This is a genomic window from Flexivirga aerilata, from assembly GCF_013002715.1.
Lineage (GTDB): Bacteria > Actinomycetota > Actinomycetes > Actinomycetales > Dermatophilaceae > Flexivirga > Flexivirga aerilata.
On the sequence record NZ_JABENB010000001.1, the window covers coordinates 1,582,540 to 1,639,110 of the forward strand.

The 56,571-nt window shown below is 70.5% G+C and carries 55 protein-coding genes (2 of these 55 cut by a window edge); 31 read left to right on the plus strand and 24 right to left on the minus strand.

What is annotated here, in order from left to right; translation table 11 throughout:
- From HJ588_RS07585 to soxR, 4 genes are all read right to left on the minus strand, one after another.
- Positions 1-777: the 5' portion of an ABC transporter permease gene (locus tag HJ588_RS07585; RefSeq protein ID WP_212755331.1), read on the minus strand. Its footprint begins 198 nt before the window's first position; 777 of the gene's 975 nt are visible here — the first part of the coding sequence; it begins with the start codon at positions 775-777; its stop codon lies off the left edge, out of view.
- Between the two features lie 5 nt (positions 778-782).
- Positions 783-1,793: an ABC transporter permease subunit gene (locus tag HJ588_RS07590; RefSeq protein ID WP_171153630.1), complete on the minus strand. Its 1,011-nt coding sequence runs from the start codon at positions 1,791-1,793 to the stop codon at positions 783-785.
- 82 nt (positions 1,794-1,875) lie between these two features.
- Positions 1,876-3,546 carry an ABC transporter substrate-binding protein gene (locus HJ588_RS07595; protein ID WP_171153633.1) on the minus strand — a complete coding sequence of 557 codons (1,671 nt, stop codon included), beginning with the start codon at positions 3,544-3,546 and terminating at the stop codon, positions 1,876-1,878.
- A gap of 150 nt (positions 3,547-3,696) precedes the next feature.
- Positions 3,697-4,164 carry a redox-sensitive transcriptional activator SoxR gene (gene soxR, locus HJ588_RS07600; protein ID WP_171153635.1) on the minus strand — a complete coding sequence of 156 codons (468 nt, stop codon included), beginning with the start codon at positions 4,162-4,164 and terminating at the stop codon, positions 3,697-3,699.
- A 121-nt stretch (positions 4,165-4,285) separates the two neighbouring features.
- Between soxR and HJ588_RS07605 the strand changes: the two genes are divergently transcribed.
- The 7 genes from HJ588_RS07605 to HJ588_RS07635 all read left to right on the plus strand — a co-directional run bounded on the left by HJ588_RS07605 (position 4,286) and on the right by HJ588_RS07635 (position 12,541).
- A complete protein-coding gene (locus HJ588_RS07605) occupies positions 4,286-5,047 on the plus strand; it encodes an SDR family NAD(P)-dependent oxidoreductase (protein ID WP_171153637.1) in 762 nt (253 codons plus the stop codon).
- Positions 5,044-6,114 (plus strand): S-adenosylmethionine:tRNA ribosyltransferase-isomerase, encoded by a 1,071-nt coding sequence (locus HJ588_RS07610; RefSeq protein ID WP_171153639.1) that lies wholly within the window; start codon positions 5,044-5,046, stop codon positions 6,112-6,114. The genes HJ588_RS07605 and HJ588_RS07610 overlap by 4 nt, the downstream gene beginning before the upstream one ends.
- Before the next feature lie 225 nt (positions 6,115-6,339).
- A complete protein-coding gene (typA, locus tag HJ588_RS07615; protein WP_171153641.1) occupies positions 6,340-8,241 on the plus strand; it encodes a translational GTPase TypA in 1,902 nt (633 codons plus the stop codon).
- Between the two features lie 8 nt (positions 8,242-8,249).
- Positions 8,250-9,116: a PIG-L family deacetylase gene (locus HJ588_RS07620; RefSeq protein ID WP_171153643.1), complete on the plus strand. Its 867-nt coding sequence runs from the start codon at positions 8,250-8,252 to the stop codon at positions 9,114-9,116.
- Positions 9,113-9,637 carry a flavin reductase family protein gene (locus HJ588_RS07625; protein ID WP_246241777.1) on the plus strand — a complete coding sequence of 175 codons (525 nt, stop codon included), beginning with the start codon at positions 9,113-9,115 and terminating at the stop codon, positions 9,635-9,637. Before HJ588_RS07620 ends, HJ588_RS07625 begins: the two co-directional genes overlap by 4 nt.
- Positions 9,634-11,367, plus strand: a complete 1,734-nt coding sequence (locus HJ588_RS07630; RefSeq protein ID WP_171153644.1) for a VanW family protein — start codon at positions 9,634-9,636, stop codon at positions 11,365-11,367. Before HJ588_RS07625 ends, HJ588_RS07630 begins: the two co-directional genes overlap by 4 nt.
- Positions 11,368-11,674: 307 nt before the next feature.
- On the plus strand, positions 11,675-12,541 hold the full coding sequence (locus HJ588_RS07635) for a hypothetical protein (RefSeq protein WP_171153645.1): 867 nt from the start codon (positions 11,675-11,677) through the stop codon (positions 12,539-12,541).
- Positions 12,542-12,595: 54 nt separating this feature from the next.
- Here the strand turns inward: HJ588_RS07635 and HJ588_RS19950 are convergent, their stop codons facing one another.
- Positions 12,596-13,612, minus strand: a complete 1,017-nt coding sequence (locus tag HJ588_RS19950; RefSeq protein WP_425483532.1) for a GNAT family N-acetyltransferase — start codon at positions 13,610-13,612, stop codon at positions 12,596-12,598.
- A gap of 87 nt (positions 13,613-13,699) precedes the next feature.
- Here HJ588_RS19950 and fdxA point away from each other — a divergent pair, with 87 nt between their 5' ends.
- From fdxA to HJ588_RS07655, 3 genes are all read left to right on the plus strand, one after another.
- Positions 13,700-14,023 (plus strand): ferredoxin, encoded by a 324-nt coding sequence (fdxA, locus tag HJ588_RS07645; protein WP_171153647.1) that lies wholly within the window; start codon positions 13,700-13,702, stop codon positions 14,021-14,023.
- A gap of 6 nt (positions 14,024-14,029) precedes the next feature.
- Complete coding sequence (gene dapC / locus HJ588_RS07650) at positions 14,030-15,145, plus strand: succinyldiaminopimelate transaminase (RefSeq protein WP_171153648.1); 1,116 nt, start codon at positions 14,030-14,032, stop codon at positions 15,143-15,145.
- Positions 15,146-15,244: 99 nt separating this feature from the next.
- The gene (locus HJ588_RS07655) at positions 15,245-16,540 is read left to right on the plus strand and encodes a citrate synthase (RefSeq protein WP_171153650.1); all 1,296 of its coding nucleotides are present in this window, start codon (positions 15,245-15,247) and stop codon (positions 16,538-16,540) included.
- A 97-nt stretch (positions 16,541-16,637) separates the two neighbouring features.
- Here the strand turns inward: HJ588_RS07655 and HJ588_RS07660 are convergent, their stop codons facing one another.
- The 3 genes from HJ588_RS07660 to dapD all read right to left on the minus strand — a co-directional run bounded on the left by HJ588_RS07660 (position 16,638) and on the right by dapD (position 19,702).
- Entirely contained in the window at positions 16,638-17,558 is a 921-nt protein-coding gene (locus HJ588_RS07660) for an esterase/lipase family protein (protein ID WP_171153652.1), read from the minus strand.
- A 77-nt stretch (positions 17,559-17,635) separates the two neighbouring features.
- Positions 17,636-18,739: a hypothetical protein gene (locus tag HJ588_RS07665; RefSeq protein ID WP_171153655.1), complete on the minus strand. Its 1,104-nt coding sequence runs from the start codon at positions 18,737-18,739 to the stop codon at positions 17,636-17,638.
- Positions 18,740-18,763: 24 nt separating this feature from the next.
- The gene (gene dapD / locus HJ588_RS07670; RefSeq protein ID WP_171153657.1) at positions 18,764-19,702 is read right to left on the minus strand and encodes a 2,3,4,5-tetrahydropyridine-2,6-dicarboxylate N-succinyltransferase; all 939 of its coding nucleotides are present in this window, start codon (positions 19,700-19,702) and stop codon (positions 18,764-18,766) included.
- 79 nt (positions 19,703-19,781) lie between these two features.
- Between dapD and dapE the strand changes: the two genes are divergently transcribed.
- From dapE to HJ588_RS07705, 7 genes are all read left to right on the plus strand, one after another.
- On the plus strand, positions 19,782-20,846 hold the full coding sequence (gene dapE / locus HJ588_RS07675) for a succinyl-diaminopimelate desuccinylase (protein WP_171153659.1): 1,065 nt from the start codon (positions 19,782-19,784) through the stop codon (positions 20,844-20,846).
- Positions 20,847-20,865: 19 nt separating this feature from the next.
- Positions 20,866-21,621: an LOG family protein gene (locus tag HJ588_RS07680; RefSeq protein ID WP_425483533.1), complete on the plus strand. Its 756-nt coding sequence runs from the start codon at positions 20,866-20,868 to the stop codon at positions 21,619-21,621.
- A gap of 102 nt (positions 21,622-21,723) precedes the next feature.
- Positions 21,724-22,026, plus strand: coding sequence for a DivIVA domain-containing protein (locus HJ588_RS07685; protein ID WP_343036630.1), 303 nt, complete (start codon positions 21,724-21,726; stop codon positions 22,024-22,026).
- Between the two features lie 2 nt (positions 22,027-22,028).
- Positions 22,029-22,481 (plus strand): SRPBCC family protein, encoded by a 453-nt coding sequence (locus tag HJ588_RS07690; RefSeq protein ID WP_171153661.1) that lies wholly within the window; start codon positions 22,029-22,031, stop codon positions 22,479-22,481.
- Complete coding sequence (locus HJ588_RS07695; protein WP_171153663.1) at positions 22,474-23,085, plus strand: DNA-3-methyladenine glycosylase I; 612 nt, start codon at positions 22,474-22,476, stop codon at positions 23,083-23,085. Before HJ588_RS07690 ends, HJ588_RS07695 begins: the two co-directional genes overlap by 8 nt.
- 2 nt (positions 23,086-23,087) lie before the next feature.
- Positions 23,088-24,353: a hypothetical protein gene (locus tag HJ588_RS07700; protein ID WP_343036631.1), complete on the plus strand. Its 1,266-nt coding sequence runs from the start codon at positions 23,088-23,090 to the stop codon at positions 24,351-24,353.
- A gap of 216 nt (positions 24,354-24,569) precedes the next feature.
- Positions 24,570-26,267: a peptidoglycan DD-metalloendopeptidase family protein gene (locus HJ588_RS07705; protein WP_171153664.1), complete on the plus strand. Its 1,698-nt coding sequence runs from the start codon at positions 24,570-24,572 to the stop codon at positions 26,265-26,267.
- 146 nt (positions 26,268-26,413) lie between these two features.
- Here the strand turns inward: HJ588_RS07705 and HJ588_RS07710 are convergent, their stop codons facing one another.
- Genes HJ588_RS07710 through HJ588_RS07720 form a run of 3 tightly spaced genes read right to left on the minus strand, consistent with a single transcriptional unit; the run spans position 26,414 to position 29,090 of the window.
- Positions 26,414-27,802, minus strand: coding sequence for an SPFH domain-containing protein (locus HJ588_RS07710; protein WP_171153667.1), 1,389 nt, complete (start codon positions 27,800-27,802; stop codon positions 26,414-26,416).
- A gap of 3 nt (positions 27,803-27,805) precedes the next feature.
- Positions 27,806-28,234 carry an NfeD family protein gene (locus HJ588_RS07715; RefSeq protein ID WP_171153669.1) on the minus strand — a complete coding sequence of 143 codons (429 nt, stop codon included), beginning with the start codon at positions 28,232-28,234 and terminating at the stop codon, positions 27,806-27,808.
- 52 nt (positions 28,235-28,286) lie between these two features.
- Positions 28,287-29,090 (minus strand): enoyl-CoA hydratase-related protein, encoded by an 804-nt coding sequence (locus HJ588_RS07720; protein WP_171153671.1) that lies wholly within the window; start codon positions 29,088-29,090, stop codon positions 28,287-28,289.
- Positions 29,091-29,309: 219 nt separating this feature from the next.
- Between HJ588_RS07720 and HJ588_RS07725 the strand changes: the two genes are divergently transcribed.
- On the plus strand, positions 29,310-29,477 hold the full coding sequence (locus HJ588_RS07725; RefSeq protein ID WP_115923734.1) for a DUF3117 domain-containing protein: 168 nt from the start codon (positions 29,310-29,312) through the stop codon (positions 29,475-29,477).
- Between the two features lie 111 nt (positions 29,478-29,588).
- Here HJ588_RS07725 and HJ588_RS07730 read toward each other — a convergent pair whose 3' ends face one another.
- Entirely contained in the window at positions 29,589-30,221 is a 633-nt protein-coding gene (locus tag HJ588_RS07730; RefSeq protein WP_171153673.1) for an O-methyltransferase, read from the minus strand.
- Positions 30,222-30,433: 212 nt separating this feature from the next.
- Here HJ588_RS07730 and sigE point away from each other — a divergent pair, with 212 nt between their 5' ends.
- The 3 genes from sigE to HJ588_RS07745 all read left to right on the plus strand — a co-directional run bounded on the left by sigE (position 30,434) and on the right by HJ588_RS07745 (position 32,134).
- Positions 30,434-31,072: an RNA polymerase sigma factor SigE gene (sigE, locus tag HJ588_RS07735; RefSeq protein ID WP_171153675.1), complete on the plus strand. Its 639-nt coding sequence runs from the start codon at positions 30,434-30,436 to the stop codon at positions 31,070-31,072.
- Entirely contained in the window at positions 31,069-31,653 is a 585-nt protein-coding gene (locus tag HJ588_RS07740; RefSeq protein ID WP_171153677.1) for a zf-HC2 domain-containing protein, read from the plus strand. The genes sigE and HJ588_RS07740 overlap by 4 nt, the downstream gene beginning before the upstream one ends.
- A 91-nt stretch (positions 31,654-31,744) precedes the next feature.
- On the plus strand, positions 31,745-32,134 hold the full coding sequence (locus HJ588_RS07745; RefSeq protein ID WP_171153679.1) for a twin-arginine translocase TatA/TatE family subunit: 390 nt from the start codon (positions 31,745-31,747) through the stop codon (positions 32,132-32,134).
- 13 nt (positions 32,135-32,147) lie between these two features.
- On the opposite strand, the gene HJ588_RS07750 is transcribed toward HJ588_RS07745, so the two are convergent.
- From HJ588_RS07750 to HJ588_RS07765, 4 genes are read right to left on the minus strand one after another with little or no spacing between them, the layout of a single operon-like run.
- A complete protein-coding gene (locus HJ588_RS07750; protein ID WP_171153682.1) occupies positions 32,148-33,281 on the minus strand; it encodes an Mrp/NBP35 family ATP-binding protein in 1,134 nt (377 codons plus the stop codon).
- A 51-nt stretch (positions 33,282-33,332) separates the two neighbouring features.
- The gene (locus HJ588_RS07755; protein WP_171153684.1) at positions 33,333-33,887 is read right to left on the minus strand and encodes a DUF1003 domain-containing protein; all 555 of its coding nucleotides are present in this window, start codon (positions 33,885-33,887) and stop codon (positions 33,333-33,335) included.
- The gene (locus HJ588_RS07760) at positions 33,887-35,191 is read right to left on the minus strand and encodes a magnesium transporter MgtE N-terminal domain-containing protein (protein ID WP_171153687.1); all 1,305 of its coding nucleotides are present in this window, start codon (positions 35,189-35,191) and stop codon (positions 33,887-33,889) included. Before HJ588_RS07760 ends, HJ588_RS07755 begins: the two co-directional genes overlap by 1 nt.
- Positions 35,192-35,218: 27 nt before the next feature.
- On the minus strand, positions 35,219-35,629 hold the full coding sequence (locus HJ588_RS07765; RefSeq protein ID WP_171153689.1) for a hypothetical protein: 411 nt from the start codon (positions 35,627-35,629) through the stop codon (positions 35,219-35,221).
- Between the two features lie 218 nt (positions 35,630-35,847).
- On the opposite strand from HJ588_RS07765, the gene HJ588_RS07770 reads away from it, so the two are divergent.
- Positions 35,848-36,546 carry a L,D-transpeptidase family protein gene (locus HJ588_RS07770; protein ID WP_171153691.1) on the plus strand — a complete coding sequence of 233 codons (699 nt, stop codon included), beginning with the start codon at positions 35,848-35,850 and terminating at the stop codon, positions 36,544-36,546.
- 246 nt (positions 36,547-36,792) lie between these two features.
- Here HJ588_RS07770 and HJ588_RS07775 read toward each other — a convergent pair whose 3' ends face one another.
- From HJ588_RS07775 to HJ588_RS07785, 3 genes are read right to left on the minus strand one after another with little or no spacing between them, the layout of a single operon-like run.
- Positions 36,793-38,310, minus strand: coding sequence for an aminopeptidase P family protein (locus tag HJ588_RS07775; RefSeq protein ID WP_343036632.1), 1,518 nt, complete (start codon positions 38,308-38,310; stop codon positions 36,793-36,795).
- 28 nt (positions 38,311-38,338) lie between these two features.
- The gene (locus HJ588_RS07780) at positions 38,339-38,923 is read right to left on the minus strand and encodes a hypothetical protein (RefSeq protein ID WP_171153696.1); all 585 of its coding nucleotides are present in this window, start codon (positions 38,921-38,923) and stop codon (positions 38,339-38,341) included.
- A gap of 32 nt (positions 38,924-38,955) precedes the next feature.
- Complete coding sequence (locus HJ588_RS07785; protein WP_171153698.1) at positions 38,956-39,447, minus strand: hypothetical protein; 492 nt, start codon at positions 39,445-39,447, stop codon at positions 38,956-38,958.
- A gap of 75 nt (positions 39,448-39,522) precedes the next feature.
- On the opposite strand from HJ588_RS07785, the gene HJ588_RS07790 reads away from it, so the two are divergent.
- Both HJ588_RS07790 and HJ588_RS07795 read left to right on the plus strand, forming a co-directional pair.
- Positions 39,523-40,131: a TRIC cation channel family protein gene (locus HJ588_RS07790; RefSeq protein ID WP_171153700.1), complete on the plus strand. Its 609-nt coding sequence runs from the start codon at positions 39,523-39,525 to the stop codon at positions 40,129-40,131.
- A 55-nt stretch (positions 40,132-40,186) separates the two neighbouring features.
- Positions 40,187-41,035: a PHP domain-containing protein gene (locus tag HJ588_RS07795; RefSeq protein WP_171153701.1), complete on the plus strand. Its 849-nt coding sequence runs from the start codon at positions 40,187-40,189 to the stop codon at positions 41,033-41,035.
- Between the two features lie 264 nt (positions 41,036-41,299).
- Here the strand turns inward: HJ588_RS07795 and HJ588_RS19340 are convergent, their stop codons facing one another.
- Both HJ588_RS19340 and HJ588_RS07805 read right to left on the minus strand, forming a co-directional pair.
- Positions 41,300-42,256: a LuxR C-terminal-related transcriptional regulator gene (locus HJ588_RS19340; protein WP_343036633.1), complete on the minus strand. Its 957-nt coding sequence runs from the start codon at positions 42,254-42,256 to the stop codon at positions 41,300-41,302.
- Positions 42,257-42,303: 47 nt separating this feature from the next.
- Positions 42,304-43,896, minus strand: a complete 1,593-nt coding sequence (locus HJ588_RS07805; protein ID WP_171153704.1) for a DEAD/DEAH box helicase — start codon at positions 43,894-43,896, stop codon at positions 42,304-42,306.
- 231 nt (positions 43,897-44,127) lie between these two features.
- On the opposite strand from HJ588_RS07805, the gene HJ588_RS07810 reads away from it, so the two are divergent.
- Entirely contained in the window at positions 44,128-44,853 is a 726-nt protein-coding gene (locus tag HJ588_RS07810) for a ferritin-like fold-containing protein (RefSeq protein ID WP_171153705.1), read from the plus strand.
- 103 nt (positions 44,854-44,956) lie between these two features.
- Here the strand turns inward: HJ588_RS07810 and HJ588_RS07815 are convergent, their stop codons facing one another.
- Complete coding sequence (locus tag HJ588_RS07815; RefSeq protein ID WP_171153707.1) at positions 44,957-45,229, minus strand: GlsB/YeaQ/YmgE family stress response membrane protein; 273 nt, start codon at positions 45,227-45,229, stop codon at positions 44,957-44,959.
- 423 nt (positions 45,230-45,652) lie between these two features.
- On the opposite strand from HJ588_RS07815, the gene HJ588_RS07820 reads away from it, so the two are divergent.
- Positions 45,653-46,486 (plus strand): ABC transporter ATP-binding protein, encoded by an 834-nt coding sequence (locus HJ588_RS07820; protein ID WP_171153710.1) that lies wholly within the window; start codon positions 45,653-45,655, stop codon positions 46,484-46,486.
- A gap of 3 nt (positions 46,487-46,489) precedes the next feature.
- Positions 46,490-49,069: an ABC transporter permease gene (locus HJ588_RS07825; protein WP_171153712.1), complete on the plus strand. Its 2,580-nt coding sequence runs from the start codon at positions 46,490-46,492 to the stop codon at positions 49,067-49,069.
- A 275-nt stretch (positions 49,070-49,344) separates the two neighbouring features.
- Here the strand turns inward: HJ588_RS07825 and HJ588_RS07830 are convergent, their stop codons facing one another.
- Positions 49,345-49,566 carry a DUF3107 family protein gene (locus tag HJ588_RS07830; RefSeq protein WP_171153714.1) on the minus strand — a complete coding sequence of 74 codons (222 nt, stop codon included), beginning with the start codon at positions 49,564-49,566 and terminating at the stop codon, positions 49,345-49,347.
- Between the two features lie 78 nt (positions 49,567-49,644).
- Positions 49,645-50,274 (minus strand): TetR/AcrR family transcriptional regulator, encoded by a 630-nt coding sequence (locus tag HJ588_RS07835; RefSeq protein WP_343036634.1) that lies wholly within the window; start codon positions 50,272-50,274, stop codon positions 49,645-49,647.
- Between the two features lie 78 nt (positions 50,275-50,352).
- Between HJ588_RS07835 and moeB the strand changes: the two genes are divergently transcribed.
- From moeB to HJ588_RS07855, 4 genes are all read left to right on the plus strand, one after another.
- Complete coding sequence (moeB, locus tag HJ588_RS07840) at positions 50,353-51,528, plus strand: molybdopterin-synthase adenylyltransferase MoeB (protein ID WP_343036635.1); 1,176 nt, start codon at positions 50,353-50,355, stop codon at positions 51,526-51,528.
- The gene (locus HJ588_RS07845; protein ID WP_171153718.1) at positions 51,528-51,845 is read left to right on the plus strand and encodes an MGMT family protein; all 318 of its coding nucleotides are present in this window, start codon (positions 51,528-51,530) and stop codon (positions 51,843-51,845) included. Before moeB ends, HJ588_RS07845 begins: the two co-directional genes overlap by 1 nt.
- 211 nt (positions 51,846-52,056) lie before the next feature.
- Positions 52,057-55,173 carry an ATP-dependent helicase gene (locus HJ588_RS07850; RefSeq protein WP_343036636.1) on the plus strand — a complete coding sequence of 1,039 codons (3,117 nt, stop codon included), beginning with the start codon at positions 52,057-52,059 and terminating at the stop codon, positions 55,171-55,173.
- Positions 55,170-56,571: the 5' end (the start) of an ATP-dependent helicase gene (locus HJ588_RS07855; RefSeq protein ID WP_171153721.1), read on the plus strand. It continues 2,021 nt past the right edge of the window; 1,402 of the gene's 3,423 nt are visible here — the first part of the coding sequence; its start codon is at positions 55,170-55,172; its stop codon lies off the right edge, out of view. The genes HJ588_RS07850 and HJ588_RS07855 overlap by 4 nt, the downstream gene beginning before the upstream one ends.

Sequence of the window (56,571 nt, forward strand, 5' to 3'; positions counted from 1 at the left end):
CGCGGCGGCGTCGATGATCGACGTCGCCAGCACCAGGGTGGCCTGCACGAGCACCGGCCCCAGCGAGTTGGGCAGCATGTGCCGGAAGGTGATCGGCCCGCGCTTCACCCCGAGGGCGCGAGCCGCGAGCACGTGGTCGCTCGCCCGCTGGGCGAGCATCGAGCCGCGCAGCAGCCGGGCGAAGATCGGCACCTGCACGACGCTGATCGCGACGATCAGGGTCCACTGCGACGGCCGGCCGAAGAGAGTCGCGACCGAGATCGCGAGCAGCAGCGACGGCAGCGAGAGCATCACGTCCACCAGTCGCATGACGACGGTGTCGACCCAGCCGCCGAACGCGCCCGCGAGCGTGCCGAGCACGATGCCGCCGGCGAGGCCGGCGAGCGTCGCGCAGACGCCGACGATCAGCGTCTGGCGCGAGCCGAGGATCAGCCGGGACAGCAGGTCGCGCCCGGTCTGACCGTCCGCCCCGAGCGGGAAGCCGTCCTGCCCGCCCGGCACCGGGTCGTCCGGGGTGACCTGGCTCAGCAGGTAGCCGGTGTGCCCGTTGTGCGGGGCGAGCAGCGGGGCGAAGATCGCGATCAGCACGAACAGCACGGTCACGGTGAGACCGATCAGGAAGACCGGGTTGCGCCGCAACCGGCGCCAGGCGCTCGCGATCAGGCTGACGCCGCCGGTGTCGGCGACCTTGCCGGCGTCCGGCACGTCGGCCGAGACGCCCGCGGCCTGCTGCGCGAGCGCGTCGATGCGGTCCTTCTTGCGTTGCATGGGGTTCATCGCGCTCACCTCGTCCGAACGCGGGGGTCGATGACGGCATACGCAAGGTCGACCAGCAGGTTGACGATCACATATCCGAGGGCGGCCATGAGGATCAGCACTTGCAGCACCGGGTAGTCGCGGGTGGTGAACGCGGTGGCGAGGGCGTCACCGAGGCCGGGGAAGGCGAACACCGTCTCGGTGAGCACGGCGCCGGTGAGCAGGCCGCCGACCTGCAGGCCGATCGTGGTGACGACTGGGAGCATGGCGTTGCGCAGCACGTGGCGGCCGCGAATCACTCTGCGGGACAAGCCTTTTGCCTCTGCAGTGCGCACATAGTCCTCATTGAGCACGTCGAGCACGGACGCGCGGGTGATGCGGAAGATGATCGCGAACGGGATCGTCGCCAGCGCGATCGCGGGCAGGATGAGGTGCTTGATCGCATCCCACGAGGCGTCGAACTCGCGAGTCAGCAACCCGTCGAGCACGTAGAAGTTGGTCACCCGCGTCGCGTTGAGGTCGGGGCTCTGCCGGCCCGTCGGCGGCAGCAGGTGCCACTCGATCGAGAAGAAGTACTTCAGCACGAAACCGAGGAAGAAGACCGGCACGGCGACGCCGATCAGCGACAGCACCACCGACCCCGTGTCGAGCAGCCCGCCGTGCCGCTTGGCGGCGAAGTAGCCGAGGGGGATCGCGGTGGCCAGCGCGATGATGATCGCGAACACCGACAGCTCGACGGTCGCGGGAAGCCGCTGCCAGAAGAGGCTGAACGCGTCGGTGCCGGACTGCACCCCGGTCGAGGTGCCGAAGTTGCCGTGGATCGCGTTGTCCACGAAGCGCAGATATTGCACCGGGATCGGGTCGTCGAGGCCGAGCGTCTTGCGCATGGCGGCACGGTTCTCGGGGGTGGCCCGCTCGCCGAGCATCGCGTCGACGGGGCCGCCGGGCAGCGAGCGCAGCCAGGCGAAGAGGAGCAGCGACAGGACGAACAGGACCAGCACGGCCTGCAAGAGTCGCCGCAGGATGTAGCGCAGCACGAAGGGTGGCTCCTACCTGGAAGAGGACCGGCCGTCGGTGCCGCGGCGAGCGCCGCGACACCGGCGGGTGGCGGTCAGGCGACTACTTGTCGACCTTGGCGGTCCACAGGTGCTCGTCGGTGAGCGGGCTCGGCGTCACGCCGCTCACCTTCTTGGAGAAGACGATCGCCGGCGGGGAGCTCGAGATCGGCAGGCCCGGCAGGTACTGCTCCATGACCTGCTTGTTGATCGTCTCGTACTTCGCCGCCCGCGCGGACTCGTCCACGATGGAGTCTGCGTCGGAGAGGTCCTTCACGAACGTCGCGCCCCACGGGTAGGCGCCCACGGTCATCTGACCCTTCGGGTCGGAGAAGAAGCTGCCGAGGAAGTTGTCCGGGGTGTCGTAGTCACCGGTCCAACCCATCAGGTATGCCGAGGCCTTGCCGTTCTGGGTCTGGGTGACGTAACCGCCGGCCCACGGCAGCGGCTTCGGGGTGACCTTGATGCCGACCGCTTCCCAGTTGGCCTTGATCGCGTTGAAGATCTTGTCGGGCGCCGGCATGTAGGGGCGGCTGACCTCGGTCGGATACCAGAGGGTGATCGACATACCGGACTTGCCCGCCTCGGACAGCAGCTGCTTGGCCTTGGCCGGGTCGTACTTGTAGGGCTGCAGCGAATCGTTATAGCCCGCAACGGTCTTCGGCATGAACTGGGTCGCGACGCTGGCACCGGACGGCAGCAGCGACTTCACCAGCTGGTCGCGGTTGATCGCGTAGTAGAGCGCCTGGCGGACCTTGAGGTCCTTCAGGTTGGGGTCGACCTTGGAGTTCAGGCCCAGGTAGAGGATGTTGAACGCCGGGCGGATCTCGAGGTTGTCGTCCTTCTTCAGCGCCGGCCAGTCGACCGGGTTCGGCAGGTCGTAACCGTCGATGGTGCCCGCGGACAGCGCCTGCTTGCGGGCGGTCTCGTCCGGGATGATCTGGAAGACGAGCTTGGCGATCGTCGGCTTCTCGTCGCCGGCGTAGTCGTCGTTGCGCACCAGGGTGACGGTCTTGTTGGTCTTGTCGTAGGCCTGGAACTTCATCGGGCCGGTGCCGACCGGGTGGGCGTTGGCGTATGCGGGGTAGACGAAGCCCTCGCCCTGCGCCTTGATGTCGTTGGCCTTGTACTTGTCGAGCGCGGTGGGCGACTGCATCGAGAACGCCGGAAGGCCCAGCAGGGCAGGGAATTTCGAGGTCGGCCGGGCGATCTTGATCTCGACGGTCGAGGCGTCCTTGGCGGTGCAGCCCTGGTAGAGCTCGCCCTTGGCGCCGTTGTAGCCGCCCATGTTGGTCAGCCAATACTCCGATGCCTGCTGGCCGGCGGCGTTCTGGCTGTCCATGCGCTTGAAGTTCTTGCAGACGGCGTCGGCGTTGAACGGCGTGCCGTCGTGGAATTTCACGCCGGTCTTCAGCTTGAAGGTCCAGGTCTTGCCGTCACTGGACGGGGTCCAGCTGGTGGCGAGGGCAGGTGCGACCTCGGCGGTGCCCGGCTTGAACCCGGTCAGGCCCTGGAACATCTGCCGGCTGACCCGGAAGGTCTCGCCGTCGCTGGCGTAGAAGGGGTCGAGCGTGCCGGGTGCTCCCGCAGCGCCGAAGTTCAGCGTGGCGTTGGTGTTGCCTTTCGCGCCTCCCGACGCGTTGCTGTCGCTGCGCTTGGAACTGGCGCAGGCGCTGAGGGTGAGCGCCGAAGCGGCGACCAGCGCAACCGCAGCCGCGGGTTTGGTGACGGCCATGGGGGTGACCTTTCGGGCCGGGAACAAATGTCGTGCGATGTTACCCAGCTCACAGGCCCTGCACGGCTGGTTGCCGGTTTACCTTGATCATCTCGAGATCATCTGGCTGACCTCGGAGGCTCGACACCCCGGCGTGCGGCGTATGGCGCGTCAGCGCGGCGGCTGCGGCCGGCGGAGCAGTGTCGGCAGGAACGCCGCCCCGGGCTCCGCGCCCCCGGCGACGTCGCCGGGGTTGGAGATCGAGCACCGCTGCAGGGAGAGGCAGCCGCAGCCGATGCACGAGTCGAGTCCGTCGCGCAGCTTCTCCAGCGCCGTGATCTGCTCGTCCAGCCGGCCGCGCCAGTGCCCGGTGATCCGCTGCCAGTCGGCCTTGGTCGGGGTGCGGCCGCCGGGCAGCATGTCGAGCTCGGTGCGGATCTCCTCCAGGGTGAGGCCGACGTTGGACGCCGCGCGGATGAAGGCCAGCCGGCGCAGCACACTGCGCTCGAAGCGCCGCTGGCCGCCCGGGTTGCGCTCGGCCGAGATCAGCCCCTGCGCCTCGTAGTAGCGCAGCGCCGACGCCGCGAAGCCGCTGCGCTCCGCGACGGCGCCGACGGTGAGCGAGTCGTGCTTGTCCATTGCGGTTCCTCTGCCGTTCCTCTGCGATTTCTCTGTGAATCACCGAAATTCAGGTCTTGACTTCAAGTTAACTGCAACTTGAAGGATGCCTACATCATCTTCGTCGAGGCAAGGAAACGCAATGGCTGACAACAAGGTCGCACTCGTCACGGGTGGCTCCTCGGGGCTCGGTCTCGAGCTCGTGCGGGCCCTCAGCGGGGACGGCTGGCACGTCATCACCGACGCCCGCCACGCCCAGCAGCTGTATGACGCCACCCGCGGTCTGCACGGTGTCGAGGTGGTGCCGGGAGACGTCACCGACGCGGCACACAAGGCCTCGCTGCTCGGTGCCGTCCGGCGGCAGGGCCGGCTCGATCTGCTGGTGCACAACGCCAGCACGCTCGGTCCGACCCCGCTGCCCGCACTCGGCACGGTCACGGTCGCGGACCTGCAGGACGTCTGGCGCACCAACATCGGCGCGCCGCTGATCCTGACCGCGGACCTGCTGCCCACCCTGCTCGCCAGCGACGGCGTCCTGCTCTCCATCTCCTCCGACGCCGCCGTCGAGCACTACGAGGGCTGGGGCCTCTACGGCGCCTCCAAGGCCGGACTGGACCACATCACGCTCACCTTCGCGGCCGAGAACCCCGCGCTGCACGCCTACGCTGTCGACCCGGGCGATATGCGCACCGCGATGCACCAGGCGGCCTTCCCGGGGGAGGACATCTCCGACCGGCCGCTGCCGCAGGAGGTTGTGCCGCGGCTGCGGTCGCTGTGGACGACCCGGCCGCCGTCCGGCAGATACCGGGCCACGGAGCTGCCGGCCGACGGTCCCGCCAGTGCCGCCGGTGCCGCCGGTGCCGCCGGCGCCGTGGCCGACGAGACCGTCGGGGTGCGCGCATGAGGACCGGTGGACCCACGAGGACGCTGCGCACCGGCCCGGCCACCCGCTTCCCGGCGCCCGAGGAGCAGACAGCTCCGGCACCCGCCGAGGAGCGCGGCCTGGCCCGGGACGAGGTGCGGCTGCTGGTCGGCACCCGCGACGGCATCGACCACGTGCGCTTCCGCGACCTGCCCGACCACCTCAGCGCGGGGGATCTGGTGGTGGTCAACAACTCCGCGACGATCGCCGGTCAGGTCGACGCCCGCGTCGCCGGGAGCGGGCCGGTCGTGCTGCACGTCGCGACGCCGCTCGACGACGGCACGTGGGTGGTGGAGTTGCGTTCGGCGCCGGACGCCGCCCGCGCCGTGCTCGACGCGCGACCCGGCGACCATCTCGAGACGGGCGCGCTCGTGCTCACGCTGCGTGCGCCATACCCGTTCGACTCCTCGCCGACCGGCACGGGCAATCGCCTCTGGCAGGCCGAGGTCGACGGCGACCTGGCCGCTCACCTGCGGGTCGCGGGACGGCCCATCAGCTACGGCTACCTCGACCGGCGCTACCCGCTGTCGGCCTACCAGACGGTCTTCAGCACCGTGCCCGGAAGTGCCGAAATGCCTTCGGCGGCAAGGCCGTTCACGCCCGAGGTCGTCACCCGGCTGGTCGCCGCAGGCGTCGGGGTCGCGCCGATCACCCTGCACACCGGAGTGTCCTCCCAGGAAGCGGGAGAGGGGCCGCAGGCCGAACGCTTCGAGGTGCCGGAGGCGACCGCGCGTCAGGTCAACGCGACCCGCGCCGCCGGCGGCCGCGTCGTCGCGGTCGGCACCACCGTCACGCGCGCGCTGGAGTCGGCGGTCACCACCGATGGACGGGTCGGCCCGGCATACGGATGGACCGAGCGGGTGGTTACCCCCGACGACCCGCCGCGCGTCGTCGACGGCCTGATCACCGGCTGGCACGACCCGCAGGCCTCGCACCTGCTGCTCGTGGAGGCGGTCGCCGGCCCCGTCCTCACCCAGGCGGCGTATGACGCGGCGGTCGCCCACGGCTACCGCTGGCACGAGTTCGGCGACGCTGCGCTCCTACTCTGATGGCTCGATTCCGCGCATCGGGACCGGCTTGCTGCGCTGCGCCGGTCCCGGCTGTCATCTCGCTGCGCTGCTGCTGTGATGGCTCGATTCCGCGCGTCGGGACCGGCTTGCTGCGCTGCGCCGGTCCCGGCTGTCATCTCGCGGCGTTGCTGCTGTGATGGCTCGATTCCGCGCGTCGGGACGTCGTGGTCATGCGCGCTCCAAAACCCTGCGAAAATAGGTCGCATGTCTTTGAAGTCCCGTAGTGACGTGCGTAACGTCGCGATCGTTGCCCACGTCGACCACGGCAAGACGACCCTCGTCGACAAGATGCTCTGGCAGACCGGCTCCTTCGGGGAGCGGCAGACCGTCGAGACCACCGGCGAGCGAGTCATGGACTCCGGTGACCTCGAGCGCGAGAAGGGCATCACGATCCTCGCCAAGAACACCGCGATCTCCTACGACGGGCCGTCCGCCGACGGCAAGCCGGTGACCATCAACATCATCGACACCCCCGGCCACGCCGACTTCGGCGGCGAGGTGGAGCGCGGTCTGTCGATGGTCGACGGTGTCGTGCTGCTCGTCGACGCCAGCGAGGGCCCGCTGCCGCAGACCCGTTTCGTGCTGCGCAAGGCGCTCGCGGCCAAGATGCCGGTGATCCTCTGCATCAACAAGGTCGACCGCCCCGACTCCCGCATCGAGGAGGTCGAGGAGGAGACCTACGAGCTGTTCATGGATCTGCTCGACGACGCCGACGCCGATGCCGACCAGCTGGACTTCCCGGTGGTCTACGCCTCGGCGAAGGCCGGTGTCGCCTCCACGACCCGCCCGGCCAACGGCGGCCTGCCCGACGGCAACGACCTGGAGCCGCTCTTCAAGACCATCCTGGAGACCATCCCGGCGCCGACGTATGACGACCAGGCCCCGCTCCAGGCGCACGTCACCAACCTCGACTCCAGCAACTTCCTCGGCCGGCTCGCGCTGCTGCGCGTGCACAACGGCGAGATCAAGAAGAACCAGCAGGTCACCTGGTGCCGCCACGACGGCTCCCAGCGATCGGTGAAGATCACCGAGCTGCTGATGACCGAGGGCCTGGAGCGTCAGCCCGCCGACTCCGCCGGCCCCGGCGACATCATCGCCGTCGCGGGCATCCCCGAGATCACCATCGGCGAGACCCTTGCCGACCCGGACAACCCGATCCCGTTGCCGCTCATCACGGTCGACGAGCCGGCGATCTCGATGACGATCGGCACCAACACCTCGCCGATGGCCGGCAAGGTCCGCGGGTCGAAGGTCACCGCGCGCCTGGTCAAGGACCGGCTCGACCGCGAGCTGATCGGCAACGTGTCGCTGCGCGTGCTGCCCACCGAGCGCCCCGACGCGTGGGAGGTGCAGGGTCGTGGTGAGCTCGCGCTCGCGATCCTGGTCGAGCAGATGCGCCGCGAGGGTTACGAGCTGACCGTCGGCAAGCCGCAGGTCGTCACCAAGGAGGTCGACGGCAAGCTGCAGGAGCCGGTCGAGCACCTGACGATCGACACCCCCGAGGAGCACCTCGGCACGATCACCCAGATCCTCGCCGCCCGCAAGGGCCGCATGGAGCAGATGACCAACCACGGCACCGGTTGGGTCCGCATGGAATTCGTCGTCCCGTCCCGTGGCCTGATCGGCTTCCGCACCGAGTTCCTGACCGAGACCCGTGGCACCGGCATCGCCCACCACGTCTTCTCCGGCTACGAGCCCTGGTTCGGCCCGATCGTCACCCGGCAGTCCGGTTCGCTGGTCGCCGACCGCTCCGGCGCGGTCACCTCCTACGCGATGGTCAACCTGCAGGAGCGCGGCACGCTCTTCGTCGAGCCGACCACCGAGGTCTACGAGGGCATGATCGTCGGGGAAAACTCCCGCGCCGACGACATGGACGTCAACATCACCAAGGAGAAGAAGCTCACCAACGTGCGCGCCTCGAGCGCGGACAACTTCGAGAAGATCTTCCCGCCGCGCAAGCTGTCGCTCGAGCAGAGCCTGGAGTTCTGCCGCGAGGACGAATGCGTCGAGGTGACCCCGGACGACGTGCGCATCCGCAAGGTCGTGCTCAACGCCGGTGAACGCGCCCGTGCCGCCGCTCGCGCCCGGAGCTCCGCGAAAAGCTAACTATGCGAATGGTTTTCGTGCACGCGCACCCGGACGACGAGTCGCTGTGGACCGGGCTCGCGATCGCCCACCACGCGGCCCGCGGGGACGACGTGCACGTGCTCACCGCAACCCTCGGCGAGGAGGGTGAGGTCATCCCGCCCGAGCTCCGGCACCTGCAGCTGCCGGACGGCGAGGCCCGCCCGGCCGACATCGCCGACCCGCTCGCTGCGGTGCGCCGCGACGAACTCGCCGGCGCCACCAAGGCGCTCGGGGTCAGCTCGGTGACGGTGCTGGCCGATGGCGGCTACCGCGACTCCGGCATGGCGGGCACCCCGTCGGCCGCGCACCCGCGGGCCTTCACCGGCGCCTCGGTGGACGAGGTGGCGGCCGCCATCGCTGGCCACCTGCGGCAGCTGGACGCCGACGTGGTCGTCACCTACGACGCGCACGGCGGCTACGGCCACCCCGACCACATCCGCACGCACGACGCGACCCGGCTGGCGGTGGCCTCCATCGAGCGGCAGCCGGCGCTGTATGCCGTTGTCACTCCTCGCAGTTGGGCGACCGAAGACCGTCGGTGGCTCGCCGGTCACGTCGACCGCCCGGGTGTCGTCGTGCCGCCGGAGGACGATGCGTTCCTGCCGAGCGTCGTCGACGACGAGGTCGTCACGCACACCGTGGTCGACGAGCGTGCGCTGCCCGCGCAGGTGGCCGCGCTGGAGCAGCACCGCACCCAGGTGAGCGTCTTCGACGGCTACTACACGCTGTCCAACGACGTCGCGACCCGCCTCGCCGCACGCGAGGCGTTCGTGCGGCTGGACCCGGCGACCGGTGGGGTGGCAGAGGGGACCCCGTCGGCGCGCGACCTGCGTCATACAGGCTTGGCAGGATGACCGAACAACCCGAACAACCACTGCAACAGCCCGAGCCGGTCGATCCCGACGCCTTCCGGCAGGTGATGGGCCGGCTGGTCACCGGCGTGACGGTCGTGACGACCAAGGCGGGCGGCCTCGACCACGCGATGACCGCCAACGCCGTCATGTCGGTGTCGCTGGAGCCGCTGCTGGTCGTGCTGAGCGTCGAGAAGGAGGCGCGCTTCCACGACGCGGTGCTGGAGTCGCAGGTCTGGGGCATCAGCATCCTGCCCGAATCCGCCCGGGCGACCGCCACCTGGCTCGCGACCCGCGGCCGCCCGCTGCACGGTCAGCTCGACCGCATCCCGCACCACCACGGGCCGGCGACCGGGGTGGCCCTCCTCGACGACGCACTCGGCACCCTCGAATGTCACACCTTCGACACGGTCGGCGCGGGAGATCATTCGCTGCTGATCGGCGACGTACGCTCGTTGTCGATCAATGAACGGCCAGGTGACGCCCTGGTCTACTACCGGGGAGCATTTGGGGTACAACGTTGACGATCGACGAGGCGCAGGCGGGGGAAGTCGTGGCCGACGGCAAGAAGCCCGGCAAACGGCGCGCCCTGCGCCGCGCGCTGTGGATCGGCGGGCCGATCGTCCTGCTGGCGGGCGGCTACGTCGCACTGGCGGCGTCGCAGTCCGGCACCGTGCCCGACGGCACGACAGTGGGCGGCGTCAAGATCGGCGGCCTCGACGAGGCCGACGCGACCGCCAAGCTGCGGGCGTCGACCCGGGCGCAGCTCGACAAGCCGATCACGATCACGGCGGTCGGGCGCGACCTCACGATCACCCCGGCGAGCTCCGGCATCTCGATCGACACCTCGCGCGGGCTCGACGGGCTGACCGGCTTCTCGCTCAACCCCCGGGTGGTGTGGCAGCACCTCACCGGTGGGGGACCGCACCGCAACCTGCCGACCACGATCGACCAGGGCGCGCTGCAGCAGGCGGTGGCGCAGGCCGGAGCCGTCATCAAGGGCTCACCGGTCAACGGCTCGGTGAAGTTCCTCGGCGGCAAGGTCGTCACGACTCCGTCCACCCCGGGCAAGGGCGTCGACGCGGGCGCCGTGGCCAAGGACATCGCGGACGGCTGGCCCGGCCGCACCAGCTACCCGGCGGACATCTCCGAGCAGCCGCCGGCGCTCACCGACGGCGAGATCGACCGCTACGTCAAGTCCTTCGCCGACCCGGCGATGTCGGCGCCGGTCACGGTTGCCGTCGGCGACAAGTCCGCCAAGCTGCAGCCCAAGGAGGTCTCCGACCTGCTCAGCACCAGCTTCGACGGCACGTCCCTGCAGCCCAAGGTCGACCAGGGCATGCTCAAGGAGTTCCTCGACAGCCGCACGGCGGGGCTGGTCACCTCGCCGGTCAACGCCAAGCTGACCGTCAAGGACGGGCAGACCTCCGTCATACCCGGTAAGGACGGGACTGTCGTCGAGACCGGCAACGCCGGCGGGCTGCTCATCGACGCGCTCACCGCGCCGAACCGCACGATGACTCTGCCGACCAAGCCGGCCAAGCCCGCGGTGACCGAGGCCGACCTCAGGAAGGTGACGATCGGCAACGAGCTGATGTCGGAGTTCGTCTCGCCGTTCCCGACCGGCGCCGAAAACGCCGCCCGCACCGCCAACATCCGGGTCGGGCTGTCCCGGCTCAACGGCATCGTCGTCGCGCCCGGCGAGACCTTCTCCCTGCTCGACACGCTGCGGCCGTTCACCAAGGAGAACGGCTACGTCGACGCGCCGACGCTGCAGGGCGGCATCGACGTGCCCGGCATGGGCGGCGGCATCTCGCAGGTGTCGACGACGCTCTACAACGCCACGTTCTTCGCCGGGCTCAAGCTCGTCGAGCACACCCCGCACGCGTTCTGGATCCCGCGCTACCCGATGGGCCGCGAGGCGACGATGTGGGACCCGACGATCGACAACAAGTGGACCAACGACTCCGGCCACCCGGTGCGCATCGAGGCCGGCATCGAGGGCAACGCCGCGGTGATCCGGCTCTACGGCACCAAGGTCTTCTCGGTCAGCTCCACGACCGGCAACAAGTTCGACATCCAGCAGCCCGGCGAGCCCAAGCACCTCACCGGCGACAAGTGCATCCCGCAGCCGCCGCAGGAGGGCTTCAAGGTGACCGTCACCCGCGTGGTCACCGACGGCTCCGGCACAGTGGTCAAGAACGAGAGCGTCACCACCAAGTACGCCCCCGCCGTGCGCGTCACCTGCAACTGACGCCCTCCACTCGCCCCGCGCGCCCCACCCGCACGCCCCACCCGCACGCCAAACCCGCGAGTGACGGCTCCCTCGGCGACTGACGGCTCGAAACAGCCGTCGCTCGGCAGACCGACCGTCACTCGACGAGCGTCGCTGGCGGGCGTCTCCGGCGCCCGCCGGATTGCCTGTGGATAAGGCACGGCAGGTCGGTCGCCCGATGCTGCACGATGCGGCGATGGCAACATCCCAGATCCGGCCCGATGAGGTGCTCACCTCAGCCGAGCTCTACCGCTCCGGCGTCAATGCGCCGTACGAACTGCTCCGTATGCCGTCCCGGCTGGTACGCGTGCGGGTCGGTGACTACGTTGCGGCGGAGCGCTGGGCCGAACTCGACTCCGCAGATCGCCACCGGGCCCTGATCTTCGCAACGCTTCGCCGCATGCGAGGCGAGGTTCCAACCTTGTCGCATCTGTCCTCGGCCGCCTTGTGGGGCATGCCGATCCTCGGCAAATGGCCGGATCGGGTGCACGTCACCATGGCGGCCGAGGCGGCTGGGTCGAGCACTTTGATCCGGCGCCATCGTGTCGAGTCCTTGCCGGAGCCGGCGATGATCAACGGCATCCCGGTGACCGGCGTCGCCCGGACCGTCGTCGACCTGGCGCGGGCCGGCAACCTCGCACGGGCGGTGATTGCCGGTGACTGGGCGGTCCGCGAAGGCGCCTGTTCGTTGCGCCAACTCGACGCTGAGGTCGACCGCGTCCCTCGGGGTGGCCGAGGCCGACGCGGCGCCCAACTCCTGCAACTTCTCGTCGATCCCAGATCGGAGTCGGTCGGCGAGTCGCTCAGCAGGACGCGCATGTTCGAAGGTGGCTTTCCGCAGCCGAACCTGCAGGTGGCGCTCATCGACGCGCAGGGCGAGTTCGGGCGAGCGGATTTCGGTTGGGACGGCCTGATCGGCGAGTTCGACGGCGAACGCAAATATCGCGCGACCGGCGACGCGGGCGACGTAGCCAGCGAGGACGTCGTGCTCAGGGAGAAGGCCCGCGAGGACAGGGCTCGTCGGACCGGAGTGGGCGTCGCGCGCTGGTGCTGGATGGAGGCCCTTGGCGGTGAGGGAATGTTCCGGATCCTGCGATCGGCGGGCCTGCGTCCGAGCAGCAGATCAAATTGGACGCCGTTTCCGCGCGAGTGACGGCTCGTTTGGCGAGTGACCCCTCAAACAGGCCGTCACTCGCCGAGGGAGCCGTCAGTCGCGGGAGGGGGAGCGGGCGTAGTGGTAGTCGTGGTGGACCTCGAAGCCGAGCGACCGGTAGAGCGCGATCGCGGGCTCGTTGTCGGCGCTCACCTGCAGGTAGAGCAGCCGCGAGCCGTGGTCGATCGCGTCGCGCGCGCTCGCCGCCATGAGGGCGCTCGCGACCCCGCGCCGGCGCACGTCCTCGCGGGTGTGCAGGTCGAAGATGCCGCACCAGCCCGCGGAGTGCACCGTGCGCACGTGGCCAACCCCCGCACCGTCGACGTATGACGTGAGATACCCGCCGACCGGCACCAGCCGGAGCATCGCGCTCAGCGTGTCCCGGTGGGCCAGCGCGCGCGGGGAAGCTGTCGCCCACCAGTCCGCATCCGGCTCATCGGTCACCGAAACCTCAACGACACCAGTCGGATTCGCCGCGAGCCGGGATGCGTCGGCGGTCATCACCAGGGTGTGCTGGAAGATCTGCCAGCCGTCCGCGACGAGCAGCGCTCCGAGCGGGTCGTCCGCCGGGTCGAAACCGGCCGGCCCGTAGAGCTGGAACAGTGCGGGCACCTCGCGCGCGGCATACCAGTCCCGCACCCGCTGCACGGCGAGATCCAGCGGCGCACGCGGATCGCCAAGCGGCAGAGTCGAGTTCGCGCGGCCGGTGTAGCCGTTGGCCCAGCGCAACCACCAGTCGCCGACGCGCGCATCGGCGAGCGGCGGCATACCTTCGGCCATCATCCGCTCGAGGTCGGCGATGCCGATCGCACGGTGCGGCCGGCCGCGACGGGCGGGCGCGGGCGGCAACTCCTTGGCCGCCACGACGTCGGCTGCCGGCACGGAGACCTCACCCCGCCGTGTCCGAATAGCGAACATTCCGTCCGCGATGTGTGCGACCTCGCCCACTACATCTGTAAAGTGCGGCCCGCCGGGCGGCACGTCGTCCGCAGCCAGTCGCACCCGCAGGACGACCCGCGAACCAGGGCGTAGCTGCGCGGGGCCGGACTGGCTGAAGGGCGCGGGCGGCACGGCGGCATACTAGTCGTCGATATCGACGCAAGCGGCCCGCTCCGGCGGCAACCGCTCGCCCACCCGCAAGCAGGAGGACCGTTCGTCATGACCTACGTCATTGCACAGCCGTGCGTCGATGTGAAGGACAAGGCGTGCATCGAGGAATGTCCGGTCGACTGCATCTACGAGGGCGAACGCAGCCTCTACATCCACCCCGACGAGTGCGTCGACTGTGGCGCCTGCGAGCCGGTCTGCCCGGTCGAGGCGATCTACTACGAGGACGACACCCCCGAGCAGTGGGCCGACTACTACAAGGCCAACGTGGAGTTCTTCGACGACCTGGGCAGCCCGGGCGGCGCGGCGAAGATGGGTGTCATCGCCAAGGACCACCCGCTGATCGCCGATCTGCCCCCGCAGAACCAAGAGTGACCTCGCGTGCCGGTCGCTGACCTGCCCGACTTCCCCTGGGACTCACTGGCCGGCGCGAAGGCGGAGGCCGCCGCGCATCCGGACGGCATCGTCGACCTGTCGGTCGGCACCCCCGTCGATCCGACCCCGGCGATCCTGCAGGAGGCGCTGGCCTGTGCGGCCGATGCACCGGGCTACCCCCAGGTGTGGGGCACCCCCGACCTGCGCGAGGCGGTCGCGAGTTGGTTCGCCCGGCGGCGCAACGCGCCCGGTGTCGACCCCGACGGCGTCATGCCGACGATCGGCAGCAAGGAGCTCGTGGCCTGGCTGCCGACCCTGCTCGGCGTCGGCCCGGGGGAGAGCGTCGGCTTCCCGCAGCTCGCCTACCCGACGTATGACGTGGGCGCCCGCATCGCCGGCGCCACGCCGACGCCCGCCGCCGGCCTGCTGCAATACGGCCCGACGGCGCCGAAACTGTTGTGGCTCAATACTCCCGCCAACCCGCACGGCCAGGTGCTCCCGGTGGACCATCTCGCCAAAGTCGTTGCCTGGGCTCGTGATCGGGGCGTCATCGTCGCCAGCGACGAGTGCTACGCCGAGCTCGACTGGCGAGGCGAGCGGCAGGAGGGCGACGGCCCGACGACGCCGAGCATCCTCGACGAGCGCGTCACGGGCGGCTCCCACGAGGGTCTGCTCGCGGTCTACTCGCTGTCCAAGCAGAGCAACCTGGCCGGTTATCGCGCGGCGTTCGTGGCCGGCGACCCGAAGCTGGTGCGGCAACTGGTCCAGGTCCGCAAGCACGCCGGGATGATCGTGCCGTGGCCGGTGCAGCGGGTCATCAAGGCGGCGGTCGGCGACGACGCGCACGTCGCCGCCCAGAAGCAGCTGTATGCCGCGCGCCGCGCGCAGCTGAAGGGCGCCCTGGAGCAGGCCGGCTGGCGCATCGACCACTCCGACGCGGGGCTCTATCTGTGGGCGACAGAAGGCAATTCGTGCCGCGAGAGCGTCAACCGGCTGGCACGTCTCGGCATACTTGCCGCCCCCGGCGACTTCTACGGAGCAGCGGGGGCGCAGCATGTACGCATAGCGCTCACCGCAACGGACGAACGTATTGCCGCGGCGTCAAAGAGACTGGTTTCTTGACGCCGGGGTCGCCCCGAAGGGGCAGGTGACTCTGCGGTAACGTCGAAAGCGCTGACTTCTCCGGCATCGGAGCCGGTAACCACGAAGGACGGAAAGCACATGACTGACCAGGCGCCCGCCACCTTCACCACGGGTGACAAGACGCTCGAGTTCGGGGTGATCCCCGCGACTGAAGGCAACAACGGCTACGACATCTCGGCCCTGTTGAAGGAAACCGGCAACTCGACCCTGGACGTGGGTTTCGTCAACACCGCGTCCTGCGAGTCCGCCATCACCTACATCGACGGCGGTGCGGGCATCCTGCGCTACCGCGGCTACCCGATCGACCAGCTGGCCGAGGGCTCGACCTTCCTCGAGGTCTCCTACCTGCTGATCTACGGCGAGCTGCCGGACAAGCAGCAGCTGGAGGACTTCACCGAGCGCATCCGGCGCCACACGATGCTGCACGAGGACCTCAAGGACCTGCTGGCGGCGTTCCCGCGCGACGCGCACCCGATGTCGGTGCTGTCGGCGGCGGTGTCCGCGCTCGGCACCTTCTACCAGGACAGCCTGTCGATCACCGACAAGGACCAGATCGAGCTGTCCACCGTGCGCCTGCTCGCCAAGCTGCCGACGATCGCGGCATACGCGCACAAGAAGAGCCAGGGCCAGCCGACCCTCTACCCGGACAACAGCCTGGGTCTGGTCGAGAACTTCCTGCGGATGACCTTCGGCTTCCCGTCCGAGGACTACCAGGTCGACCCGGTCGTCGCCGACGCCCTCGACAAGCTCTTCATCCTGCATGCCGACCACGAGCAGAACTGCTCGACCTCGACGGTGCGCCTCGTCGGCTCGGGCCACGCCAACCTGTTCGCGTCGATCTCGGCCGGCATCCACGCCCTCTCCGGTCCGCTGCACGGCGGCGCCAACTCGGCGGTGCTGGAGATGCTCGACACGATCGAGAACCAGTTCGACGGTGACGTCGACAAGTTCGTCGAGAAGGTCAAGAACAAGGAAGACGGCGTGAAGCTCATGGGCTTCGGGCACCGGGTCTACAAGAACTACGACCCGCGCGCCGCCATCGTGAAGAAGTCGGCCGACGCCGTGCTGAAGCAGATGGGCGTCAACGACCCGAAGCTCGACATGGCCATGCGCCTGGAGGAGATCGCGCTCTCCGACGACTACTTCGTCTCGCGCAAGCTCTACCCCAACGTCGACTTCTACACCGGCATCATCTACAAGGCGATGGGCTTCCCCACCGAGATGTTCACGGTGCTCTTCGCCATCGGTCGCCTCCCGGGCTGGATCGCCCAGTGGCGCGAGATGATGGAGGACCCGGCCACCAAGATCGGCCGCCCGCGTCAGGTCTACATCGGCGAGGCCGAGCGCAAGTACGTCCCGATGGGCGACCGCTGATCGACCTGATCGACCAGATCGACCTGATCGACACCATATGACGTGAAGGCCCCGATTCCCTTGGGAATCGGGGCCTTTCGCATGCGAGCGGGATCGGTCAGAGCGCCGGCCCGTAACCGCTGCAGGCCGGCTTGAAACCGGCCGGTCCGCCGCCGAGCGCGTTCATCGTCAGCTGCAGCGTCGGCTGGTCGAGGAAGAGCCCGACGTGGCCCACGGGGTCGCTCGGGCAGAGCTGCTGCACCACGATGTTCTGCGCGCCGGGCAGCGACTGGGTGGCGTACGGCGTGACGACCGCGTCCTTGGTGGACTGGATGGTGACGTACTTCGGCCCCTGCGGCAGCGGGATCGCCCCCGTCCTGGTGTTGTATGCCGAGCCGACCTGCTGATCGACCAGTGACGGTGCACCGAAGGCCTGGATGCCGAGGTTGACAAAGCCCAGGGTGCCGAACGCCTTGCCGAGGGTGGTCAGCCCGGAGAGCGTCGTGCCGTTCGAGCTCTGGCCCCATCCGACGTAGGTGCCGACCGCGTTGCCGCCGCCGTGCAGCTTGAGGTAGTTGACGCCCATCGACCCACCCTGGCTGTGGCCGACGATGTCGACCTTGGCGGCTCCGGTGGTGGCGCGCACCCGGTCGATGAACGCCGCCACCTCGTTGCCGGAGTCGGTCTCGCTCCTCATGCCGCCGATGCGACCGCCCGAGAACCAGGTCATCCCGAAGTTGGTGGCGAAGACGCAGTAGCCGGCGTTCTTCAGCATGGGGGACAGCGCCACGAAGTTGGAGCCGATGTTGGCGAACGTGCCGGGCAGCAGCACGACCGGGTTGGGGTGGGCGGCCGACGGCTTGCAGGACCAGTCGTTGGCGCCGGCGACGGTGCCGGGGTGGAGGGCATAGCCGGCGCCGGCCTCGGGCAGCCCGCCGATCGGCAGCGGCGCGGCCTGCGCCGGGGCGGACGCCGCGACGAAGAGCGCGGTCGCCGCGCCGGTGCAGGCGAGGGCGGAGAGGGGGCGGGGGATGCGCATGGGTGACCCTTCGTCGGTGTGAGGCAGGTCACCCCAGATTAGCTACCTTCGGGTAACTTGTCCGCGCTCCCGGCGGGTCACTTCGGCTGGGCAAGGTCGATCCGCACGGTGGTGCCGCCGGAGGTCGGCTGCCCGGCGTCCCGCCACGTCCAGCCGTCCTTGCCGCGGTGTCGCTCCCACGAGCGGTTGCCGACGGTGACGGTCTGGATGCCGTCGGCGTCGGCGTGGGCGACCGCCCAGGACGCGACGGCCCACGCGGTGGCCGGGCTGGAGCCGGTGTAGGTGACCGACCCGTCGCCGGCGCGCGCGACCAGGGCGCTCTGCGTCTGGAGCTCGGTGACCACCTGCTGGGGTGTCTTGGCCGACTTCGCCGGGTCCAGCCGGCAGCCGACGCCCTCCTTGGCCGCGCCGGTCATCACCGCGGTGATCGTCTCGCCCTGCGTCTCGTGGTCGTTGTAGGCGTCGGGGTAACCGCTGCGCTGCACCTCTTGCGCGGCGGCGCCGATCGACAGCGTCTGCCACGACGGGATCTTGGTCAGCGCGTTGTAGAACGAGCCGCTGGCGTAGACCGGGTCCTGGATCTGGTCGGCGGTGCCCCAGCCCTGGCTCGGCCGCTGCTGGAAGAGCCCGAGCGAGTCGAGGTCGCCGTAGGTGAGGTTGCGCAGTTTCGACTCCTGCAACGCCGTCGTCGTGGCGACGGTCGCCGCGCGCGCGGGCAGCCCCTTCTTGAAGACGCCGACGTCGACGATCGTCGCGGCATTGGCCGTCTGCTCCGGATCCCATTGGTAGTCAAAGCCGTTCGCGGCCACCTTGCACGACGGCGAGCCGAAGTTGTTGACCAGGTGCTGGTATGCCGCGTAACCGCCGTAGGCGATGCCGCCGATGATCGCGATCGGAATCAGGCAGCCGAGGGTGCGGCGCAGCGGGCCGCGTGGCTTGTGCTCCTCGGCGGCGTAGTCGTCGTCGCCGAAGCCGAGTGAGTCCGCCGGGTGGCGGTCGTCCTCGTCGTAGTCGGCGTCGTCGTACTCGTAGTGCTCATAGTGCTCCGAGTGGTCGGAGTCGTCCGAGTAGTGGGGATAGTCGTCCTCCAGGCCGTCGTCATCCCGGCCCTGGTCGGTGTGCGTGTCGTAGAGGCCGTCGAACTCGCGGTCACCGGGGTTGCTCTTGCGGCGAAATGGCATGTGGCAGTGGTGGTTTCGGGTGGTCTAGTTGGCGTGGAGTTCGTCGTTGAGCGCGATGCCGTCGCCCTTGCGCTGACGGACCTCGACCACACCGGTGGTCGAGTTGCGGATGAAGAGCATGGAGTCGCCGCCGGACAGTTCCTGCGCCTTGACGACGCTCCCGTCCGGCCGGGTCACCTTGGTGCCGGCGGTGATGTAGAGCCCCGCCTCGACCACGCAGTCGTCGCCCAGCGCGATGCCGATGCCGGCCTCGGCGCCGATCAGGCAGCGCTTGCCGATCGACACCCGCTCGGTGCCGCCACCGGAGAGGGTCCCCATGATCGACGCGCCGCCACCGATGTCGGAGCCGTCACCCACGACGACGCCCTGCACGATGCGGCCCTCGACCATCGAGGTGCCGAGCGTGCCGGCGTTGAAGTTGCAAAAGCCCTCGTGCATGACTGTGGTGCCCTCGGCGAGGTGCGCGCCCAGCCGGACCCGGTCGGCGTCGGCGATGCGCACACCGCTCGGCACGACGTAGTCGGTCATCCTCGGGAACTTGTCGATGCCGAAGACCTGCACTGGGCCGTCCTGCTTCAGCCGCATCCGGGTGGTCTCGAATCCCTCGACGGCACAAGGGCCTTCGCTGGTCCACACCACGTTGGCGAGCGTGCCGAAGAGCCCGTCGAGGTTGATCGAGTTGGGCAGCACCAGCCGGTGGCTGAGCAGGTGCAGACGCAGGTAGGCGTCGGACGCGTCGGCGGGCGCCGCGTCGAGGTCGATGTCGGTGAGCACGACCCGGGTCTTCACCTCGCGCTGCGGGTAGTCGCGTGCGAGGGCGGCCAGCTCCGCGGGTTCGCCGTAGGGGTCGTCGTCGGGGGCGGATCCCAGCACGGGAGCCGGGAACCAGGTGTCGAGGACGGTCCCGTCATACGTCTCGGTGGCGAGGCCGTAACCCCAGGCGCGCCGTGGCGAAGCAGTCATGGGGCAAGCCTAGGTGACCCGGGTATGACGCCGGACGCGGCGCGCGTGCGGCGAGCGTCATACGGGAGACTTGCGACCCATGGCAGACCTCGACCTGACCCGTGACGTCGTCGACCTCACCGCAGACGTGTGCGACATCGCGTCGGTGAGCAAGCACGAGCAGGAGCTCGCCGACGCCGTCGAGCAGGCGCTGCGGGCGCTGCCGCACCTGCGGGTGGACCGCGACGGCAACACGATCGTCGCCCGCACCCAGCTGGGCCGCGACGAGCGCGTGCTGCTCGCCGGGCACCTCGACACGGTGCCGCTGACCGACCCGCCCAACCTGCCCGTGCGCCGGGTCGACGGGATGCTCGTGGGGCGCGGCACCACCGACATGAAGGGCGGCGTCGCGGTGCAGCTCGCGCTCGCCGCGACCGTGCCCGAGCCGACCCGCGACGTCACCTACGTCTTCTACGACTGCGAGGAGATCGAGGACGAGTGGAACGGCCTCGGCCGCATCGCCCGCGGCCATCCCGACTGGCTCGCCGCCGATTTCGCGGTCCTGCTCGAACCGACCGACGGCGGCATCGAGGGCGGCTGCAAGGGCACCCTGCGGGTCGACGTCTCGACCAAGGGCATCTCGGCCCACTCGGCGCGACCGTGGAACGGGCACAACGCGATTCACGATGCGGGGGAGATCCTGCGGCGGCTCTCGGCATACGAGCCGGCGACCGTGACCGTCGACGGCCTGGACTACCACGAGGCCCTCAACGCGGTCGGCATCAGCGGCGGCATCGCCGGCAACGTGATCCCGGACCGTTGCACGGTCACCGTCAACTACCGCTTCGCGCCGGACAAGACCGGTGAGGAGGCGCTCGCCCACGTCCACACCGTCTTCTCCGGGTATGACGTGAGTCTCGGCGACCTCGCCGACGGTGCCCGCCCCGGCCTCGACAAGCCGGCCGCCCAGTCGTTCGTCGCCGCGCTCGGCCTGCCGGTGACGGCGAAGGAGGGCTGGACCGACGTCGCCCGCTTCTCCACGCTCGGGGTGCCCGCGGTCAACTTCGGTCCCGGCGACCCCAACCTCGCGCACACCGACGACGAGCGGTGCCCGGAGCAGCAGATCACCGACGCGCTCGCGGCCCTGCGTCGGTGGCTGACGTGATCCGTGAGAGGTTGGCACCGTGACCATCGAGCGGGGAACCTATCGCAAGGGGGCGACGTCGCTGCGCGGTCGCCACGTGCCCAACACCACCACCGACCAGCGGCTGCTCGACCAGTCGCAGGACACCGACTGGGTGCACAGCGACCCGTGGCGGGTGATGCGCATCCAGGCCGAATTCGTCGAGGGCTTCGGTGCGCTCGCCGAGCTCGGCCCGGCGGTCAGCGTCTTCGGGTCGGCCCGCATCAAACCCGACAGCGACTACTACGCCAAGGGCGTCGAGCTCGGCCGCCTGCTCGCCGAGGCGGGTTACGCGGTCATCACCGGCGGGGGCCCGGGCGCGATGGAGGCCGCCAACAAGGGCGCCAGCGAGGCGGGTGGCACGAGCGTCGGGCTCGGCATCGAGCTGCCGTTCGAGGCCGGCCTCAACCCCTACGTCGACATCGGCGTCAACTTCCGGTACTTCTTCGCCCGCAAGACGATGTTCGTCAAGTACGCGCAGGGTTACGTCGTGCTGCCCGGCGGCTTCGGCACCCTCGACGAACTCTTCGAGGCGGTCACGCTCGCGCAGACCCAGAAGATCACCAGCTTCCCGATCGTGCTGCTCGGCCGGGCCTTCTGGGAGCCGATGCTGACCTTCATCAGCGACACCCTGCTCGCGCAGGGCATGATCGGCGAACCCGACCTGCACCGGCTGCAGGTCACCGACGACCCGGCCGAGGCGGTCCGGCTCATCATCGGCGGCGGTGTGGGCCTCGGCGTCAGCCGCCCGGAGTGATGCCTGACTGACGCCGATCCGCGCGTCGCGAGCGACCTCGCAGGCTCGGTCCCTCGCGGCTGGATCGACGTCTGCGGCTGCCCTCGTCGTACCCTGTCTGTCGTGCTCGTCTTTCTCATCGCCCTGCTGCTGGTCGTGATCGGCCTGGTCGTCTTCGCGGTGCTCGGCCGGTTCGGCGCCCACCTCGAGGCGCCGACCTCGACCTCGCCGTTCGAGCCGCTGCCGCGCGGTGAGATCAGCGCCGAGGACATCGACCAGGTGCGCTTCGACCAGACGCTGCGCGGCTACCGCATGGGCCAGGTCGACGAGGTGCTCGACCGGCTGCGCGCCGAATTGCAGGCGCGCGACGAGGAGATCGCGGGCCTGCGCGCGGGACGCGGCGGTGGCCTTCCGGTGCGCGACTGACCGTGAAAGAGATTGTCGTCACTGCAGATTCGAGCGCATCGGTCGCACGTCTGTGGCAGGTCGTGTCCGACTGGGACGCGCACTCGCGCGCCTTCCCGTTCACCCGTATGACGGTGCTCGCGGGCGACCCCGGCGTCGGCCAGCGGCTGGACGCGATCACCGCGATCGGGCCGGTGCGCATGCACGACCCGATGACCGTCGTCCGGTGGGAGCCGCCGGGGGAGTCCGGCGCGTCGGCGGCCCTCGCGATCCACAAGACCGGGCGGGTGCTCGGCGGCGACGCCACCGTCGAGGTCACGCCGACCGCCACCGGCTCCCGGCTGACCTGGCGCACCGACGTCGGGCCGGCCCCGGCGTGGCTGCGTCGCCTCTCCGCGCCCGCATCCGGGCCGGTCGGGGGCCTGGTCTACCGGCACGCGGTCGGCCGGCTCGTCGCGGAGGCCGAGCATGGCTGACCTGCCTGACCTGACTGACCTGCCTGGCCCGCCATCCCTCGTGGTCGGCGACGACGGCCGGGCGCGGTGCGCCTGGGGCGCCTCCACTGACGACTACCGCGTCTACCACGACACCGAGTGGGGCGCGCCCGTGCGCGGCGAGCAGGCGCTCTACGAACGCATCACGCTGGAGGCCTTCCAGTCGGGGCTGTCCTGGCTGACGATCCTGCGCAAACGCCCGGCGTTCCGTGCCGCGTTCGCCGGCTTCGACCCGGAGGTCGTCGCCGGTTACGGCGACGCCGACCGCGAGCGGCTGATGCAGGACGCCGGCATCGTGCGCAACCGCCGCAAGATCGACGCGGCGATCACCAACGCAGCCGCCGTGCTCCGGCTGCGCGAGGCCGGCGGACTCGACCAACTCATCTGGTCCCACCGCCCGCAGACGCACCGTCGTCCGCAATCGTTCGCCGAAACCCCAGCAACCACACCCGAATCCGTCGCTCTCGCCAAGGCCCTGAAGAAGGCGGGCTTCGCCCACGTCGGGCCGACCACCATGTATGCCGCGATGCAGGCGTGCGGCATTGTCGACGACCACATTGCCGGCTGCTTCCGGGCCCAGTCGTGAGCGTGCGCACCTCTCCGGCGCCGGCCGCATCGGCCGCGGCTCCCGTCATACGGCCAGGCGGCTGGCGTCTGCGGCTGACCCGGCTGCTCGACCACCGGCTGCTGCTCTGCGTCGCGGTGGCCTACCTGGCGTTCCGGTTGTTCTCGGCGATCGTGATGGCGTTGGTCGCCTCGCACCAGGACCTCGGCTTCGTCTATTACTCCACGGGCCGCCAGGACTACTGGGAGATGACCCACGTCTGGGACGGCCGGTGGTACCAGCGGATCGTCGAGGACGGCTATCCGGGCACCCTGCCGCGCGACTCGAGCGGCAACGTCGCCCAGAACCAGTGGGCGTTCTACCCGATGTACCCGATGCTCGTGTCCGCGTTGATGTGGCTCACCGGCGGGTCGTTCGCGGTCGTGGGCTCGCTGCTCTCGCTCGTGCTCGGGCTGGTCGCGGCACTGCTCATGGCGGTGTTGTTCCGGCAGCAGGTGGGTGCGGTCGCCGCGTTCGGGGCGGTCTGCGTCTATGCGGCAGCACCGCCGTCGCCGGTGCTGCAGATGACCTACACCGAGTCGCTCGCGATGGTGTTGCTGCTCGTGGCGCTGCTCGGCTTCCAGCGGCACAACTGGTGGCTGGTGACGCTCGCCGCGCTCGCCTGCGGGGTCGCCCGGCCGATCGCGGTGCCGTTGGCGCTGGTCGCGCTCGTCGTGGCGTGGCACCGCTGGAAGGAGCGTGACCGGCGCCCGATCTCCCGCGGCGAGTGGGCCGGTATGGCGTCGGCGCTCGTCGCGTGCGGCCTCTCCTGGGCGATCTGGCCGGTCTACGCAGGGCTGCGGACCGGGAGCTTCTCGGCATACACCGACACGATGGCCGCCTGGCGCGGCGGCGGGTCGATCACCTACTTCGTGTCCTGGGCGGGCAACTTCGACCGGCTCTTCGGACCGGTCGGGGCGGCGTTCTGGCTGACCGTGATGATCGTCGGCTTCCTGGCGCTGGTGCTCGGGCCGTGGGCGTCCGCCCTCGGCACGGTGCTGCGCACCTGGGTGCTCGCCTACGGGTTCTACCTGCTGGCCGTCCTGGACGCCTGGACCAGCACCTACCGCTACCTGCTGCTGATGTTCCCGATCGCGGTGGTGCTGATCGGTGCCGGCTGGCAGGACCGGCGCAACTGGCTGTTCGTCGGCCCGCGGACGGTGATCTGGGTGGTGCTCGGCCTCGGCTGGCAGGTCTGGTGGTGCTGGACGCTGCTCGTGCTCACCCACATCGGTGGCGACGCGATCTGACGCGCAACCCGAATCGCAATCAATCGCAACCCGAATCGCAATCGGTCGCATTTGATTGCCCCCAATCCACACATCGGCCGTTCATCCAGTTACGTTGGCTGTGCCGCGACAGGGGGGCTGTCGTCCGAAGGGGCTCGCAACACTGCGAGAGGGATGTTCGCGTCTGGGGAGGCGCGTTCGCGGCGAAACACATTGTGAATGAGGGGAATTCGTCTGATGCCTTTGTATGGAATCGACATCAGCAACAACACCGGGGACATCGATCTGGCCGCCGTGCCCTACGACATCCTCGGGCTCAAGGCGACGGAGGGCCGGGGCTACCGCGACCAGTGGATGGCACGCCATTCCGACCTGAACCGCCGCACCAAGAACGCCGACGAGGTCTACTACCACTTCGTCTCGACCGGCAACACGGCCGAGCAGGAGGCGGCCAACTTCATCGAGACCGTTCGTGACCGGCTCCGGCCGCAGGATTGCATCTGCCTGGACTGGGAAGGCGCCGGCGTCGACAACGGGGTCGAATGGGCACGCCGGTGGTGCCAGATCGTCGAGCCGGCGCTCGGCAAGCGCCCGTGGATCTACGCCCAGCAGTCCATTCTCGGGATGTTCGCGGGGACCGACATCGCCGACAACAACCCGCTCTGGATCGCCAACTACGGCCGGTCGCAGACGACTGGCGGCTATGGCGACCGGCCCTCGGTCCGGTGGTCCGGCGAGCCGTTCCGGCGGATCGTGGCCTGGCAGTTCACCGACAAGGGCCACCTCGACGGCTACTCCGGCACGCTCGACCTCGACGAGTTCTACGTCGAGCCCGGCCGGCTGATCGACTGGGCGGGCAACGTCGGCGGCGGCGAGCAGCCGCAGCCGGTGCCCGAGGTCTCGGGCCGCATCGGGGAGCGGTGGCGTGAGCTCGGCGGCCCCAACTCACCGCTCGGCAATCCGACCGGTGAGGAGATCGCCACCCCGCGCGGTGCCTGGCGGCAGTTCGAGCACGGCGTGATGATCTGGTCGCCGGAGACCGACGCGCACCCCAACTACGGTGCGATCCGCGAGCGCTACGCCGACTACGACTACGAGTACGGCCGGCTCGGCTTCCCGATCAGCGACGAATACCAGATCAAGGAGGACGGTCGCTGGCAGGAGTTCGAGCACGGCGCCATCTACTGGTCACCGGCGACGGGGGCGCACGCGGTCTACGGCCGGATCCGGGAGCGCTGGGGCGAATTCGGTTGGGAGAACGGCGCTTTGGGCTACCCGACCTCGGACGAGTTCGACGGCAGCAAGCCCGGTGGCCGGGTGCAGCGCTTCCAGGGCGGCGTCATGTACTGGACCCCGGCGGGCGACGCGCACCCGGTGTGGGGCCTGATGTTCGAGCGCTACACCCAGGACGGCTGGGAAGGCGGTCGCTGGGGTTACCCGGTGAGCGACGAACGCCGGACCGGCGCCGGCTGGGAGCAGGACTTCGAGGGCGGCCGGATGGACATCGCCGGTGGCACGCCTCCGCCCGCTCCGGCGCAGTACGTGCGGCCGGTGAAGGACCCGGCGAAGAACCCGATCGGTGCCAAGTGGCGCCAGCCCGGGCGGATGTGGAAGGCCGGCCATCACACCGGCATCGACATCGTGTGCCCGACCGGCACGCCGGTCTACGCGACGATCGGCGGGGACGTCCGGGATCGGCCGTGGGGCCCGTCGTACGGCACCTTCGTGGTGATCAACGACGACGTCGACGGCTCCGACTGGGGCTACTGCCACCTGTCCCGCAAGGTGGTGAGCGTCGGCCAGCGAGTGCAGACCGGCGACCTGATCGGCTACTCGGGTGCCACCGGCAACGTCTCGGGGCCGCACCTGCACCTCGAGCGGCGCCCGCGCGGCGGCCAGTACGGGTCGGACCTCGACCCCAACCTCTGGCCCTGATCCGCACCTGCTGACCCCGGCACCACGGGCCAGCACGGGTCGCCACAGGGATTACCGCGAGTGACGGCTCCGTCGGCGGCTGACGGTCGATTGCGACCGTCGGTCGGTGAGGGAGCCGTCACTCGCGGGCTGTGCGCGCCGGGACCTCAGCTCTGGTGGTCGGTGCCGTCGCCGTGGCGGGGCTGCGGCTGGCCCGGCAGCTGCACCCCCTGCGGCGGGTATGCCGGGGGCGGCCCCTGCTGCAGCTGCGGCGGCTCACCCTGGCGCGGCTGGGCGGCCGTCGTCTCGGGCGAGACCTCCGGCTGACCGTCGGGCGACTGGCCCGATCCCGACTGCCCCGGCTGCCCGGACTGGCTGGGCTGCCCCGATCCCGACTGGCCCGCGGCCGGGGACGGCGTCTCGGCGGCGCGCTTGGCGAGCCGGCCGGCCAGGGTCTCCTGCTCGGGGTCGGCCGACTGCCGCGCGACCGCCTCGGCGTCGGCGACCGCCTTGGCGACCGCCGGGTCGCGGGTCAGCTTGAACCACTCGGCGACGTCCTCGTCCTCGACCGGCGCCAGGTCCTCCGACGGCGGCATCTCGTAACGGAAGGTGCCGTCCTCGCCCTTGGTGCCGAACGACTTGGCGAAGCCCTGCAGCGCCGACCCGAAGTCGGTCGGCACCACCCACACCTTGCTCGCCTCGCCCTTGGCCATCTCGGGCAGCGTGCGCAGGTATTGGTAGGCCAGCAGCTCCGGGGTGGGCTTGCTCGCCCGGATCGCGTTGAACGTCTTCTCGATCGCCTTGGCCTCACCCTGCGCCTGGAGATACTGGGCGGCACGGTCACCCTCGGCGCGCAGCACCTGCGACTGCCGGTCGGCCTCGGCGGCCAGGATCGCCGCCTGCTTGGCACCCTCGGCGGCGAGGATCTGGCTCTGCTTGTCACCCTCGGCCGACTTGATCGCGGCCTCGCGGTGACCCTCGGCCGCCAGGATGGTCGCCCGCTTCTCGCGGTCGGCCTTCATCTGCTTCTCCATCGACTCCTGGATCGACGGCGGCGGGAAGATCGACTTCAGCTCCACCCGGGCCACGCGCAGGCCCCAGCGGCCGGTCGCCTCGTCGAGCACGCCGCGCAGCTGGGCGTTGATCGTCTCGCGTGAGGTGAGGGTCTCCTCCAGCGTCATACCGCCGACGACGTTGCGCAGCGTGGTGGTGGTCAGCTGCTCGACACCGACGATGTAGTCGTTGATCTCATAGACCGCGGCGCGGGGGTCGGTCACCTGGAAGTAGACGACGGTGTCGATGTTCACCGTCAGGTTGTCCTCGGTGATGACCGGCTGCGGCGGGAAGGACACCACCCGTTCGCGCAGATCCACCCGGGCGCGCACGCGGTCGATGAACGGCATCAGCAGCGTCAGCTGGCCCGACACGGTCTTGGTGTACCGCCCGAGCCGCTCGATCACCGCGGCTTCGGCCTGCGGGATCAGCGCCACGGACTTCACGACCACGACGATCACCAGGATCACCAGGATCGCGACGACGATCAGGACTGGTTCCATATGTCAATCTCCCCGTTTCACGACGGCTGTCGCGCCGTCGATGTCATGGACGACCACCGTCTCGCCGGTGCGGAACGTGTCGTCCTCGTCGGCGGGTCTCGCCGACCAGATCTCACCGGCCAGCCGGATCTGGCCACCGGTGTTGCCGAAGGCGGCGAGCACGGTCGCCTCCTCGCCCCGCAGCGCGTCGATGCCCATCCGCGTCCCCGGTGAGCGCAGCAGGTGCCGCTTGATCACCGGGCGTACGCCGAGCACCAGCCCGACGGACACGATCGCGAAGATGACACCGGTCAGCCACAGCGGCGCGCCGAGCCACGCGGCGAGTGCCGCCGCGAGTGCCCCGCCGCCCAGCATGAGCAGCACGAAATCCCCGCTGAGTGCCTCTGCTGCTGCCAGCAGAACCCCCGCGGCGAACCACACGATGGCTGCCATGGGCTCATTGTTTCATGAGCGACGTCACACGCCGGATGTGACAGGTGGTGCGTCACCGGCCGGTGAAGACCGGCTGCTCCTTGGCGAGGAAGGCGTCGACGGCTGCCTTGTGGTCGGCCGTCGCGCCGGTGTCGTTCATCAGCTGCCCCTCGTGCGCGAGCGACTCGGCGAGGGTGTGGGTGGCCGAGTATTCGACCGCGCGCCGGATGGCGCCGTACGCCCGGGTCGGCCCGGCGGCGAGCGTGCGCGCCGTCTGCGCCACCTCGGCCGCGAACTCGCCGGCAGGTATGACGCGGGTCGCGATCCCGAGCTGCAGCGCCTCGTCCGCCTTGACGGTCCGCGGCATCAGCAGCAGCTCCTTGGCCTTGGCCACGCCGACCAGCCGCGGCAGCCAGAACGACGACCCGGAGTCGCTGGAGAGGGCGATCCCGGCGAACGCCAGGTTGAAGCCGGCCGCGTCGCTCACCAGCCGCAGGTCGCAGGCGAAGGTGAACGCCGCACCGGCACCGGCGGCGACGCCGTTGACCGCAGCGATGACCGGCTTGTCCATGGTCGAGAGCAACTCCACGATTGGGTTGTAGTGCTCGGCGACCGTGGTGAACAGGCTCTCCGAGCCCTCTGCCAGGAGCCCGACGTGCTCTTTCAGGTCCTGGCCGACGCAGAACGCGCGGCCGGTGCCGGTCAGCACCACGCAGCGCGCCTCCGGGTCGGCGGCCACCCGCTGCAGCGCCGCGAGCAGCGCCTCCTTGGTGGCGATGTCGAGGGAGTTCATCGCGTCCGGCCGGTTGAGCCGGACCGTCGCCACCCCCTCGGCGTACTCGACGACGACGGGCTGGTCGGTGGCGGCATCGGTCATGCGGGGTGACTCCTCGGTCGGGACGGCGTGCGGTTCGCCCGTCATTCTGCGGCATGCCCCGGCGCCATCGGATCGGTACAGGATTTCCCTACGCAGCGAGGTTGCTGAAATAATGAGCCAACTTGATGGCTGCATCGGCCGGACCAACCGGCATCGAAACACCGCGTGGCAAAGATGCGGCCGCACGCTGACGCCGCGCGGGCGGAAGGGGAAGCAGCCATGGCGGCTATGAAGCCGAGGACCGGAGACGGCCCGCTCGAGGTCACCAAGGAAGGCCGCAGCATCCTGCTGCGCATGCCGCTCGAGGGTGGTGGCCGCCTGGTGGTCGAGATGAACGCCGAGGAGGCCCAGGCGCTCGGCGACGCGATCAAGGGTTGCATCGGCTGACCCGACCACCCGCGAACACCGCGTGAACGGCCCCGCACCACTGCTGGTGCGGGGCCGTTTCGCGCGTGCTTGTCAGGTCTCGCGCACGGTATGCCGGGGCGAGCGCCCGCCTCAGCGGCGCACTGCGGCCAGCAGCCCGTCGCCGACCGGCAGCAGGCTCGTCACCCAGGCAGGGTCGTCGCGCAACTGCTTGCCGAGGTCGCGCAGCAGCACGGTCGTCTCGTCCCGCACCGCCGGGTCGGCCACCTTGTCGTGCCAGAGCATGTTGTCGATCACGAGCAGGCCACCCGGGCGCAGCAGCTTCTGGGCCGCCTCCACGTAGGCGGGGTAGTCGGGCTTGTGCGCATCGACCAGCACCAGGTCGTAGCCGCCGTCGGCGAGGCGCGACATGACCTTCAGCGCGTCGCCGGTGATGATCCGGGTGCGGCCGGGTGCGACGCCGGCCTCGGCATACGCCTGCCGCGCGGCGCGCTGGTGCTCGGTCTTCACATCGATCGTGGTGAGCACGCCGTCGGCCGGCATGCCGTCGAGCAGCCACAGCCCGGAGACACCGGCTCCCGTGCCGACCTCGACGACCGCGCGCGCCCCGACCGCCGCCGCCAGCATCCGCAGGGCCGGGCCGGTGCCGGCGCCGATCGGCGTCGCGCCCAGCTCCTCACCGCGGCGGCGGGCCTGCTCGACGATCTCTGGCTCGGGGACGAACTCTTCGGCATACCCCCAGGTCGCCGGTCGCATGGAAGACATGGCGACGAAACTAGACCCTCCGCGCGGGCGCGGGCGACGCGGGCGGTGAAAACGCACCCGTGCCGGCGGCCGGTAACGAATCGCCGGTGTCGTGCGTTGTACCGGGCACGTCACCGGTCGGTGGTGCGCGCGCACAGCGGACGCATAGCTTGATCGGTAAGGATGGCCTCTCCTGAAGAGGTTTCCCTAAGCTTCGAGGTGAATCGCACGTCATGACCGATCAACTGCTGCGGGGTGCAGTCAAGACCGAGGTGCCCGATGTGGCGCCGCCCGGCTGGGAGCCGCCGACGTGGGAGGAGATCGTCACCGAGCACTCCGCTCGCGTCTACCGTCTCGCCTACCGGCTGACCGGCAACGTGCACGACGCCGAGGACCTGACCCACGACGTGTTCGTGCGGGTCTTCCGGTCCCTGCACTCCTACCGCCCGGGCACCTTCGAGGGCTGGCTGCACCGCATCACCACCAACGTGTTCCTCGACAAGATGCGCCGCAAGCAGCGCATCCGCTTCGACGCGCTCGCCGACGACGCCGCCGCCCGGCTGCCCAGTCGCGAGGGCAGCCCCGAGCAGGTGTATGCCGACGCGCACTTCGACGACGACGTGCAGCGGGCGCTCGACGCGCTGGCGCCGGACTTCCGCGCCGCGGTCGTGCTCTGCGACATCGAGGGCCTGTCCTACGAGGAGATCGCCGCGACGCTCGACATCAAGCTCGGCACCGTGCGGTCGCGCATCCACCGCGGGCGCGCCCAGCTGCGCGAGGCGCTGGCCCACCGCGCGCCCGAAAACCGTCCCGCGCGCACCCGTGCCGCGACCGGCGGCCTCACCCTGTCCCCGGCGGCAGGCACGCGATGATCAGCTTCGGCAGCCGGCAGCAGCACCAACAGCATCTCGGCGATGCCGTTGCCGAGTATGTCGACGGCAAGCTCAACCCCGCGCAGGAGCACCGGGCCGACCTGCACCTGATGATCTGCGAACACTGCCGCCACGCGGTGCAGCAGGAGCGCGAGATCATCGCCCAGCTGCGTTCGGTGAGCTTCGACTCCGGCGGTCACCAGCAGCTGATGGCCGGGCTGCTGTCGCTCGCGTCCGCCGAACCCCAGGCGCCGGGGTCACCCGCGGCCCCCGCCATACCCGCCCGGCGGGCGCCGGCTGTGGTCACCACCAGCGCCCCGCCGCAATATCAGTCGGCCCGCCGGTCGATGGCCTGCGCGCTGGCCGCGGTCGCCGGCTGCGTCGGCGTCGCCCTGGTCGCCTCGACGGCGACCGGCGCGGCGAGCGGCCCGCAGCCCGCGCAACCCGGCACCGGCGGCAACGCCTCCGCCCGGCTGGTGCGGCAGGTGCCGATCGACTCCGCCGCACCCACCCGGCAGGCAAGCCGCCCGAGCGCGCCGCTGCCGCTGATCAACCAGGTCGCGATCAAGACCACCCCCTGAGGTGGCGAGGCCGGACTCCGTCTCCCGGCAGCGGGTGCGACAATCATCGCCGGAGCGCTACTCCTCGCCGGCAGAAGGGCATTGACGCGACATGTTGGGCATCAGTGGATGGGAATTCCTCATCCTCGCTGTGCTGGCCGCAGCCCTGATCGGGCCGGACCGGTTGCCGGAGTATGTCGCCAAGCTGCGCACCTACATCCGCCAGATGCGGGACATGGCCGACGGCGCCAAGACGCAGCTGAAGGACCAGATGGGTCCGGAATTCCAGGACATCAACTGGCGGGCCTACGACCCGCGGCAGTACGACCCGCGCAAGATCGTCCGGGACGCGCTGTTCGACCCCGAACCCGACCCGGCCGCCGAGCTGGCCGGACCGGACGGCGTTGCCGCGCCGCAGGACTTCGCCACGCCGCCCCCGGCATACGACCTGCACAAGTTCGACCCGGACCGGGCCACCCCGTTCGACTACGACGCGACCTGACGCGCGCCTTCGCTCAGCGGCCGGTCGGGGTGAGGCCGAGCGACCGGCCGGACAGGCCGCGGGCGCGGGTGCCGAGCCCCTTGGCGATGCCGCGCAGGGCGACCGCGGCGGGGGAGTCGGGCTTGCCGAGCACGACTGGGGTGCCGGCGTCCGCGCCCTCGCGCAGGGTGACGTCGAGCGGGATCTGGCCGAGCAGCTCGACGGGCGCGCCGACCGACTTCGACAGCGATTCGGCGACCGCGGTGCCGCCGCCGCTGCCGAAGATCTCCTGACGGGTGCCGTCGGGCAGTTCCAGCCACGACATGTTCTCGATGACCCCGGCCACCCGCTGCTTGGTCTGCAGGGCGATGGCGCCGGCGCGCTCGGCGACCTCGGCGGCCGCCTGCTGCGGGGTGGTGACGACGAGGATCTCGGCGTTCGGGATCAGCTGCGCGACCGAGATCGCGACGTCGCCGGTGCCGGGCGGCAGGTCGAGCAGCAGCACGTCGAGGTCGCCCCAGAAGACGTCGGCGAGGAACTGCTGCAGCGCCCGGTGGAGCATGGGGCCGCGCCATACGACCGGCTGGTTGCCGGGCACGAACATGCCGATCGAGATGACCTTCACGTCGTGGCTGTCGGGCGGCAGGATCATGTCGTCGACCTGCGTCGGGCGACGCTCGACACCGAGCATGCGCGGCACCGAGAAGCCGTAGATGTCGGCGTCGACGACACCGACTTTCAAGCCCGAATCCGCAAGTGCCGCAGCGAGATTGACGGTCACCGACGACTTGCCGACGCCGCCCTTGCCGGATGCGACGGCGAAGACGCGGGTGAGCGAACCCGGCTTGGCGAAGGGGATCTCCTTCTCCGCCTGCCCGCCGCGCAGCTGGTCCTTCAGTGCCGCGCGCTGCTCGTCGGACATGACCCCGAGGCGCACCTCGACGTCGGTGACCCCCTCGACCTTGCCGACCGCTTCGGTGGTGTCGGTCTGCAGGCGGGTCTTCATCGGACAACCGGCGATGGTGAGCAGCACGGTCACGGTGACCTTGCCGCTGTCGCTGATGTCGACCGACTCGACCATGTTGAGCTCGGTGATCGGTCGCTTGATCTCGGGGTCCTGGACGGTCGCGAGCGCGTCGCGGACGGCGTCCTCGGAGGGAATCGGCATGTCTTCCATGGTAGGTCGCGGCATCAGCGACCGCGTCGGCCGGTCCGCGGCTCAGCCACTCGCCCCGGCCGACTCGTCCTCCGGCCGGTGCGCCCGCAGGTAACCGCGGTCCTCCATCTCGTCGAGCAGGGAGCGCAGCTCCGAGCGCACGAAGTCGCGGGTCGCGGTGTCCCGCATCGCGAGGCGCAGCGAGGCCACCTCCCGGGTGAGGAACTCGGTGTCGGCCAGGTTGCGTTCGTCGCGCGCCCGGTCGGATTCGATCGCGACCCGGTCGCGGTCGTCCTGGCGGTTCTGCGCGAGCAGGATGAGCGGAGCGGCATACGACGCCTGCAGGCTGAGGATCAGCGTCAGCAGCGTGTAGTTCTGCGCTCGCGGGTCGAACTGCGCGCTCGGCGGCATGAACGTGTTCCAGGCCAGCCAGATGCTCACGAACAGCGTCATCAACACGAGGAACTGCGCCGTGCCCATCCACCGGGCGAACGCCTCGCTCCACACCCCGAACGACTCCTGGTCGACGCGCGGTCGTGGCAGCAGACGGCGCACCGCCTCGCGCGGCTGGTCCAGGCGGGTCTCGCGGCCGCGGCGGCCGGCCTGCTCCTCGGCCATCAGACCGCCTTTCCGGTCGTCCGGGCGGCGTCACCGGCGCGCACGTCGTGACGCGCCTCGCGCCAGTCCTCGGGAAGGATGTGGTCCAGCACGTCGTCGACCGTCACCGCGCCGAGCAGCCGGCCCGGCTCGTCGACCACGGGCAGGCTGACCAGGTTGTAGGTCGCGAGCAGCCGCGTCACCTCGCCGAGCGGCGCGGAGTCGGCCACCGGCTCGATGGTCTTGTCGACGATCTGCCCCACCGGGGTGTGCGGCGGTTCGCGCAGCAGTCGCTGGGTGTGTACGACGCCGATGAACCGGCCGGTCGGGGTCTCCAGCGGGGGACGGCAGACGAACACCGCCGAGGCCAGTGCCGGGGCGAGCTCCTCCCGGCGTACGACGGCGAGCGCCTCGGCGATTGTCGCCTCCGGGCCGAGCACGACCGGCTCGGTGGTCATCAGACCACCGGCGGTGTTCTCGTCGTAGGTGAGCAGCCGGCGCAACGGAGCCGCCTCGTCGGGCTCCATCAGCTGCAGGAGCTGCTCGGCCTGGTCGGACGGCAGGTCCGACAGCAGGTCGGCCGCGTCGTCGGGCTCCATCGCCTCCAGCACGTCGGCCGCACGCTCGGTGTCGAGCCCGGCGAGGATCTCCACCTGGTCGTCGCCGGGCAGCTCCTCGAGGACGTCGGCGAGCTTGTTGTCGTCGAGCGCGGCGGCCACCTCGGCGCGCCGCTTGGGGTTGAGGTCATGGATCACCTCGGCCAGGTCGGCGACGCGCAGGTCGTCGTAGGTCTCGAGGAGACGCTCGGCGCTCTGCGCGGCCGCCTGCAGGTGCAGCCCGGTGACGTCGCGGGCGTCGACCAGCATGGTGCGGCCGGTGCGGCGTCGGGTGAGCCGGGACATCGCCGACGCCGAGCCGCCCGTCTCCCGGACGAACACCTTCACCAGCACCCAGTCGCGGCGGGCGTTCTGCTCGATCGCCACGTCCTCGACGACCCCGGTGAATTGCTCGCCGTCGGTGCGCACCTCGACCTGACGGTCGAAAAGCTCTGCCAGCACGAGAGTTTCGGAGGCGCGTTGCTCGAATCGGCGCATGTTGACCAGACCGGTGGTGATCACGGCACCGGCGTCGATGCTGGTCACCCGGGTCATCGGCACGAAGACCCGGCGCTTGCCCGGCACCTCGGTGACCAGGCCGATCGCCCGCGGCTGACTGCCGGCGAAGGTGACGACGACGTCCCGGACCCGGCCGACCCGGTCGCCGAGCGGGTCCAGCACGGTGAGTCCGGCGATTCTGGCGACGAAGACTCGGCTGCTCACCAGCAAAGATTAGCTAGTCCATCAGCTCGTCCATTAGCTAGACACGGTCTGCGCCTCGTCGTCCGTCTCGTGTGGTCCGGTCAGGTCGATCGACCACAGGGTGCACTCGGCCGCCCAGTGCTCGCGCAGGCCGCCCGGCGGGTTGTTCTGGCGCGCCGCCAGCAACGCGGTCGCGGCGTCCTCCCACGGCTCGGTCCCGGGCTGCAGCCGGACCGGCCAGGCGTCGACCGGGCCGACCGCCGCCCGGGTGTCCTTGTCGCGCAGGATCACCCGGATCGCCGGCGGAAGCTCCGGCACCGATTGCTCGCCGGGGCCGCCGACGATCAGGGCGGCGTCGGTCGCCGCGGCATACCAGACCGGCACCGTCTGCTCGTCGGGCAGGACCAGCCAGGCGACCTTGGACTTGGCCAGTGCCTTGGCAGTGGCTTCGCTCAGATCCGACATGGTGCCGACCCTATCGGCGGGCCCGGAAAGTGCCGCGCTGGACGATTGTCTGTGCATTGTCCGGCCCGCGTCGGCAGGTGCGGAAGAACTGGACTAGATTGAAGAGAACCTGCGGGCGGTGTCGCGCGTCTATTGCAGTAGATCGGCCGACCGTCCGGGGTGCCGATGTCGCCAGGGGAGGGGCTTTGGCGGCGCATTCATCACAAGGGGGAAACATCATGTCGCACATCGGACGACGCCAAGTGGTCGCCGGAGTCGCCGGCGCGGGCGCGCTCGGCGCGTTGGGCCTTGCCACCGCAGGTCATGCCGAAGCGGCCGGCCGGCCAACCATCCAGCTCGGCAGCACCGGCAGCAACGTCACCTATTTGCAGCAGCGCCTCAACTACGTGGGCTACTGGTGCGGCGGCGCGGACGGCGTCTTCGGCGCGCAGACCCAGCAGGCGGTCTATGCGCTGCAGAAGGCGTGGGGGCTCTACCGCGACGCCGTCGTCGGCCCGAACACCTGGGGCGTGGTCGGCTCCAATCAGCGCCGGCCGGCCCGCTACGGACCCGGCTACCGGATCGAGATCGACAAGGCGCGGCAACTGCTGCTCGTGGTGTGGGGCAACTCCGTGCGCTACACCCTCAACACCAGCACCGGATCCAACCAGCCGTTCTATTCGTGGGGCCGCTGGTACAACGGGCAGACGCCGAGCGGATCCTTCTCGGTCTTCCGCAAGGTGAACGGCTGGTCCAACGACGCGCTCGGATCGCTCTACCGGCCGCACTTCTTCAACGGCGCGATCGCCATTCACGGCGCGACCAGCATTCCGCCGTACAACGCCTCGCACGGGTGCTGCCGGCTGTCCACCTCGGCGCAGGACATGCTGATCGCGGGCGGCTACCTCACCATCGGCCGGTCGGTCGCGGTGTTCTAGTCGCCGGGCAGGAGCCTGGAAGAACCAGCACGCAATTGGGCGGCCGATCGATGCAACCGATCGGCCACCCGGCGCGTCTTGTTCATGTGGGCGCTCGGGGCGCCCACGTCACCCAAAGGTTCGGGGCCGCGGGTGGTATCAGGGGTAAGGAACGGCCGGGCCGGCGCCTTGGGGGAGCGCCGGACCGGCCGTTTCGTTCGTCCCGTGGCGGGTCCTGAAGCCGTCCCGGGGCGGTGCTTCCGGTGGTCAGCCCTTGGCCGCCTGTACCCGCGCCTGTACCCGCTCGATCCATGCCTCGACGTCGTCCGCGGTCCGCGGCAGGTGACCGGACAGCACGTCGTGGCCGTCCTCGGTGACCAGCACGTCGTCCTCGATGCGCACGCCGATGCCGCGCAACTCCTGCGGCACCAGCTCGTCGTCGGCCTTGAAGTAGAGACCGGGCTCGACCGTCAGCACCATGCCGGGCTCCAGGTCCGCGTCCATGTAGTCCTCGCGCAGGGCGAGCGCGCAGTCGTGCACGTCGATGCCGAGGTGGTGGCTGGTGCCGTGCACCATCCAGCGGCGGTGGAACTGCCCCTTCTCCGCGTCGAGGGTGAGCTCCAGGTCGACACCGTCGGGCAGCATGTCCCACTCGGCGATGTGCTCGGCGATGACCTTCATCGCGGCCGCGTGCACGTCGGAGAACTTGTTGCCGGGCTTGACCGCCTCGATGCCGGCCTGCTGCGCGGCGTACACCGCGTCGTACACCCTGCGCTGAGCCTCGCTGAACTTCCCGCTCACCGGCAGGGTGCGGGTGATGTCGGCGGTGTAGAGGGAGTCCAGCTCGACGCCGGCATCGATCAGCAACAGGTCCTCCTCGCGCAGGTCGCCGGTGTTGCGGGTCCAGTGCAGCGTGTTGGCGTGGTCGCCGGACGCGCAGATCGAGTCGTAGCCGACGCCGTTGCCCTCGTGGCGGGCGTAGAGGCCGAAGACGCCCTCCGCCCAGCGCTCGCCGCGCCCGCGGCGTACCGCCTCGGCCAGCTCGGAGATGACGGCCTCGAAACCGTGGCCGGTCGCCGCGACGGCCTGGCGCAGCTGCTCGATCTCGTACTCGTCCTTGACCATGCGCAGGGTCGACAGGAAACGCGCCAGCTCCTCGTCGGCCTCCGTGCGGGTCTCGGTCGCGTCCTGCGCCTCGCCCTCGGTCGCCCGGACCTGGTCGACCGTGGCGGTCACCTCGGCGTCGGCGTCGCGGACCACCCGCACCCCGATCTCACCGGCGTCCTTGGCGACCGCGTCGGCGAACTCGTCGAGATGTCGGGCGCTGATGCCGAACTCCGCCTCGACGTCCCCGAGCGTCGCCCGCGGGCCGACCCAGAACTCCCCGTAGCGGCCGTCGGCGAAGAAGTTGTCGGAGTCGCGCCCGGCGAGCGGCCGGAAGTAGACGACCGCGTCGTGACCGCCACCGTCACGGGGTTCGAGCACGAGCACGGCGTCCGGCTCGCGGTCGCTGCCGAAACCGGTCAAGTGCGCGAAGGCCGAGTGCGGCCGGAAGACGTAGTCGGTGTCGTTGCTGCGCACCTTCAGCCCACCGGCAGGTATGACGAGGCGTTCGCCCGGGAACTGCCGCGACACCTCGTCACGCCGCCGCGCCGCGTGGTCGGCCACCTGCGCCCGCTCCGGGCTCTGCGCCTCGCGCGGCGCCCACCCGGTGCGCATGTACTCCCGGAAGACGTCCGGCAACTGTTGACCTCGAACCTGCGACTTGGCTTGCTTCTCACTCACCACTTCATCGTCGCACGTGTGGCACAGATCACTGCTTCCAGGCCCAGGTGCCGAGGATCCCGTCGAGCGCCTGCGTCCCCTGGGCCGCGGCGGACTGTGCCGCGGTCAGGGTGATGGTGTAGATCTTCCCGCCGAAGATGACGACATATTGGGTCTGCGTCACCTTCGCGCCCTGTGCGGTGCGGTCGAATGAGTAACCGCGAGAAGGCAATCCGCCGACCGTCCGATCGGCGAGCTGCTTGATCGTGATGCCCTGCTGGCGCCAGCTGATCGCGGCCTGGCTGATCACGTCACCGAGATCGGGCAGCGTCTTGGGGGACTGCACGGTCACGCTCACGTTGGTGGTGACCTGGTCCTGCGCGCTCGGTGCCTGGATCGCGAGCACGGCCGGCGGGCGCTTGGCCGACTTCCAGCCGGTCGGCAGCACCACCGAGAACGACTTGTCGCTGCTCGCCGTGCTGCCGGTGGCCGCCGACGTCACCGGCGACGGGCCGGGCGACGAACTGATCGTGGTCGCCACCGGCGGGGTGCTGCTCGATGTCGCGGCCGACCCCGAACCACCGGAGCATCCCGTCAGGCCCGTCACGCCCGCGAGCAGGAGGACCAGGGTCACGGGACGGCGTCGGTGCATCACGGGCACTCACCTTACGAGGGCGGTGGCGCGCCTCCGCCGTGCGACACGGGGCCGTCGAAGAAGCGGGTGCTGCGGCGCTGCCAGAGCAACGCGACCACGAGCAGACCGACCACCGCGGTGAGCGACTGCACCGCCGCCATGGCGGCGACACCACGGGTGACCATGCCGATCGCGAGCAGCACGTTGAGCACCGCCAGCACGGTCGCCACGATGCGGGTCCACGGTCGCCCGGACCGCAGCAGTAGAGCCATCACCAGCCACAACACCGCGGCCACGATCGCCATCGTGAGGAAGCCGTTGCCGGCCAGGTCGGCGGCCCGCCGCACCTCCGCCGCGTCGAGCCGGTCCCCGGCCGGGCGCGACGCGTTGGACTCGCGCAGGCTGTCCCGGATCGCACCCCGGGACCCCGCGGTCACCGCGATGCCGACCACCGCGAGGGCGGCCGCGGCATACATCAGCCGCAGGGCGTTGACCACCGGCCGCGGCGGAGACTTGCGCGTCATGTGCACAGCCTGTCAGCAACCCGGCGCGCGGGCGGCGAACGGCACCGACACCGCGCGGTCGATAGGGTTTCGCGGGTGCTGCTCTCGGTCCTCAACTTCGCCGGCATCGCGGTCTTCGCGGCGTCCGGTGCGCTGCTCGGCGTGCGCCGGCGGCTGGACCTCTTCGGCATCTGGGTCGTCGCGGTGCTCACCGGCGTCGGCGGCGGCGTGGTGCGCGACGTCTTCCTCGGCATACACCCGCCGACGGCCATCGAGGACTGGCGCCTCATCGCGACCGCGAGCGGCGCAGCACTCGTCGTCTTCGAGTTCCACCCGCAGTTCTCGGCACTGCGCCGCAGCGTGCTGATCCTCGACGCGCTCGGCATGGGGCTGTTCGCCTCCACCGGCGCGCTGACCGCGCTGCAGCACCACGCGAGCGGGTTCGCCGCCGTGCTGATCGGCATCACCACCGCGGTCGGCGGCGGTGTGCTGCGCGACGTGCTGGTCAACGAGGTCCCGCTGCTGGTCCAGCAACGGGACCTCTATGCCGTGCCGGCGATGGCCGGCGCCACCGTCCTGGTGCTGATGGAGCACACCGGCATCAGCGACGGACAGTCGCTCATCTTCGGGACTGTTCTTGCCTCGGGCTTCCGGTTGATTGCGCTGAGACTGGACTGGCGGTTGCCGCTGGCGCCCGACCGTTGAACCCGGCGTCCGCCCGACCGTCAGCACACCTCCGGGCCTGGGCTAGATTCGCCGCGTGCGCATCGACCTGCATACCCATTCCACCCAGAGCGACGGGACCGAGGCCCCGGCGCAGCTGATGCGGTCCGCGGCCGACGCCGGCCTGGACGTCGTTGCGCTCACCGACCACGACACCACCCGCGGCTGGGGCGAGGCGGCGCGCGCGGTGCGCGAGGTCGGGGTCGCACTGGTGCCGGGCATCGAGATCTCCTGCGCCGTCGACGGCATCAGCGTGCACCTGCTCGGCTACCTGGTCGACCCGCTCGACGCCGCACTGCTCGGCGAACTCGAGCACGCCCGCGCGTCCCGTCGTACCCGCGCGCAGCGGATGGTCGAGCGACTGGCTCCGGACACCGGGCTCACCTGGGCCGACGTGCAGGAGCAGTTCGGCGCCGAGACGACGATCGGCCGGCCGCACATCGCCGACGCGCTCGTCGGCCGCGGCGTGGTGGCCTCCCGTGACGAGGCGTTCGCGTCCTACCTGGCGAGCGGGTCGAAGTATCACGTCTCGCACTACGCGCCCGACCCGGCGTTCGCGACCCGGCTCGTCCGGGCGGCGGGCGGGGTGCCGGTGATGGCGCACCCGTTCGCGGGCGCTCGCGGGCGGGTCGTCGACGACTCGGTCATCGAGCGTATGGCGGACGCCGGCCTCGCCGGGCTGGAGGTGCACCACCGGGACCACTCCGACGCCGAGGTCGGCGCCGGACTTGGCCTCGCCGAGCGGCTGGGACTGCTCGTCACCGGGTCGAGCGACTACCACGGCACCGGCAAGCAGAACGAGCTCGGCGAGAACACCACGTCGCCGGAGGTCTTCGAGGCGATCGTCGCCGAGGCGACCTCGGGCACGCAGGTGATCCGGCCCTAGGCATCGGCCGGAAAGAGTCCGGAAGAGTCCGGAAAAGACCCTGGAAACGAGGATGGCCGCCGGCACACCCCTGGAGGTGCCGGCGGCCGGTTACCCCTTGGCCCGCTCGCACCCCCTTGACCCCGTGAGGGGTCGTTACGAACGTTAATCCCATGGTGCCGGTCGGCTGACCAGGAGGCCATCGGACTCGGGCCGAGGTTTCCCGGACCGGTCCTAAGACCAAGTCCTAGTCCCGTCGGTCCGCCTTCGGATTAATTGTTCGGATTAATCGTCCTGCTGGTCGGCCATCCCGAGGGTCCACGCGATCGCCGAGCGCTGCGCCACGCCGAGCTTGCGCAGCACGTTGCCGACGTGCGTCTTGACCGTCTTCTGGGAGATGTGCAGCCGGTCGGCGAGCTCGGCATTGCTCAGCCCCTCGCGGGCGATGAGCTCGGCGATCTCCGCCTCGCGGCTGGTCAGCCCCGCCTTCGGGTCCGGCCCGTCCGGTGCCTTGCGCTGGAGCCGGCCGACCAGGTCACCGATCTCGATCTGCAGCTCCTCGCAGAGCAACTGCAACCGGCCGGTGTCCTCCACCATCGCCGGGCTCTGTGAGGTGGCCTTGTCGGCGAGCGCCCGGATCGCGTTGTGCAGCCGGTCCAGCCGCACGTTCACCTCGCCGATCAGGTCGAGCTCATTGCGCAGGTCGGCGCTGTTCAGCTCCGGGTAGATGCTGTAGAGGTCGAGCTGGTCGCGCTCCGCGGCGTCTCGGGCGAACGAGTGCATCAGCGCCCTCGCGAGCCAGTCCAGCGCGCGCACGACCTGGTCGTCATACACGTCGGGCTCGAGGCTCTGGATGCTCATCAGCCCGGCGACGTCACCACTGCCGGTGTCGAACAGCGGCACCACCACGGCATCGTGCGACACCTCGGTCTCGTCGCCGAACGGGATCGCGTTGGCGAGCCGGGCGCCGTTGTCGTCCTGGTAGCGGTAGGGCCGTTTGCTGGCCCGGACCCAATAGGACACGCCCTGCTTGCTGAACACGCCGATGTCGGGGCTGATGAACTCGTCGTGGTCGTAGATGTACGGGATGAAGAGGGTGTCCTCGTCCCGGTAGAAGCCGATGTAGAAGCTGTCCACCCGGGTGAGAGCGGAGATCGTGGTCCGGCAGATCGCGTAACGCGTCGCGTGCCGGCCCCGCTCGGCCGTGCGCAGTCGGATGTCGGCTCCACGGAGTCGTTCCACGAATTCGGCGTCGAACCCGGGTTGGACCGCTTCCATGGCGCCCGGCGTCAGCCCTGCTCGGCGCGCGGCGTGCCGCTGGAGCCGCCGCGGGTGCGGCGGCGACGGCGCGGCGCGCGGGTGGCGCGGCCCTCGGACGGGGTATGACGGGAGCCCTCGCCGGCAGAGTTGTCCCCGCCGCGCCGGCCGCCGCCGGACCGGCCACCACCGCGCGAGCCGGACGCGCCGGAGCGCCCGCGACCGCCGCCGCCCTTGGGGGCCCGCTTGCCGGTCTCGCCGAGATCTTCGAGCGACTCCGCGGTCAGCCCGGCGCGGGTGCGCTCGGAGCGGGGCAGCGTGCCGGTGGCCGACGACGGGATGTCGAGGTCGGCATAGAGGTGCTCGGACGCGGAGTAGGTCTCCGGCGGCTCGGGGATGCCGAGGTCGAGCGCCTTGTTGATCAGGCCCCAGCGGGACAGGTCGTCCCAGTCGACGAAGGTGACCGCGACGCCGGTGTTGCCGGCGCGGCCGGTGCGCCCGATGCGGTGGACGTAGGTCTTCTCGTCCTCGGGGCACTGGTAGTTGATGACGTGCGTGACGTTCTCCACGTCGATGCCGCGGGCGGCGACGTCGGTCGCCACGAGGGTGTCGACCTTGCCGGTGCGGAACGCCCGCAGCGCCTGCTCGCGCGCGCCCTGGCCGAGGTCGCCGTGGATCGCGGCCGCGGCGAACCCGCGGCTGGTCAGCTCGTCGCTGACCTTGGCGGCGGTGCGCTTGGTGCGGGTGAAGATGATTGTCAGGCCGCGGTCGCGAGACTGCAGGATGCGGGAGAGCATCTCGACCTTGTCGAGCGCGTGCGCCCGGTAGACGAACTGCTCGATGGCCTTGACGGTGTGGCCGTCGTCGCCCTCCTCGTTCATCGCCCGGATGTGCGTCGGCTGGGTCATGTAGCGGCGGGCGAGCGTGACGACGGCGCCCGGCATGGTGGCCGAGAAGAGCATGGTCTGCCGCGACGCGGGCGTCTGGGCGAGCAGCTTCTCGACGTCGGGCAGGAAGCCGAGGTCGAGCATCTCGTCGGCCTCGTCGAGGACGACCGACTTCACGTAGGACAGGTCGAGGTGGCCCTGCGCGGCCAGGTCGAGCAGGCGCCCGGGGGTGCCGACGACGATCTCGACGCCCTTCTTCAGCTGCTCGATCTGCGGCTCGAACGCGCGGCCGCCGTAGATGGTCGCCACCCGGATGCCGCGACGCTTCGCGGCGGTCGACAGGTCGCCGGCGACCTGCACGGCGAGCTCACGGGTCGGCGCCACGGCCAGCGCCTGCGGCTTGCCCGGGGCGGGCAGGTCGGCGAAGCCGGGGTCGTTCGGGCCGACCGAGCGGTGCAGCATCGGCACCGCGAAGCCGAGGGTCTTGCCGGTGCCGGTCTTTGCCTGGCCGATGATGTCGTGCCCGGCGAGCGCGACCGGCAGGGTCATCGCCTGGATCGGGAACGGATGCTTGATGCCGGCGTCGGAGAGCGAGGCGACGATGTCGTCGTGCACGCCGAAGTCGGCGAACGTCTGCTCGGGTGCCTGCTCGGGAGTCTGTTCAGAAGCCTGCTCAGGTGCCTGGTCGGCGACCTGCTCAGGGGCGGCGGTGGCGGTTTCGGTGATCTGTTCTGACATTCGCTTTCGAAGATTCCTATCGGCGGGCCCCGAGTGCTGCGGCGGCCGGTGGCCGGGCACGCGCGGGGCGCATGGGTGAAGCGGAGCCGATCGGATTTCTTCGTGCGGACCTTCGGGGCGAAGACCGCGATCAAGCCATGTCGTGTGCCGACCGGGCACCGTCGTGACGGAGGTGTCGCGGGGCAGTCTATCCTCATTCGCCTCCCGGGTCGGACCGTTACCATCTGCGCCATGTCCGATGCCGGCTCCGCCCCCGCACCTCGCACCCCCAGAGCGCGCACGGAGGAGGACCTCGCCGACCCGGCGTACCGTCGCGGCGTCGCCGCTCTCCTCGGAGTCCTCGCGTATGGCGAGCTCACCGGCTTCTTCACCATCGCGCAGGAGGCGGCCTTCGCGCCGCGCTCGACCGACAAGGAGTCGCTCGCCCGGGTCGCGACCGTCGAGTTCGCGCACTACGAGGGCCTCGCCGCCCGGCTGCGCGAGCTGGGTGTCGACCCGCACGAGGCGATGGCGCCCTTCACCACCGCCATCGACGAATGGCACCGCCGCGCGACGCCGTCGGACTGGCTCGAGGCCTTGATGAAGGTGTATGTCGGCAACTCCATCGCGACCGACTTCTACCGCGAGGTCGCCGACTACGTCGATCCGGCGACCCGCGGGCTGGTGCGCGACGTGCTCGAGGACGGTGGCCAGGTGGAGTTCGCCGCGGGTGAGCTGCGGCGGGCGATCGCCGCCGACGCGAAGGTCGCCGGCCGGCTCGCGCTCTGGGGCCGGCGGATGGTCGGCGAGGCGCTCTCGCAGGCGCAGCGGGTGGCGGCGGACGACGACGATCTGATGGCGCTCTTGGTAGACGACGGCTCCGGCTACGGGCTGGACCTCGGCGGCTGGATGCACATGTTCACCCGCATCACCGACGCGCACACCGCGCGGATGGAGTCGCTCGGCCTGTCCGCCTGAGTGGCGCGGGGCAGCTGACCGACGCGGGACGTCCGGGAGTTGCGGATACGACGAAGCCCACGACCGGATCGGTCGTGGGCTTCGTCGTACTGACGCGCTGCGGTCAGCGAGTGACCTGCCGGCGGCCGGTCATGTTGCCGTAGATCACGATGATGACGGCGGCGAAGATGATGCCGACGATGAACGGGATCCAGGCGAAGCCGCTGGCGTTGCGGTAACCGATCAGGCCGACGACCAGGCTGGCCAGCAGCGAGGCGACGATGCCGATGACGATCGTCATCACGACCGAGATGTTCTGCTTGCCGGGCAGCACGAGGCGAGCAAGCGCACCGATGATGAGACCACCGATGATTGCGCCGATAATTGCGCCGATCATGAGTTCTGCTCCTAACGTTTCCCCAAGGCCGCGCCGGGGGTGCGCGGCCAATCGATGAGACTTTGCCCCTTCGGAGGCCACCTTCGCAACATTTCCGGTGGGCGCGGCGAATATCGGTTCGATAAACCACCCCTACGGGTGAACAATGTGTGCATAACAGGAGAGCGGGCCATTTTCCGGCCGATCCGGGCGCCCCGGACAATCCAGGGGACGCCGATACCGGCGGTGGCGCGGGCGTAGGCCGAGAGGCGGACGGGGGTCGGGCCGGACTCAGACCAACGGCGGATGCGCGGCCAGGGTCGACCGGGGCAGGATCAGGGTCGACCCGCATGGCCGCGGCGCGGCGTCGCCGCCATAGTCGTATCGACCAGCCGGCTCCACGGGTAGAAGTGTGTTGCGAAGTCCATCGGGGAAAGGAACCTCATGTCCCACTCAGCAGGTGCGCCGTTGACCGCCGTACCGCCGCAGGCGAACGCGGCCGCGTCCGCCACGAAGCTGGTGAAGACCTACGGCAAGGGCGAGACCACCGTGCACGCGTTGCGTTCGGTGTCGGTCGACTTCACCGCGGGGGAGTTCACCGCGATCATGGGGCCGTCCGGCTCTGGCAAATCGACCCTCATGCACTGTCTCGCCGGGCTCGACACCGCGACCAGCGGCGAGGTGCGGATCGGTGACATCGATCTGACCGGCCTCAACGACAAGCAGATGACCAAGCTGCGGCGGGACCGGATCGGCTTCGTCTTCCAGGCGTTCAACCTGGTGCCGACCCTCACCGCGCGCGAGAACATCACCCTTCCCCTCGACATCGCCGGCCGCAAGGTCGACAAGCAGTGGATGGACATGGTCGTCGACCGGCTCGGGCTGGGCGACCGGCTCGGTCACCGGCCGAGCGAGCTGTCCGGCGGTCAGGTGCAGCGCGTCGCCTGTGCCCGCGCCCTCGTGGGCCGGCCGCAGATCATCTTCGGCGACGAGCCGACCGGCAACCTCGACTCGCGGTCCTCCGGAGAGGTGCTGTCGATCCTGCGCCGGTCGGTGGACGAGTTCGACCAGACTGTGGTGATCGTGACGCACGACCCGCGCGCTGCGTCATACGCCGACCGGGTGGTGTTCCTCGCCGACGGTCAGATCGTGAGCGATCAGCGGGGCCTTTCCGGCGACGACATCTTCGAGTACATGAAGCACCTGGACGAGCCGGCCGCGCAGGCCGGCCCCGCACCGCACGACGCGGCACCGTCCGGCCCCGAGCAGGCGGGCTGAACCATGGCCAACACCATGCGCAAGGTCTCCTTGCGGAACCTGGCGGCGCACAAGCTGCGTCTCGCCCTGACCGTGCTGTCGGTGGTGCTCGGCACGTCCTTCGTCGCCGGCTCGCTGATCTTCACCTCCACGATGTCCAACTCCTTCAACGGGATCTTCGACCAGGTCGCGGTCGGGGTCGACACCCAGATCAGCCCCAAGTCGGGCGGCAACGAGGGCGGCGGCTTCGGCGGATCGGGCACCCTCGGCGTGCCGAACTCGGTGGTGCGCACCATCGAGCAGGACAAGGCGCAGCTCGGGGTCGTCAAGGTCGTCACCGCCTACAGCGGCGGCATGACCATCGCCGACGCCAAGGGCAAGGCGATCCAGACCGGCGGCGCGCCGAGCGTGGGCGCCAACTGGGTCCCCGCCGAGCAAGGGCTCGACCCGAACGGCGCTAAGATCGTGCCCGGAGGCCGCGCTCCGAACGGCCCGAACGAGGCTGTGCTCAACGAGAGCGCCGCGAAGAAGGCCGGCCTCGCGGTCGGCTCCCGCACCAAGGTCGTGGTCAACAGCGGCACCGCCAAACCCTTCGAGGTGACGGTCGTCGGCCTGATGGACATCCCGGGCGACGCCTCCGGCTACACCGAGATGGACTTCGACACCGCGACGGCGAGGACGTTGTTCAGCGACGGGTCGCACGTGGCCAACGTGCAGCTCGGGGCCGCGCAGGGCGTGAGTGCCGATCAGCTGAAGCAGCGGATCGAGCAGCGCTTCCCGGCGTACAAGGTGCAGACCGGCGACGAGGTGCGGCAGGAGAACAAGGACGCGGTCAACTCGTTCCTGCAGATCTTCAACTACATCCTGCTCGCCTTCGCCGCGATCGGGCTGATCGTCGGCACGTTCATCATCTACAACACCTTCTCGATGATCGTCGCGCAGCGGGTGCGTGAGCTCGCGCTGCTGCGCGCGATCGGGGCGGCGCGCAAGCAGATCACCCGGTCGGTGCTGTTCGAGGCCTTCGTCGTCGGGCTCATCGGCTCGGTCATCGGCCTGGTCATCGGCGCCGGGCTCGCCATCGGGTTGCAGCAGCTGCTCGCCAGCACCGGCTCCGGGCTGCCGTCCGGTGGTCTGGTGGTCGGCCCGACCCCGATCATCGCCTGCCTGGCGGTCGGCATCATCGTCACGATGGTGAGCGCCTGGGCGCCGGCCCGGCGCGCCTCCAAGGTGGCGCCGGTCGAGGCGATGCGCGAGAGCCAGACCGACGGCTCGGCCTCGCTCAAGGTGCGCACCCTGATCGGTGCTGTGCTCGCCGTGCTCGGCGTCGCGCTGCTCGTGATCGGTGCCCAGGGCAAGGGCGGGGGCCCGGCCGGCCAGGTCGGACTCGGCGCGGTGCTGCTCATCCTCGCGGTGGTCTTCGCGGCCCCGGCGCTGTCGCGTCCTGTCATCGGGCTACTCGGCCTGGTGCTCGCCCGGCCGTTCGGCAAGCTCGGCCAGCTGGCGCGCACCAACTCCATCCGCAACCCCCGGCGCACGGCCGCGACCGCGTTCGCGCTGACCCTCGGCCTGATGCTGGTCGCGGTGATCGGCACGCTCGGCTCGTCGTTCAAGGCCACCATCGACAAGGCCGTCAGCAACGACGTGAAGGCGCCGATCATCGTCACCGGGTCCGGTGGCAGCGGCGCGCTGCCACCGACGGTCAGCGACGACATCGCCAAGGTCGACGGGGTCTCGAGCGTGGTCTCGATCCGCGGGGTCAACGCCAAGGTCGACGGCAAGGACGTCACCGGCAACTCACCGCGCGGTGACCTGAGCTCGGCGGCCAACTTCCACCTGGTGTCCGGCACCGACAAGCTGCCCGCCGACGGGCTGCTCGTCTCGGACAAGACCGCGCGGGAGAAGGGCTGGACCCTCGGCAAGACGGTCACCTTCGAGGGCAAGTTCGGCGGCTCGGCGCCGGCCAAGGTGGTCGGCGTCTACAAGAGCGCCGCGCTGCTCGACCCGTGGCAGCTGGGCAGTGGCGCCTACGAGAAGCTGACGCCGCCGCGGCTGCGGGCCGACTTCGTCGACCTGGTGCAGCTCAAGGACGGCGCCGACAGCAGCGCCGTGCAGACCGGCATCGAGGACGCGACCGCGGACTTCCTCACCGTCAAGGTGCAGACCCGCGCGGAGTTCGCCAACTCGCAGGCCGCGACGATCAACCAGATGCTGACCGTGCTCTACGGCATGCTCGGCCTGGCGTTGCTCATCGCGATCCTCGGCATCATCAACACGCTGGCGCTGTCGGTGGTCGAGCGCAAGCGCGAGATCGGGATGCTGCGGGCGGTCGGCATGCTGCGCAAGCAGGTGCGCCGCACGATCTACCTGGAGTCGATGCTGATCTCCATCTTCGGCGCGCTGCTCGGCATGGTGATCGGCGTCGCGATCGGCTGGTGCCTGGTGCGCACCTTCCGTGAGTGGCTCACCGGCATACAGCCTGAAATCCCTTGGGGCACCATCGCATTCACCCTCGTCGCCGCGGCGGTGTGTGGTGTGCTGGCGGCCCTGTGGCCCGGCATCCGGGCGGCGCGCACCAAGCCGCTGGAGGCCATCGCCGACCTGTAACTCGGGCGCGCAGAAGGCGCCGGCCGGATCCTCGGGGGACCCGGCCGGCGCCTTGCTGTTGCGGGATTGCTCAGGCTGCCGGATAGGACGCTGCGGCGACGACCGTGGGACGGCTGCGCCGCGGCGAGCCTGCGAGCGCGGCGCCAGCCGGCGCACGCGAGGAGCGCAGCAGAAGGCTCAGCCTCCGAGCTTGATTGGCGGCTTCCTCGCACTCCGCTCCGGCCGCGTGCTTCGCTCCTTCGTCGCTTCGCCCGCAACCTGCGCTGCGTGCTTCGTCAGCCGCCGAAACCGACGCGGCCGCGCTGCTCGCTGCCGATGTCGATGTAGCCGAGCACGTTGGCCGGCACGATGACGGTGTGGCCGCGCTCGTCGGTGAGTTCGAGCGGCTCACCGGAGGAGAGCGCCTTGCTCACCAGGGTGCGCACCTCGTTCGGCGGCTGGTTGGACTCGATGACGACTTCGCGGGCGACGTGCTGAACGCCGATCCTGACCTCCACGGGGGAGCTCCTTTGCATGGTGGCTTGCGATAGTTGCTGCACACGATACGAGCGCCCCGGGTATGACGCCCGGGCGGCTCAGTCCGTGCCGCTCTCCGGGTGCAACGGGAACCCGGCCAGACCGCGCCAGGCCAGCATCGAGACCAGACGCTCGGCCTCCTCGCGGGGGATCGTCTTCTCCTGCATCCAGTAGCGGGCGACGATCTGCGACATACCGACGGTGGCCACGCCCAGCAGGTGACTCTGCTCCGACGGCAGCTCGGTGTCCTCCTGGATCACCTTGGTGACGGCGTCGGCGCATTCGGCGCCCATCTGCTGCACCCGCTGCGCGACCGCCGGCTCACCCAGCAGGTCGGACTCGAAGACCAGCCGGAAGGCCGCGTCCTCGCGCTCCACGAAGGAGAAGAACGCGCCGACGGCGGCCGCCACGCGCTGCTTGTTGTCGGTGGTGGAGGCGATCGCCTCGCGGACCAGCGCCGGCAACTCGGTGGTGTATTGGTCGATCAGCGCCAGGTAGAGGTCGAGTTTGCCCGGAAAGTGCTGGTAGAGCACGGGTTTGCTGACGTGCGCGCGCTCGGCGATCTCGTCCATCGCGGCGGCGTGATAGCCGTACTCGACGAACACCGACTGGGCGGCCTCCAACAACTGCGCGCGCCGCGCGGACCGCGGCAACCGGCCACCGCGCACACCGGTGTCGGGAACACTCACTTCAGGCTCCTTACGTGCACGGGCCGCGTGAGGGCGACCCATCCCGGCATCCTATGGCCAGGACTACGCTTCAGTAGCGTGACCCACCCCGCAGAGTTACGCGCCGGTACGCCGCCGGACCGCCCGGACGCGCATCGCTACGCCCGGCATCTGCTCCTGCCCGAACTCGGTATGACGGGGCAGGACCGCCTCGGCCGGGCCCGCGTGATCGTCGTGGGCGCAGGCGGATTGGCCGCTCCAGTGCTGTCCTACCTGGCCGCCGCCGGGGTCGGCCGGTTGACCGTGATCGACGACGACGCGGTCGACCTCAGCAACCTGCAGCGCCAGGTCATCCACCGCACCGAGGACGTCGGCGTGTCGAAGGTCGAGTCCGCCGTGCGCGCGGTGCACGACCTCAACCCGGACATCGAGATCGTCGGCGTGCCCGAACGACTGACCGCCGACAACGCGCTGCCGCTCTTCGCCGAGCACGACCTGGTCGTCGACGCCACCGACAATTTCGCGACCCGCTACCTCGTCGGCGACGCGTGCGTGCTGCTCGGGCTGCCGCTGGTCTGGGGTTCGATCCACCGCTTCGACGGCCAGGTCACGGTCTGGTCGTATGACGAGGGCCCCTGCTACCGCTGCGTTTTCCCGCAGCCACCACCGGCCGGCGCGGTGCCGTCGTGCGCCGAGGCGGGCGTGCTCGGCGCCCTGCCCGGGGTCGTCGGCGCGATGCAGGCGACCGAGGCGGTCAAGGTGCTGCTGCGGATGGGGGAGCCGCTCGCCGGACGGCTCATGCTCTACGACGCCCTGCGCGCGGCCTGGTCGAGCGTGCCGGTCCGGCGCGACCCGGAGTGCGCGGTCTGCGGCGCGCACCCGACGATCACCACCCTCACCGAGAGCGCGGCGTCGTGCGAGATGCCCGCGGCGGAGGACGGCGAGGCCGTGCCCGAGATCGGCGCCCGGGCGCTCGCGGGCCTCGTCGCGACCGGCCACCCGCCGGTCGTGGTGGACGTGCGCACCGACGCCGAGCGCGAGATCGCGCGACTGCCCGTCGGCATACACGTCCCGATCGAGACGCTGCGGGACGGCACCGGCCTGGCCCGGCTCGACGCCGTGGACGCCGACACCGTCTTCTACTGCAAGGGCGGCACCCGCTCGGCCGAGGCGGTGCGGCTGGTGCGTGACGCGACCGGTGTGCAGGCGCGGTCGCTCGCGGGCGGCATCCTGGCCTGGATCGACGACGTCGACCCGACACTGGCGCGCTACTGATGGCGCACGTTCACCAGCTGCCCGACCTCGCCGATGCGGTGCTCGAGGTGGTCGACCGGGTGCCGGCCGGGCGGGTGGTGACCTATGGCGACATCGGCAAGGTCGTCGGGGCCGGTCCGCGGCAAGTCGGGCACGTGATGTCGGAGTACGGCTCGCTGGTCACCTGGTGGCGGGTGCTGCGCGCCGACGGGCGCCCGCCGCAGTGCAACGAGGACGAAGCGCTCGCGCGTTACCGCGAGGAGGGCACGCCGCTCACCGGCACGTTCCTGGACCGGGTCGACCTGCGGCGGGCCCGGTTTCCGCTGACCGCGGACTAGCGCTCGCCCGGCGGGGGTGGTCGCATTTCTCGACCCTCGGCATACGAACACGCCGGGAAAGTTGCGATCGTCGGCGTGTCCGTATGCCGAGGGTCGACTTTTGCCTGAGTGCGGCTGCGGATCGCGGATCGTCGCGTCGGCGTGTTCGTATGCCGAGGGTCGACTTTTGCGCGGGCTGACGACTGTCGGCGCGACGTGATGGGATGACGACGTGCTGAACCTGCGACGTGCGCCCGACGTGTCGGCGAGCCCGCCGCTGCTGGACGACGTGCAACAGCGGGTCCGCGACAGCACCGACCGTGCGCTCGTGGTGCACGGGGCGCCCGGCACCGGCAAGTCGACGGTCGCCGTCGAGGCGGTGGTCGCCGCCGTCGAGCGCGGGCTGCGACCCGACGAGTGCGTGCTGCTCGCGCCCACCCGGCTGGCGGCCGCGGCGCTGCGCGACCGGGTCACCGCCCGGCTGCAGGGCACCTCGACCGAGCCGCTCGCGCGCACCCACCAGGCGCTCGGTTTCGGCATCCTGCGACGGCACGCGGCCCTGCTCGGCGAGCCGGCGCCCCGGCTGCTGTCCGGTCCGGAGCAGGACGTGGTGCTGCGCGAGTTGCTGGCCGGTCACGCGGCCGGCGACGGCATACCACCGCAGTGGCCCGACTTCGTCCGGGAAGCGTTGCCCACCAGGGGTTTTCGGGCCGAGCTGCGCGACCTGCTGATGCGCGCGGTCGAGTGGGGGCTGAGCGCGGACGACCTCGCCGCCCTCGGTGACGAGCACGGACACCCGCAGTGGCGCGCGGCGGCGAGCGTGCTCGACGAGTACGACCGGGTGACCGCGCTGTCGCGGCCCGGATCGTTCGACCCGGCGTGGATCCTGGGCGCGGCCGCCGACGTGCTCGAGCACGAGCCGGCCGAACTCGAGCGCCTGCAGCGCGAGATCCGGCTGATCGTGGTGGACGACGCCCACGAACTCACCCGTGCGGCCGCCCGGCTGCTCGACCTCGTCGTCGCCGAGGACACCCGCGTGGTGCTGATCGGCGACCCGGACGCGACCGTGCAGGGCTTCCGCGGCGCCGACCCGCTCGTCTTCGGTGCGCTCGGCGAGCGGCTCGGCGCGGCGGACCGTCTCGTGCTGCCGATCGGGCACCGTCAGCCGGAAGCCCTGCGGGCTGCCGCGACCCGGGTCAGCGAGCGCATCGGCGCGGTCGCGGGGGCGGAGCACCGACAGATCGAGTCGCGGCCGGGCGGAGTGGTGGACGTCGCGCTGCTGCGCGCGGCGCCGCAGGAGGCGGCGCACATCGCCGCCGAGTTGCGGCGCGCGCACCTGGCCGGCGGGGTGCCGTGGTCGCAGATGGCGGTCATCGTGCGCGGTCAGGCGCGTGCCGGATCGCTGCGCCGGGCGCTCGCCGCGGCGGGCGTCCCGGTCACGTCGCCGCCGACGGTCGTGCCGCTGCGCGAGGAGCCGGCGGTGCGACCGTTCCTCGCCCTGCTCGAGACCATCGGCGCGATGCTCGCCGACGACCCGCAGCCGATCTCCACCGAGACCGCGATCGACGTGCTGACCTCACCGCTCGGTGCCGCCGACTCGGTCTCGCTGCGCCGGCTGCGGCGCGCGCTGCGGGCCCAGGAGATCGCCACGGACGGGTCGCGCTCGTCTGACGAGCTGCTCTGCGCGGCGGTGATCGACCTGCCGTGGCTGCAGTTGCTCGGGCCCGAGGCGGCGCCGGCCCGCCGGGTGCACGCGGTGCTGCGTGCCGGCTTCGAGGCCGCCGCTGACCCCGACGGCACCGCCGAGACCGTGCTCTGGCAGATGTGGGAGGCGTCCGGACTGGCGCAGCCGTGGGCGGAGACCGCGCTCGGCGGCGGGGTCACCGGCGCCCGGGCCGACCGCGACCTCGACGCGATCGTGGCGCTCTTCGGCGCGGCGGCCGCTTACGTCGACCGGCTGCCCGGCTCCAGCCCGCTCGGTTTCCTGGAGCACATCCGCGGCCAGGACGTGCCCGGCGACCGGCTGGTCGCCGCCGCCCCCGACGACGAATCCGTCGCCCTGCTCACCCCGCAGGCGGCTGCAGGCAGGGAGTGGCAGTTTGTGGTCGTCGCCGGGGTGCAGGAGGGCGTCTGGCCGGACCTGCGCCTGCGCGGTTCGCTCCTCGGCTCCGAGCGGCTGGTGGATGTCCTTGCGCAGCGCGGGGATTCGCTGCGCGCGGCGCAGACGGCGGTCCGGTATGACGAGACGCGCCAGTTCCTCGTCGCGATCAGCCGGGCGCGGGAGCGACTCCTCGTGACCGCGGTGCGCAGCGAGGACGAGCAGCCGTCGCCATACCTCGATCTGGTGGACCCACTCGACGGGCACGGCGCGACCGACCCCGACGCGCTGCGCGAGCTCACCGAGGTGGCCCGGCCGATGACGCTGTCGGCGGCGGTGGCCGAGCTGCGGCGCGAACTCGCGATCGGCGACGACGAACACCGGCAGCAGGCGGCGCTGCGACTCGCGCGACTCGCGGCCGAAGGTGTGCCCGGCGCCGACCCGGAGCGGTGGTGGGCGATGCGCGAGCTGTCCGACGACCGGCCGCTGCGTGCCGACGACGTCAACGTGCAGGTATCCCCTTCTCGCGTCGAGGGATTCGGCACCTGCGGGCTCAATTGGCTGCTCACAACCGCGGGCGGCGACGGCCCCGACGTCGGTGCCGCGTCGCTCGGCACGCTGGTGCACGAGATCGCCCAGGAGTTCGCCGACAGCGACCCCGACGCGATGGCCGCCGAACTCGACCGACGGTGGGCGCGGCTCGGTCTGGGGGACACCTGGGTGTCGGAGCAGAAGCGCACCCTCGCCCACCAGATGCTCGGGCGGCTCACGTCATACCTGGACGAGGCGAAGGCGCAGGGCTGGGAGCCGGCCGGTGTCGAGGTCGGCTTCCGCGCGCTCGTCGGCCGGGCGTTGCTCACCGGCCGGGTCGACCGGCTCGAGCAACGCGACGGCAAGCTGCGGGTCATCGACCTCAAGACCGGCAGCACCAAACCGCCCGCCGCGGACCTGCCCGGCAACCCGCAGCTCGGCAGCTACCAGGTGGCGATCGCCGAGGGCGCCTTCCCGCAGGGTGACCAGTCCGGCGGCGCCGCCCTGGTGCAGATCGGCAAGGCCGCCACCAGGACCGTGGTCACCCAGGTGCAGGAGCCGCTCGCCGACCAGGAGGAGCCGCGCTGGGCCTACGACCTGCTCGCCGACACCGCCGAGCGTATGGCGGGAGCCACGTTCACGGCGCGGCTGTCGACCCGCTGCGGCACCTGCCCCGTGCGGAAGTCGTGCCCCCTCCAGCCCGAGGGCAACGTCCTATGAGCACCCCGCGAGGTTCGGTTCCCCCGCTGAACGAGGCGGCCCACCAAAAGCGTTACAGCGCAGTAGAAATCGCGCAGGCGCTCGGGCAGCCGCGACCGACCGACGAGCAGATCGAGGTCACGCAGGCGCCGGCCGACAAGCCACTGCTCGTGGTCGCCGGTGCGGGGTCCGGCAAGACCGAGACGATGGCCGCGCGCGTGGTCTGGCTGGTCGCCAACGGACACGTCCAGCCCGACGAGGTGCTCGGCCTCACCTTCACCCGCAAGGCCGCGAGCCAGCTCGCCGAGCGCATCGGGCAGCGACTGCGCCGGCTGCGTCGCGAGGGGCTGTGGACCCCGGTCACCGATGTCGACGGCACTCCGGCGCTGGACGACCTGCCCACTGTGCAGACCTACCACGCCTACGCCGGACGGCTCGTCGGCGAGCACGGGCTGCGGCTGGGCGTCGAGCCCGAGTCCCGGCTGCTGTCGGAGGCGGCCGCCTGGCAGCTCGCCTCCGAGGCCGTGCTCGGCTATGACGGGCCGATGGACCTGGTGGACAACGTCGACGCCAACGTCACCAGCGCCGTCGTCAGCCTGGCCGGTGAGATGGCCGAACACCTGGTCACCACCGATCAGCTCGCCGAATACCTCGACCAATTCCTCACCGACACACAGCAATTGCCGCCGTCCGGCCGGCTCACCGTCACCAGCGAACCGCACGGCAAGGTCATCTCCGCGCTCGCCAAACGTCGGCAGATCGTGCCGATCGTGCAGCGCTACCAGGAGCTGAAGCGACGACGCACCGCACTCGACTTCGCCGACCAGATGGCCCTGGCCGCGCAACTCGCGAGGACCTACCCGCAGCTCGGCGGCCTGGAGCGTCGGCGGTTCCGGGCAGTGCTGCTCGACGAGTTCCAGGACACCAGCGAGGCGCAACTGGTGCTGCTGCGCTCGCTGTTCGCGGGGGGCACGGACGGGCCGACCGATCCGGCCCACCCTGGCGACCCGGCCCACCTGGACAACCCGGCCGACGCCGTCCGCGTCACCGCGGTGGGCGACCCGCACCAGTCCATCTACGGCTGGCGGGGTGCCAGCGCGACGACGCTCGGCAGCTTCCCGGAGCTCTTCGCCGACTCGGACGGGCCGGCGAAAGTGCTTCCGCTGTCGACAAGTTGGCGCAACGACGAGTCGATCCTCGCCGCTGCCAACCGGGTCGCGGCGCCGCTTCGGGAGGAGAGCCGGGTGCCGGTCGAGACGCTCCGTCCGCGGCCCGGCGCGGGGGAGGGCGTGGTCAGCGCGGCGCGACTGGTCGACCAGGAGGCGGAGGCGGCATACGTCGCCGACTGGATCGCGGAGCGGCACACCGACACCGACGGCGAGTGGACCGGCCGCACCGCCGCGGTGCTGTGCCGCAAGC

Coding starts and splice junctions, on each gene's coding strand:
- HJ588_RS07595 (WP_171153633.1), bottom strand. CDS start 3,546: ATGGCCGTCACCAAACCCGCGGCTGCGGTTGCGCTGGTCGCCGCTTCG.
- soxR (WP_171153635.1), bottom strand. CDS start 4,164: ATGGACAAGCACGACTCGCTCACCGTCGGCGCCGTCGCGGAGCGCAGC.
- HJ588_RS07605 (WP_171153637.1), top strand. CDS start 4,286: ATGGCTGACAACAAGGTCGCACTCGTCACGGGTGGCTCCTCGGGGCTC.
- HJ588_RS07610 (WP_171153639.1), top strand. CDS start 5,044: ATGAGGACCGGTGGACCCACGAGGACGCTGCGCACCGGCCCGGCCACC.
- typA (WP_171153641.1), top strand. CDS start 6,340: ATGTCTTTGAAGTCCCGTAGTGACGTGCGTAACGTCGCGATCGTTGCC.
- HJ588_RS07620 (WP_171153643.1), top strand. CDS start 8,250: ATGGTTTTCGTGCACGCGCACCCGGACGACGAGTCGCTGTGGACCGGG.
- HJ588_RS07625 (WP_246241777.1), top strand. CDS start 9,113: ATGACCGAACAACCCGAACAACCACTGCAACAGCCCGAGCCGGTCGAT.
- HJ588_RS07635 (WP_171153645.1), top strand. CDS start 11,675: ATGCCGTCCCGGCTGGTACGCGTGCGGGTCGGTGACTACGTTGCGGCG.
- fdxA (WP_171153647.1), top strand. CDS start 13,700: ATGACCTACGTCATTGCACAGCCGTGCGTCGATGTGAAGGACAAGGCG.
- HJ588_RS07655 (WP_171153650.1), top strand. CDS start 15,245: ATGACTGACCAGGCGCCCGCCACCTTCACCACGGGTGACAAGACGCTC.
- HJ588_RS07660 (WP_171153652.1), bottom strand. CDS start 17,558: ATGCGCATCCCCCGCCCCCTCTCCGCCCTCGCCTGCACCGGCGCGGCG.
- HJ588_RS07665 (WP_171153655.1), bottom strand. CDS start 18,739: ATGCCATTTCGCCGCAAGAGCAACCCCGGTGACCGCGAGTTCGACGGC.
- dapD (WP_171153657.1), bottom strand. CDS start 19,702: ATGACTGCTTCGCCACGGCGCGCCTGGGGTTACGGCCTCGCCACCGAG.
- dapE (WP_171153659.1), top strand. CDS start 19,782: ATGGCAGACCTCGACCTGACCCGTGACGTCGTCGACCTCACCGCAGAC.
- HJ588_RS07695 (WP_171153663.1), top strand. CDS start 22,474: ATGGCTGACCTGCCTGACCTGACTGACCTGCCTGGCCCGCCATCCCTC.
- HJ588_RS07705 (WP_171153664.1), top strand. CDS start 24,570: ATGCCTTTGTATGGAATCGACATCAGCAACAACACCGGGGACATCGAT.
- HJ588_RS07710 (WP_171153667.1), bottom strand. CDS start 27,802: ATGGAACCAGTCCTGATCGTCGTCGCGATCCTGGTGATCCTGGTGATC.
- HJ588_RS07715 (WP_171153669.1), bottom strand. CDS start 28,234: ATGGCAGCCATCGTGTGGTTCGCCGCGGGGGTTCTGCTGGCAGCAGCA.
- HJ588_RS07720 (WP_171153671.1), bottom strand. CDS start 29,090: ATGACCGATGCCGCCACCGACCAGCCCGTCGTCGTCGAGTACGCCGAG.
- HJ588_RS07725 (WP_115923734.1), top strand. CDS start 29,310: ATGGCGGCTATGAAGCCGAGGACCGGAGACGGCCCGCTCGAGGTCACC.
- HJ588_RS07730 (WP_171153673.1), bottom strand. CDS start 30,221: ATGTCTTCCATGCGACCGGCGACCTGGGGGTATGCCGAAGAGTTCGTC.
- sigE (WP_171153675.1), top strand. CDS start 30,434: ATGACCGATCAACTGCTGCGGGGTGCAGTCAAGACCGAGGTGCCCGAT.
- HJ588_RS07740 (WP_171153677.1), top strand. CDS start 31,069: ATGATCAGCTTCGGCAGCCGGCAGCAGCACCAACAGCATCTCGGCGAT.
- HJ588_RS07745 (WP_171153679.1), top strand. CDS start 31,745: ATGTTGGGCATCAGTGGATGGGAATTCCTCATCCTCGCTGTGCTGGCC.
- HJ588_RS07750 (WP_171153682.1), bottom strand. CDS start 33,281: ATGCCGATTCCCTCCGAGGACGCCGTCCGCGACGCGCTCGCGACCGTC.
- HJ588_RS07755 (WP_171153684.1), bottom strand. CDS start 33,887: ATGGCCGAGGAGCAGGCCGGCCGCCGCGGCCGCGAGACCCGCCTGGAC.
- HJ588_RS07765 (WP_171153689.1), bottom strand. CDS start 35,629: ATGTCGGATCTGAGCGAAGCCACTGCCAAGGCACTGGCCAAGTCCAAG.
- HJ588_RS07770 (WP_171153691.1), top strand. CDS start 35,848: ATGTCGCACATCGGACGACGCCAAGTGGTCGCCGGAGTCGCCGGCGCG.
- HJ588_RS07785 (WP_171153698.1), bottom strand. CDS start 39,447: ATGACGCGCAAGTCTCCGCCGCGGCCGGTGGTCAACGCCCTGCGGCTG.
- HJ588_RS07805 (WP_171153704.1), bottom strand. CDS start 43,896: ATGTCAGAACAGATCACCGAAACCGCCACCGCCGCCCCTGAGCAGGTC.
- HJ588_RS07810 (WP_171153705.1), top strand. CDS start 44,128: ATGTCCGATGCCGGCTCCGCCCCCGCACCTCGCACCCCCAGAGCGCGC.
- HJ588_RS07815 (WP_171153707.1), bottom strand. CDS start 45,229: ATGATCGGCGCAATTATCGGCGCAATCATCGGTGGTCTCATCATCGGT.
- HJ588_RS07820 (WP_171153710.1), top strand. CDS start 45,653: ATGTCCCACTCAGCAGGTGCGCCGTTGACCGCCGTACCGCCGCAGGCG.
- HJ588_RS07825 (WP_171153712.1), top strand. CDS start 46,490: ATGGCCAACACCATGCGCAAGGTCTCCTTGCGGAACCTGGCGGCGCAC.
- HJ588_RS07845 (WP_171153718.1), top strand. CDS start 51,528: ATGGCGCACGTTCACCAGCTGCCCGACCTCGCCGATGCGGTGCTCGAG.